At 39.9% G+C, this 43877-nt stretch carries 38 protein-coding genes (1 of these 38 cut by a window edge); 2 read left to right on the forward strand and 36 right to left on the reverse strand.

The features are described from left to right. The 19 genes from EO116_RS00995 to EO116_RS08745 all read right to left on the reverse strand — a co-directional run. On the reverse strand, positions 1-213 hold the 5' end (the start) of the coding sequence (locus EO116_RS00995; protein ID WP_164726017.1) for a sensor histidine kinase. It extends 1248 nt beyond the left edge of the window; the window shows 213 of its 1461 coding nt (coding positions 1-213); the start codon lies at positions 211-213; its stop codon lies beyond the left edge, outside the window. Then, the gene (gene tsaD, locus EO116_RS01000) at positions 206-1246 is read right to left on the reverse strand and encodes a tRNA (adenosine(37)-N6)-threonylcarbamoyltransferase complex transferase subunit TsaD (protein WP_127160256.1); all 1041 of its coding nucleotides are present in this window, start codon (positions 1244-1246) and stop codon (positions 206-208) included. The genes EO116_RS00995 and tsaD overlap by 8 nt, the downstream gene beginning before the upstream one ends. Next, on the reverse strand, positions 1243-1695 hold the full coding sequence (gene rimI, locus EO116_RS01005; RefSeq protein WP_127160257.1) for a ribosomal protein S18-alanine N-acetyltransferase: 453 nt from the start codon (positions 1693-1695) through the stop codon (positions 1243-1245). Before rimI ends, tsaD begins: the two co-directional genes overlap by 4 nt. Further along, positions 1695-2483, reverse strand: coding sequence for a tRNA (adenosine(37)-N6)-threonylcarbamoyltransferase complex dimerization subunit type 1 TsaB (gene tsaB, locus EO116_RS01010; RefSeq protein WP_127160258.1), 789 nt, complete (start codon positions 2481-2483; stop codon positions 1695-1697). The genes rimI and tsaB overlap by 1 nt, the downstream gene beginning before the upstream one ends. Further along, entirely contained in the window at positions 2480-2953 is a 474-nt protein-coding gene (gene tsaE / locus EO116_RS01015) for a tRNA (adenosine(37)-N6)-threonylcarbamoyltransferase complex ATPase subunit type 1 TsaE (protein WP_127160259.1), read from the reverse strand. Before tsaE ends, tsaB begins: the two co-directional genes overlap by 4 nt. 114 nt (positions 2954-3067) lie before the next feature. Continuing rightward, complete coding sequence (thiL, locus tag EO116_RS08500) at positions 3068-5053, reverse strand: thiamine-phosphate kinase (protein WP_206168301.1); 1986 nt, start codon at positions 5051-5053, stop codon at positions 3068-3070. Positions 5054-5292: 239 nt separating this feature from the next. Then, positions 5293-6021, reverse strand: a complete 729-nt coding sequence (locus tag EO116_RS01030) for an ABC transporter ATP-binding protein (protein ID WP_127160260.1) — start codon at positions 6019-6021, stop codon at positions 5293-5295. Continuing rightward, a complete protein-coding gene (locus tag EO116_RS01035) occupies positions 6022-7560 on the reverse strand; it encodes a glycine betaine ABC transporter substrate-binding protein (protein ID WP_127160261.1) in 1539 nt (512 codons plus the stop codon). 113 nt (positions 7561-7673) lie between these two features. Then, complete coding sequence (locus EO116_RS01040; RefSeq protein ID WP_127160262.1) at positions 7674-8228, reverse strand: GerMN domain-containing protein; 555 nt, start codon at positions 8226-8228, stop codon at positions 7674-7676. A 3-nt stretch (positions 8229-8231) separates the two neighbouring features. After that, positions 8232-9503, reverse strand: coding sequence for an N-acetylmuramoyl-L-alanine amidase (locus tag EO116_RS01045; protein ID WP_127160263.1), 1272 nt, complete (start codon positions 9501-9503; stop codon positions 8232-8234). Between the two features lie 495 nt (positions 9504-9998). Beyond that, the gene (locus tag EO116_RS01050) at positions 9999-11282 is read right to left on the reverse strand and encodes an APC family permease (RefSeq protein ID WP_127160264.1); all 1284 of its coding nucleotides are present in this window, start codon (positions 11280-11282) and stop codon (positions 9999-10001) included. A 185-nt stretch (positions 11283-11467) separates the two neighbouring features. Next, positions 11468-12814: an anaerobic C4-dicarboxylate transporter gene (locus EO116_RS01055; protein ID WP_127160265.1), complete on the reverse strand. Its 1347-nt coding sequence runs from the start codon at positions 12812-12814 to the stop codon at positions 11468-11470. Positions 12815-12927: 113 nt separating this feature from the next. Continuing rightward, positions 12928-13536 (reverse strand): ABC transporter ATP-binding protein, encoded by a 609-nt coding sequence (locus tag EO116_RS01060; protein ID WP_127160266.1) that lies wholly within the window; start codon positions 13534-13536, stop codon positions 12928-12930. Next, positions 13523-14353 (reverse strand): ABC transporter ATP-binding protein, encoded by an 831-nt coding sequence (locus EO116_RS01065; protein ID WP_127160267.1) that lies wholly within the window; start codon positions 14351-14353, stop codon positions 13523-13525. The genes EO116_RS01060 and EO116_RS01065 overlap by 14 nt, the downstream gene beginning before the upstream one ends. Positions 14354-14362: 9 nt before the next feature. Beyond that, positions 14363-15217, reverse strand: a complete 855-nt coding sequence (locus EO116_RS01070) for an ABC transporter permease (protein ID WP_127160268.1) — start codon at positions 15215-15217, stop codon at positions 14363-14365. Beyond that, on the reverse strand, positions 15214-16200 hold the full coding sequence (locus EO116_RS01075) for an ABC transporter permease (RefSeq protein ID WP_127160269.1): 987 nt from the start codon (positions 16198-16200) through the stop codon (positions 15214-15216). The genes EO116_RS01070 and EO116_RS01075 overlap by 4 nt, the downstream gene beginning before the upstream one ends. Positions 16201-16217: 17 nt before the next feature. Beyond that, on the reverse strand, positions 16218-17810 hold the full coding sequence (locus tag EO116_RS01080) for an ABC transporter substrate-binding protein (RefSeq protein ID WP_164723928.1): 1593 nt from the start codon (positions 17808-17810) through the stop codon (positions 16218-16220). A 366-nt stretch (positions 17811-18176) separates the two neighbouring features. Beyond that, positions 18177-19985 carry a DUF262 domain-containing protein gene (locus EO116_RS01085; RefSeq protein ID WP_127160270.1) on the reverse strand — a complete coding sequence of 603 codons (1809 nt, stop codon included), beginning with the start codon at positions 19983-19985 and terminating at the stop codon, positions 18177-18179. 88 nt (positions 19986-20073) lie between these two features. Next, positions 20074-20229, reverse strand: a complete 156-nt coding sequence (locus EO116_RS08745; protein ID WP_164726018.1) for a YadA-like family protein — start codon at positions 20227-20229, stop codon at positions 20074-20076. 248 nt (positions 20230-20477) lie between these two features. Between EO116_RS08745 and EO116_RS08410 the strand changes: the two genes are divergently transcribed. Continuing rightward, entirely contained in the window at positions 20478-20882 is a 405-nt protein-coding gene (locus EO116_RS08410) for a hypothetical protein (RefSeq protein WP_164726019.1), read from the forward strand. Between the two features lie 17 nt (positions 20883-20899). On the opposite strand, the gene EO116_RS08505 is transcribed toward EO116_RS08410, so the two are convergent. The 15 genes from EO116_RS08505 to EO116_RS01160 all read right to left on the reverse strand — a co-directional run bounded on the left by EO116_RS08505 (position 20900) and on the right by EO116_RS01160 (position 38081). Then, on the reverse strand, positions 20900-22252 hold the full coding sequence (locus tag EO116_RS08505; protein ID WP_255416954.1) for an HNH endonuclease: 1353 nt from the start codon (positions 22250-22252) through the stop codon (positions 20900-20902). A gap of 18 nt (positions 22253-22270) precedes the next feature. Further along, a complete protein-coding gene (locus tag EO116_RS08510) occupies positions 22271-23170 on the reverse strand; it encodes a DEAD/DEAH box helicase (RefSeq protein WP_206168303.1) in 900 nt (299 codons plus the stop codon). Positions 23171-23296: 126 nt separating this feature from the next. Continuing rightward, positions 23297-24409: a YadA-like family protein gene (locus tag EO116_RS08735; protein WP_127160272.1), complete on the reverse strand. Its 1113-nt coding sequence runs from the start codon at positions 24407-24409 to the stop codon at positions 23297-23299. An 86-nt stretch (positions 24410-24495) separates the two neighbouring features. Then, entirely contained in the window at positions 24496-25887 is a 1392-nt protein-coding gene (gene rlmD / locus EO116_RS01105; protein WP_127160273.1) for a 23S rRNA (uracil(1939)-C(5))-methyltransferase RlmD, read from the reverse strand. A 298-nt stretch (positions 25888-26185) separates the two neighbouring features. Next, positions 26186-26845 carry a TerC family protein gene (locus tag EO116_RS01110; RefSeq protein WP_127160274.1) on the reverse strand — a complete coding sequence of 220 codons (660 nt, stop codon included), beginning with the start codon at positions 26843-26845 and terminating at the stop codon, positions 26186-26188. Positions 26846-27048: 203 nt separating this feature from the next. Then, entirely contained in the window at positions 27049-27873 is an 825-nt protein-coding gene (locus EO116_RS01115; protein ID WP_240629087.1) for a peptidoglycan-binding protein, read from the reverse strand. A gap of 324 nt (positions 27874-28197) precedes the next feature. Then, entirely contained in the window at positions 28198-29253 is a 1056-nt protein-coding gene (locus EO116_RS01120) for an ABC transporter substrate-binding protein (protein WP_206168304.1), read from the reverse strand. Between the two features lie 61 nt (positions 29254-29314). Beyond that, complete coding sequence (locus EO116_RS01125) at positions 29315-30370, reverse strand: ABC transporter substrate-binding protein (protein WP_127160275.1); 1056 nt, start codon at positions 30368-30370, stop codon at positions 29315-29317. Further along, positions 30367-31173 (reverse strand): ABC transporter ATP-binding protein, encoded by an 807-nt coding sequence (locus EO116_RS01130; protein ID WP_127160276.1) that lies wholly within the window; start codon positions 31171-31173, stop codon positions 30367-30369. The genes EO116_RS01125 and EO116_RS01130 overlap by 4 nt, the downstream gene beginning before the upstream one ends. Beyond that, positions 31173-32177, reverse strand: a complete 1005-nt coding sequence (locus EO116_RS01135) for an iron ABC transporter permease (protein WP_127160277.1) — start codon at positions 32175-32177, stop codon at positions 31173-31175. The genes EO116_RS01130 and EO116_RS01135 overlap by 1 nt, the downstream gene beginning before the upstream one ends. Before the next feature lie 170 nt (positions 32178-32347). Further along, positions 32348-33532 (reverse strand): Na+/H+ antiporter NhaA, encoded by a 1185-nt coding sequence (nhaA, locus tag EO116_RS01140; protein WP_127160278.1) that lies wholly within the window; start codon positions 33530-33532, stop codon positions 32348-32350. A 67-nt stretch (positions 33533-33599) separates the two neighbouring features. Then, positions 33600-34901 carry a phosphoribosylamine--glycine ligase gene (gene purD, locus EO116_RS01145; protein ID WP_127160279.1) on the reverse strand — a complete coding sequence of 434 codons (1302 nt, stop codon included), beginning with the start codon at positions 34899-34901 and terminating at the stop codon, positions 33600-33602. A 19-nt stretch (positions 34902-34920) separates the two neighbouring features. Further along, a complete protein-coding gene (gene purN, locus EO116_RS01150) occupies positions 34921-35544 on the reverse strand; it encodes a phosphoribosylglycinamide formyltransferase (RefSeq protein WP_127160280.1) in 624 nt (207 codons plus the stop codon). Beyond that, positions 35537-36598 (reverse strand): phosphoribosylformylglycinamidine cyclo-ligase, encoded by a 1062-nt coding sequence (purM, locus tag EO116_RS01155; protein WP_127160281.1) that lies wholly within the window; start codon positions 36596-36598, stop codon positions 35537-35539. The genes purN and purM overlap by 8 nt, the downstream gene beginning before the upstream one ends. After that, positions 36585-38081 carry an amidophosphoribosyltransferase gene (locus tag EO116_RS01160; protein WP_127160282.1) on the reverse strand — a complete coding sequence of 499 codons (1497 nt, stop codon included), beginning with the start codon at positions 38079-38081 and terminating at the stop codon, positions 36585-36587. The genes purM and EO116_RS01160 overlap by 14 nt, the downstream gene beginning before the upstream one ends. A gap of 232 nt (positions 38082-38313) precedes the next feature. On the opposite strand from EO116_RS01160, the gene EO116_RS01165 reads away from it, so the two are divergent. Further along, positions 38314-42381: a phosphoribosylformylglycinamidine synthase gene (locus EO116_RS01165; protein ID WP_127160283.1), complete on the forward strand. Its 4068-nt coding sequence runs from the start codon at positions 38314-38316 to the stop codon at positions 42379-42381. A gap of 191 nt (positions 42382-42572) precedes the next feature. Here EO116_RS01165 and hpf read toward each other — a convergent pair whose 3' ends face one another. After that, complete coding sequence (gene hpf / locus EO116_RS01170; RefSeq protein ID WP_127160284.1) at positions 42573-43106, reverse strand: ribosome hibernation-promoting factor, HPF/YfiA family; 534 nt, start codon at positions 43104-43106, stop codon at positions 42573-42575. Between the two features lie 228 nt (positions 43107-43334). Continuing rightward, positions 43335-43532: a cold shock domain-containing protein gene (locus EO116_RS01175; RefSeq protein ID WP_009354004.1), complete on the reverse strand. Its 198-nt coding sequence runs from the start codon at positions 43530-43532 to the stop codon at positions 43335-43337. Positions 43533-43877 lie beyond the last annotated feature (345 nt).

A 43877-nucleotide genomic window follows, 5' to 3' on the forward strand; every position in this document is an offset into this window, starting at 1 on the left:
AGGCACTTCGTATTTCTGTACCATTCCTGTATGACCACTGTCCAGTGCGCCACTAAGTAAAAGGTGTCCGTCCTTAGCTTGCACTAAGAGGGACACCCCTTGTTCACTGATGGCTTTTCCAAAGCTTAATCGCTGAGAAAACTGTAATAGTAACGCCTGTTGTGTAGGATATAAATCTGTTTCTTTGTCTAGGATATCTTTCCAACTAGCCATGTTGGTTTCCTTTCCACAAATCGCTGCCCAATGGAATGGACGGTTTTGCATTCAATGTATAATTGCTGAATTTACCAGCTTGTGCCATATAGTAAGCTCGGCATCCAATCATAGCGGCATTGTCTGTGGCCAACATAGATCCTGCTGTGAGGTATATCAAACCTTCTGCCTCACACATAGCTTGTAAATCTCGTTGCAATCCACTGTTAGCCGACACGCCACCAGCTAGAGCAATCTTCGTTTCTCCTAATGTATGAGCCGCTTCTTTCATTTTTTCTACCAATACGTCCGTAATGGCCTTTTGAAAGGAGGCTGCTACATCTTCATGACAGATGGATTCACCTTTTTGTTGTTTTCCATTGATATAGTTAAGCACCGCAGATTTTAAACCACTAAAGCTAAAGTCGAAGTTTCCTTTTTCTAATAAAGGCCGTGGAAACTCTATGGCATCCGGATTGCCCTCTTTTGCCAACGCATCAATATGTGGCCCTCCTGGGTAAGGATAGCCTAGTACACGAGCGATTTTATCAAAGGCTTCACCTGCCGCATCATCACGTGTTTGTCCTAATACCTGAAAGCTTTCATAATCTGTCACATGAACGATCATAGTATGCCCACCAGAAACCACTAAGCACAAGAATGGCGGTTCTAACTCAGGATGCAACAAAAAGTTTGCAAAGATGTGACCTTCCATATGATGAACGCCAATCAAAGGAATATCTTTTGCAAAGGACAGAGCCTTCGCCGCTGACACCCCTACCAAAAGAGCCCCAACTAAACCAGGCCCATAAGTGACACCGATATGATCCATATCATCTAATGTCATATTCGCATCTACCAAAGCTTGGTCAATGACTGGCATAATCTGTTCTATATGATGTCGAGACGCCACTTCTGGCACGACACCGCCAAACTTTCTATGTATGGGTACTTGACTGGAAATTACATTAGAAACGACCGTTCTGCCATCTTGCAACACTGCTGCCGATGTTTCATCACAACTAGTTTCAATAGCTAGTGTGTAGATACTCATGCCAGTTCCTCCATTTCTTTCCTCATAATCAGCCCATCTTCTACTGGATCTGAATAAAATTGTTTGCGTACTCCTACCGCTGTAAAGCCAAGCCTACGATACATGGCTTGAGCTGCAATATTGGAGACACGCACTTCTAAAAAAATATGCTTCATACCTTGTTTACGGAGCATTTGCGTTAACTTACGAGTCATTTTAGCTCCATAACCTGCACGACGATATTCAGGATGAATAGCAATATTTGTAATCTGGCCTTCATCCAAAACTAGCCAAGATCCTGCATAACCAATAATCTTGCCATCTTCTGCTTCTGCCACAAGGTACAGCTTATCTGCTACTTCTAAATCATCTAATAGAGCTTCCTTTGACCAAGGTGTTGAAAAACAGGCCGTTTCTATTTGGTAGATACCTTCAATATCACTTCGTAAGGCTTCTCGTAATGTGACCATTATCGTTCACCTGCTGCTTCACGGACTACTACCGTTGGTTCCACGTAGGTACCAGTGGCTAGGATGTCTTTGTTTTTCTCATCCCACACCACTTCCGCTTCCGATTTACGAATATAGAATGGCTCAATAGACTGCGCATCAAGAATCGTACCACTCACAAATTGTGGTAATGCCACTTGAATGACATGAGATGCCCGCGGGCGTTGTTTCGATTCATGCCCTAGCACGAGTTTCATAGGATCTATACGTCCTTCCTCTACACCTAGGGCATATTCTTTTTCCAAACGCTTCAGACCATCCCCTACGATGACCACTGGATTATCTCCAGATAGTTGTACTAGTTTCTCTAACAACTCAGTTACTTGATGTACTTCTATTGCATCTAAAGCAATCATGTCCGCGCCATTCCACTCATACTGACGGCCATAGACCTGTTTCTTTTGTGCATCAATGACAGTGCATACCCGATAGTTAGAATACATAAAACTTTGGGCTAACACATCGGTGGTGAGCACGCCTACTACAGGTACATTCCAAGCATAAGCCAAGGCCTTAGCCGTCCCTAATCCAATGCGCAAGCCTGTAAATGAGCCAGGTCCGATGGTAACAGCAATACCAGATATCTCGGATTTTTGAACCTTTCCCGTCTTCAGCACCGTTTCAATATGTGGCACCAATTGCTCAGAATGAGTAAGGACTGCCTGTACAATGAGTTCACTCCGTATTTCTTTGTCATTTCCCACCGCCACGCTGGCAATGGCACTACTCGTTTCAATTCCTAAAATCATAGGTTCTCTCCTATGCGTTGTAATGTTTCCTCTGAAAGTATGTCCGTACGAACTGTAAACTGACGAGATCCATCTGCATTCACGTCGATAGTAATCCAAACCGTTGTATCTGGTAACTCCTCTTCAAATTTACTTGCCCATTCCACAACAGACTTTGTTTCTTCTGTATATTCGTAAAAGCCGATGGTTTCCAGTTCTTCTACTAAGTCCATTCGATACAAATCGAAATGGTACAGGTTAGAACCATCTACTTCATAGGTATTCATCAAGGCAAAGGTAGGGCTTGTCACTTCTTCTGTGACTCCAAAACCTTTTGCAATCCCTTGGGAAAAATGCGTTTTTCCTGCCCCTAGCGTGCCATCTAGAGCAATACAAATTGGGCTTTCATAGGTTTTCATAAATCTTCCTAGGTTGTGACCTAACGCCATCGTTTCCTCTACGGAATGGGTTGTATATACTATAGTATTCATATCATTCCTCTATCATTCTATCTCTTATAATTCGATTTTTAATACTTTCAACTATTTCAAAGCCTTCATGACAGCCTCGTTCTATTCTTAATCATACTGCTTAGCTCTAACTACTCAGTCATGAGATAAATGATTATATCCCTTAGGTTCCACTGTTACCCACTGTCCATCCCGTTCTACTAATACCTGTGCACTACCAGCTTTGACGCTTCCGATAATCGTGAATGCCTCTTTAGGCAATCGGTCTGCCTTATCAGCTGGAATGGTCCCCACTAGCTGAAAATCTTCGCCTCCTGTCCACATAGGAAGATAAGGACTCATCTGATGAGTTTCACAGTAGGCCTGCACCTCTGGATGGATAGGCAATGTCGATTCATCAATATAAATGGTCACCTGCGATGCTTTGGCTATCTCGTTGAGCTCGCTGGACAAGCCGTCGCTGATATCGTTCATAGACGTGGCACCTAAGTCTCTTGCTATTATACCACATTCTACATGAGGAATGGGCCGTTGATGGATAGACCTACTCACCGGATAGTCCTCGCTGCCCTCTAACAAACTATGGAGCCCCACATAGGATAAGCCTAGATAATTCGTGATGAATACTGCATCACCATCTTGAGCACCACTGCGCAAAACAGATTGATTTGTTGGAACATCTCCAAAGACTGTGGCAGAAATCACAAAAGCTCCCTCGGTTGACACCGTATCGCCGCCGATGATATTGACTCTATACTCCGCACATATGTCATGCAAACCTTGATACACTTCTTCTACATAGGACGTATGTCGCCCCTTAGGCACTGCAATAGACACCACCATATGCCGTGGGGTCCCACCCATCGCTGCAATGTCACTGATATTCGCTGCCCCTAGCCGATAGCCTACATCAAAAGGAGATGTAGTGCTTTCACTAAAGTGGATACCTTCCACCATCATGTCCGTGCTGACCAGTTGATCCACATCACGAGGCGTATCATAGACAGCGCAGTCATCACCAACGCCGACCTTTACGTACGTAGAATTGTAGATACTGTGTTGTGTTAACCTATCGATGAGGGCAAATTCGTCAGTCGATGTTATATTATCCTCGTATGTATTACTACTATTTTCTACATGACAGTGCATTTCCTTTACAGTTTCACTTCCTAAAGAAGTTTTATTACCCGAAGTAGTATCATAACCTACTATAGCATCCTCTGATATAGTGTCCATGTTTATAGTATACCCATCATCATTATATTGTATGCTTTCTTCCTGTATTTTTAGGCTAGCACTATGAATATGCATACTCCGATTCGATAACACATGGTCTTCGTCTAGCAGTAAATTCCGCAAAAAACATTCCAAATATTCCGTTGTTCTATACACCCCAAGTTTCAAATTTTGATAATTGGCTCGTACTAAGGAATTTCTAAAGTACCACGCATGGTTGGCGAACATATCATTCGTCACTGTAAAGCCTAGGGTGCGGAGATATTTAATAAAAAATACAGCGGTCGTTCTCGTATTTCCTTCACCAAATACATGAATCTGCCATAATCTGGCAACAAAAGTAGCCAAATGACGAATCGTCTCTGACATATCTAAACTGGCATAAGAAAACGTTTTTTCTTGCTCTATATCATAGAGTAAGGTCGCCCCTAGTTCAGACACACTACCATAGGTCACCGTATCACCAGCGAGAATCCATTCCTTTTTTGTAATATTGTAATCTCGTATACTGCCCGCATGGGCATAGATATCTGTAAACAATTGTCTATGAATTGATAGGTACTCATTCGGCGTAAAACTGAAAGCTTTCTCTAAGAGCAACTCCGACATACGAAGTGATACTATATCCGCCTCTGCCGTTCTATCTTCGTAATGTGGATAGGATTCATAATAATGTTCCAGTAATGTATGAAGCGCCTGTAGGGACATCTGCCCTTCAATATTTTTCTTCGCTAAGTCTATCAAATATGCAGATGGCGTCAACCCATCCACAGCTTGTAAACCAATAGCTGTCTTCCAGGCTTTAGCTTTTTCATATTGACTGGCTTCACCTTGGCGGATATATTCCTCAAAAGGATCCTTATGCATCGTACCACCTCGTTTCATTGTGCAATAACAAACTAACGTATCTATGCCGTTACGGATAATAACGATATACTATTGCAATTGAACTATAAGATCTGTATATCACTTTTCTATACACGTTGTTCTTATTGTACCATACTAGGAGGTAAAGATTAGATAAATTTATCTAAATAATAAAGGGGACTCCTATAAGAGTCCCCTTTTATTATGTTATTACAATGTATGTGCCCTACCTCATCATCTTCACCAACTAAGTATCACTAACGCGTCATCTCCACTAGCTGCTTCACATAGTCATTACTAGGATGATTCTTTACTTCATCGGTGGTTCCGTATTGTTGTATCTTCCCTTCATGCATGACAAGTATATGTGTGGCAAGCTTGAAAGCTTCGTGCATATCATGGGTGATGAACACAATGGTACAATCGGTTTGTTTGTGAATCTGTTTCAAATCTTCTTGCAGTTGATACCTCGTAATGGAATCCACTGCTCCGAATGGTTCGTCCATAAGTAATATCTTCGGCGAATTCGCATAAGCTCTGGCAATACCCACTCGTTGCTGTTGACCACCAGACAATTCCTTCGGATACTTCCCCCTACTATCCAATGGCAATCCCACTAGTGAAAGCATACGATCTACAATAGCATCTACTTCTTCTTTTGGCATTCCATCGAGTTTTGGCACATACCCAATATTCTCTGCTACTGTCATATGGGGAAACAGTCCATCCCCTTGAATAGCATAGCCAATCTTTCTCCGCAAAGAAATAATATCCTGGTCGATAACACGAGTTCCAAAAATAGTAATATCTCCTTCATCGGGCACAATCAATCCATTAATCATTTTTAAAAGTGTCGTTTTTCCTGACCCTGATGTGCCTACAATACAAAGAAAGTCACCTTCATTGATTCTTAGATTGCAATCTCTTACCACCCATTTGCCTTGATAGGATTTTCCAATATTTTTATATTCTATAATTTGATTCATCTATTTCACCAACCCTTTAGATTGCAAAAATTCCTTTGCCACTTGTTTCGGATCTTCCTTATCAATTTCTACCCTTTTATTCAACTGTGCCATAGTACTTTCATCTATGATACCATCCAAACGATGTAATACCTTTTCTAGCTCAGGATGTTTCTGCAACGTTTCCTCACGGACAACCATGCCTGCCATGTAACTTGGGTAAAAGTTTCGATCATCCTCTAACACTACAACCCGTGGGTCAGACAACTGACCATCTGTAGTAAATACTGTCATAGCATCAATCTTTTTATCAAACAAAGCTTGATATTTTAAGCCATTGTCCATATCTACTACCTTTTTGAAGTGATAGTTATAAGCATTAGCTAAGGCCTTATAGCCATCTTCTCGTTCAAAGAAATCATATTCTGCTCCAAATGTTAACTGTCCTGCATACTTCGCCAAATCAGTAAACGTTTTAATGCCATATTCCTTCGCTAGATCTGCACGAATGCCAATACTATAGGTATCGTTAAAACCAAACATGCCCTTCCACAAGAAATGATATTTGTCCTTGTACTCTGCACTCAACATAGGAAACTTGTCATTCTTGTAATCTTCCTTATGTTTCAACACGATTTGCCAAGATGTTCCCGTATATTCCGGATACATATCAAAATCACCACGTATCATGCCAGGATGGATATTAGACGTTCCGCCCCCTACGCCGTGGGTGTACTCAACCTTCAAATTCGTATCCGCTTCAATTAGGGTTCCCACAATTTCTGCCAAAATATATCCTTCTGATACCGGTTTGGATGCGATGTGAATGGTGTCACTTTTATTATACTGTTGCATTCCCACGACACCCAAGATAATCACTAGGAAAACACCCAATGCATAGCCTACTTTTTTATTCACAACCCTATGCATCTTGTGTTCTTCTACCAACTTCCCAATTATACTTAGTATGCTATCAATCACCAAGGCTAATACAGCAATGAGGATGCCTCCAATCCAGATGAGTACTTCATTATTCGTGGTAATCCCACGATAGATAGCAACACCTAGCCCACCAGCTCCCACAAAGGAGGCAATCCCTGTTAAGGCAATCGTCATGGTCACCATATTCATAATACCTGCAAAGATAACTGGGAATGCTAGTGGCAACTGTATCTTCCATAAAATTTGACGATCTGTACTACCCATGGCACGACTGGCCTCAATAATCTTTGGATCAATGGTAGTAATCCCTACATAGGTACTACGCACGATTGGTAATAACGCATAGATGGTGAGTGCAATAATGGCTGTCGTATTCCCTATTCCTGTGAAAGAAATCAGAAAGCCCAATAGAGCAATAGAAGGGATTGTATACGCAATATTCACCACGGATATAACAGAATTAGCCAATTTCTGTTTCTGTGCGATAAATATTCCAATAGCCAATCCCAAAATTGTAGCAATGATAACTGCTGTAAAAGTAATTCCTATATGCTCCAATAATAAATGTAAATAAAATGGCCCATTCTTGCCTAACTCTTCTAACAAATTTTGTATCATTAAACCCTCCTTTTCTACAATCTGCTTGTAGATTAATTATCATACTAAATTACCATGAATTTAAGGTATAAAAATGTTGGAGGCTCTTTGCTAAGAGTCCCCCAACATACTGCTTAATCTTTTACAATCTTATCTTTCATTTGTTTCAATGGATGTGTTAAATCTATATTACCATAGGTCGGCAAAGTCACACCTTTTACTTTCACATAGACCTTATGTACGCCATCAAATTCTACAGCCGTATTAACGATAGCTGCGATGCGCAGTGTGGCTGTTAAACCTGTTGCATCCTGCAAAAAGTCATCATTTAATACGACGGTAACTATATCATCATGTTTCGCCGTTTCTACTACTTTTGTGCCTTTTGCAAAGACTGGATACTCTGCCCGACCATCTTGTTCAATCATCAGATTTATGGCATCTTTTACCGTTTTACGTTCTTTGTCGATCGTAAGCGGTTGTGGCATAACACCTTTTCCATCTTGGCGCGGTACATAGACCACGATTTTTGTCATTTTATCTAGCGTCTTCTTATCTTGCGACACAGAAGATTGGCCTGTTGTTTGTTTCCCTAGATCCACTTTCAAATCTTGAGAATTACACCCCGCCAACGCAATGACACATACGCTCATCATAGCCACTAAGCCATAGCGTAATGATTGTTTCATGAATTAACCTCCAAAATATAGTTCCAAACCTTTTGCTAATTCATTAGCAAATTCTTGGCGTGTAGACGTTTCTTTCAAATGTCCTTCTTCCTTAGGATTTGAAATAAATCCTAGTTCTACCAAAATTGACGGCATCAAGGAATGACGTAATACATACAGATTTCCTGGTTGAATCCCTCGGTCACCATTGAATCCACTGTGTTCAGCAATCTGACCTTGTACAGCAGATGCTAATTTTTTAGACTGGTCCGATCCATCGAAATAATAGGTAGCAATCCCACCTACATTCGGATTCGAGAAGGAATTGATATGGATACTGATAAACGCATCAGCTCGATTACCATTCGCTACATTGACCCGTGCTTGCAATTCATCCACACCACTCGCATGTGGCCCATACACATCCACATCAGTAGTACGAGTTAAGATAACTTTCGCCCCCTTAGCCTCTAGGATAGATTTTAAATACTCAGCAATAGGCAAAGTCACTTGTTTTTCTTGTAAACCTGTTGGTCCAATGGCACCTGGGTCACTTCCGCCGTGACCTGGATCCAATACGATAGTTTTACCACCAATGCCCCCTTTGGTACGATAATTTACCACTTCTGGAACCGGCTTTTCTGGCATTGTGGGCAACACAATCGGATGATTGGGTGCCGCTTTAGATTCCGTTTTCGCTTGCGTATTCGCCTTCGGTTTAGCTAATGATTTTTCCACCACTTTTACAGCAGGTTTTACCTCTGCTTTTGGAGGTTCCTTAGCGGGAACTTTCGCCTCCGCTACCTTAGCTGTTGCTTTCTCAGCTACTGGAGCTACTGGCTTTTTACCGTAATAATTCTCCCGTGGGGCTACCCCTTTTTTCTGAATATCTACCACCATCCGGTACGGTTTATTGTTTACTGTATCCTTTTTTAGGGTAAATACTTTCAAATCTTCTACATCAATGGCCTTTGGTGTTTCAATTTTCACCACCGTATCTGATCCTGACTGTGAAAGTGTGGCACTCTTTGCAATACCATCATCCATCATAATTGATGTAGGTGCTCCTGCTAGAGTAGCATTTTTTAGCACTAATGTAGTCGATGTACCACTGGCACTAATAGATGCCGTCGCTTGAACAGGACTAGACAAGCTAAAGACCATTCTCACAAAAGGGATGGGCGCATCATTTCTCGTCACCCAATGAAGATCTGTCACATTTGCCGCTTTCGTGGCTCCAAACAGGACTGGTAACACCAATACTAACATACCCAATAGGGCAAATAACTTACGCAAATATCTCACTCCAATCTATGTTGCACTGGATAGTTTTCCTTTAGACAGTACCTTAATTATACCACATTTACCCAGTCCATACATGAAAAATCAGTGAAAATTATTCTTTTTTGCAATACTATCTAAAATCGCAGTTCTTACATGTATTTGTTAGCCTTCCAGAATCGTTTTCTTCTGTTCTGCATTGGCATTCCCATACTCAAATATACAATCTCCTTTTTCACTATCATACGCTGTATGGAGCACACTATACACTAGAACAAAAATTAGGCAAAAAATACAAAAGTATACCTTATGAGAAATAAAAATAAAAAAACATAAGCAAGCGTATTTGGAGCTATCTAAAGAGACTACACACCTATACTCACTTATGTTTCTTATATTAATTTGATTTATAATTGATAGACATTTTATCTTAACAAATAGCGGTACTATCCAGTACACTTCCCCTACTTGCTAATAGCTAAGCGTAATAGAATATCTGCCAATCTATTCTTAAGCCGTTTGTTTTCCGTTACGGTTCATAATGTAGTACAATACAGCACCCACTACTAAACCGCCAAGTCCCCAGAATACTTTTTCCAAGGAAGATTGAGTTAACAACCAGATACTAACTACAACCGCTAATACTGGAATCACTGGACCAAATGGTACACGGAATGTTCTCGCCATATCTGGGCGTTTGCTTCTGAATACAAGTACTGCTAAACAAGTAGGCAAGTATTGAGCAAAACGAGATACTACGGAAATCGCTGCCAATTTTTCGAAACTACCAGTCCAAGATAATGCCACTGCAAATACAACTGTTACAATGATTGCTACATATGGTGCATCTTTTTGATTACGTTTAGACACTACTTTAGGAATTAATCCATCATCCGCCATAGCTACGCCAGAACGTGGTGCCAAGAAGGAAGACGCTACGTTGATACCACCGATAGAAATCAATGTCCCCGCTGTAACAATAGCTTTTGCCAACGGTCCCATAAATACGAAGGCTGCATCTGCTACTGGAGTTTTAGAGGTCACAAGGGAATCCCCCATGATACCAATACAAATGGCTTGGATTAAAATATATACAATAGATACGAGTGTTAACACAAGAATAATTGCTTTTGGCACATTGCGCTCAGGGTTTTCCATATCTTCCGCTGCTACTGCAATGGATTCAAATCCTGTGAAAGCATAGAAAATAATCAAGGCCGCCGCACCAAAACTTGCTTGTGTCATATCTGGCACAGATTCCATCGGTTGGAAGTTAACGCCTTTCACATAGAAAATACCTACTAGGATAAAGAAAATAAGCGGTAATAATTTACCGATCGTTACCACATTGTTAATAATCTTGGAAATCTTAACACCCATGATATTCATGATACCAAGTACCACGATAATCAATGTAGCGATAATATTTTTCCCCATCTCTGTGCCAGCTGGTTCCCACACTGCTCCCAGTGCTGTGGCAAACCCTACTGCCATGGCAGACCATGCAATCGTTGCAATAGCCCATTTCATAAAACCAACTTCAAAACCTACAAAGTTACCAAATGCTTCTTTGGCATACACATAAGGACCACCGTTTTTATTGAACATGCCGCCCATCTCTGCAAAGCATAATGCAATCGACATAACCAATAGAGCATCAAAAACGATAACCCATAAACTGTTCACCCCTACCAAGGCAGCGGCTTTACCAGGCAGTAAGAAAATCCCGGTTCCAATGATTGCGTTGACCCCTAAAAGTATAATACTCAAAAGGCCTAATTTGTTAGTTGACATAGTACTTCTCCTTATACCCTTGTGCTTACTCAACTAATACTAAACAAATGCTATATACTAGCAAGGATAACTAAAATTATATAGGCTCATATATCTTAGTTATCCTCGTAAAAGTATAGCATTACTAGATTACTATTACCAATAGCTATTGACCGTTAGATATTCTATCTTCAATCTATATCTCATTAGAACATAGCATGGGCAATAAAGTAACCTACTACACAGCTCGTAAATACCCCGATGATACCAGGAATAATAAAGCTGTGATTAATAACAAATTTACCAATTCGTGTTGTACCAGAGCGGTCAAAACCAATACATGCTAAGTCAGATGGGTACGTTGGCAACACAAAATATGCATAACAGGCAGGAATGAAAGATAATACAATTAATGGATCTACACCTACGCTCAAGCCCATTGGTACTACGATAGCAAGTGCTGCTGCTTGAGAGTTAACCAATTTAGAGATGATAAATAATACAAGTGCATAGGTCCATGGATGCTCTACTACCACACTCGATAGAGTTGTTTTGAATTGTGGAATATAGGCACCGAAATAAGTTTCTGCCATCCAAGCTACACCGTATACAGATACAACGGCAATCATACCAGATTTAAATACAGAACCACTTGTTACATCGCTCACTTTTACCTTACATACAAGAAGAATCAAGGATGCCATCACAAGCATTGCAATCTGAATAGTAGGAGTCATGGATAATGGTTTCCATAGACCTTTTGCATTAGGAACTAATGGTAATAATTGGTTCGGGAAACTACCGAACAAGGCTATAACCAAAATACCTAGCAAGAAAATAATAGTTGCCCAGTATGCTGTGCGAGGAAGTTCTTTCACAACACTAGCCTCTTTATTCTCTTCATAGATATAAGCACGTTGTTCAGGATCTTGAATACGAGCTTGGAAGTCAGGGTCATTGGCCAATTCCTTACCACGACGCATACTCCAAAGACCTGCTACAATAACACCCACAAAGGTAGCTGGAATCGTAATGGATAAAATGGTTACCACACTCGCTTGGAAACTAACCGCCCCTAACATAGCCACCATAGATACTACCGCTACTGATGCAGGAGAGGCACAAATCCCCATTTGAGACGCCACAGATGCCACCGCCATTGGTCGTTCTGGACGAATCCCTTCTTTAATAGAAATATCATAGATAATTGGGAACATCGTATATACTACGTGACCTGTTCCGCATAACACAGTTAAGAACCATGTTGTGATTGGCGCTAAAATTGTAATTTGTTTTGGATTGCTACGAAGAAATTTCTCTGCGTATACAAGCATAACATCCAAACCTTTGGAGGCTTGTAAGAAACCAGAACATGTTACTACTGCCATAATCGTTAGCATTACATCAATTGGTGGTTTACCTGGTACAAGACCAATTACGAATACGTAAATAGCAAGACCGATACCAGATACAGCAGCTAATCCTAAGCCACCATGTCTTACACCCACAATTAAGCAAGCTAACAATAGAATAAATCCGAATAAAATAATCATGAAATTACTCAATCCTTTCTAATAAAAAAATCACTTGCCGTATACATTATACGGCAAGTGACGGAATAAAAACAGTGATAAACCGCTTCTATAGGATATATTTTACATGAAAGTTAGTTATTAATTACATTCATTTCCACTAATTCTTCACAAACTCGGTTTGCTAGATGACGATTATGCGTAATCAACACCAATGTCATATTGTGCTTATCTACCTCTTCTAAGATGACAGACCATAATTGCGCCTGTGTAATCGCATCTAAACTAGCGGTAATCTCGTCTGCTATCAATATTTTCGTCTGCGGTGAAAGAGCACGTAAAATAGAGATCCGTTGTAATTGACCACCAGATAATTCATTAGGCCAACGAGACAACCATTCTCTTTCGATACCCATACGATCCAATAAGGACTCTGGAATATCCCAAGCTTCATCTAAACTCTTTTTTAGTTTCCATCTAGGGTTTAAGGCTTTTTCAGGATGTTGATAAATCAATTGAATCGGATTGTATCCTTGTATCTCCCGAATATCTTGCCCATCTAAGGTGACACTACCACTTCGTTGTAACATATACCCTGCTAAAATTTTAGCTAATGTACTTTTACCATATCCACTAGGCCCCAGTAATGCAATACGCTTACCTTGTTCAATTTGTAAAGACACATCATTCAGCACCAGTTCATCCTCATGATACCCAAAGATGAGATTTTTAATGTCTAACATCATATCCCTCCTTTGTCATCAAAAATTGTTCAACTTCTGCTTTAGAATAGTCTCTAAACTCATTCTGTGGTAATGCATTAAATAAAGCTTGTGTATACGGATGTGTTAACAGCTCTGGACTTTGAAAGTTTCTTGCCTTTGTCACATCAATTAAGCGACCATCATAAAATACAGCTACGCGATCTGCCACATGAATGGCCAAATCTAAGTCATGGGTGATGAGCATACAGCTTTTTCCTTCATTCGCCATATCACGGAACATCTGTAAGGCTTGCACAGCATCTTTCATTTCCATACCAGGAGTTGGTTCGTCCGCTACAATAAACTGAGCATGACTAATCAATGCTGTCGATACTAGCACGCGCCGTGCCATACCACCAGATAGTTCAAAGGGATACATACGACTCACACCTTCACGCAATGCTAATTTCGCAAATACGGCTTCTTGTTCCGCCATATTCCCTGTTAGTCCAACAACTTGTTTTCCCACTTTCATAGTCGGATCCAAATAGGTGATCGACTGTGGTACTAGAGCCATCTCTGAACCACGATAGAGTTCTTGTTGCTTTGAAGTTAAAGTTTCTCCCTTATAAAAAATTTTTCCTTCCACAGTAGAGTTATAAGGCAATAATCCCATAATAGCATGCGCTAATAAGCTTTTTCCTGACCCGCTGGCACCGACCACGGCTAATATTTCTCCTGTATAGACGTTCAATGAAATGTCCTTAATCCCCTGTACATGGTGTTTTGAAAGTTTCCCTTGGTACATTTCAAAAGTGACTGCAAGGTTCTCTACCCGCAATAATTCTTCTTTCATGAGAACCTCCTATCGCTGTGAATGTGCAGGGTCGAATAACTCTTTTAAAGCTTCTCCCAATCGATCAAAGAAAAATACCACAACCATTAATGTCATACCAGGGAAAAAGGCCAACCACCATAATCCTAAAGAGATATGACGAATCGATTCAGACAATATGATACCAATAGCTGGTAAGTCTAATGGTAACCCATAGCCTAAAAAAGTAATGCCGGCTTCATGCAAAATAGCATGAGGAAACAATAACACAAGACCAATGATATATTGTGGTAAAATATGTGGCACAAAATGTTCTTTGGCAATACGGAAATAGGAATGACCATAATTACGCGCTGCCAACACATATGGTTCATTACGAAGTTGCATGACCTCTGCCCGTATCAATCGTGTTAAGCGAGTCCAATGTGTTGCCACCACGCCGATGACAACTCCTTTCATTCCGCCTCCTAAGGACACAGAAATCATGAGGATTAACAAAATATGAGGCACCCCCATACACAAATCAACGAGCCACAAGATAAAGGCATCAACTTTTCCCCCAAAGGTAGCAGATAAGGTTCCTAACACCAATGCTATACAAGAACTAACAAAAGCAGCCAATAAGCCTACTTGAATACTAATGGATAGACCTTTGATACAACGATATAGCATATCTCTTCCCATATGGTCAGTACCAAATATATATTGCAAGGAAGGCTCTGCATATTTATTACCATAATTGATTGCATAACTTTCTTCTGGCATAAGTGCCCCTGCAATGGTAATCAATACAAGGACAACAGATACAAAAGATGCTAAAAGTAACATTTTTTTACGTCTTGTCCAAGAATGAACAGTCGATACTTCTATTACATCGTCATTCATATCTCATGTCCCCCTTTCCTAATTTCTGGATTCACCACTGCATACAATATATTAGCAATTAAATTGCCAACAAATACAAAGATGGCACTAAAAAATGAAATACCTAATAATAATGGAACATCGCCTCGCAGACCTGCCAATGTCACCGCACTACCTAAGCCAGGATAGGAGAATACAACTTCTGTTAAAATGGCACCTCCGAATAGTTCAGCAAAGGATGCAAAATGTAATGTAATCGCTGGAATCATCACATTCCTCAACCCATGTCGTAACACACGTTGCCACAGTGTTTCCCCTCTAGCTTCCGCAAATAACATATAATTACTGCCTAAGCAATCGATCATCTTCTGTCTCGTATGTAGAGTGATAGCAGATACACCCGTAACCGCTAACGTTAATGCTGGTAAGACAACATGGTGTAACCGTTCTGCCCATGTGACATCTGACCCGATTTTACCGATTGGAGTAGATAAGGCAAAGGGAAACCATTGTAATTCCACTGCGAAAATAAATAGTACCACAATGCCTAACCAAAAGGTTGGTATAGATACGCACAACAAGGAAAACCCATTGATGATTTTATCAATCCATGTTCCCTCGTATACGCCACTGACGATACCAAAGAAAAATCCTACCAATCCAGCTAGTACCCATGAAAGTAGCATTAACAATAAGGTTTCTTGAAATTTCTCAGCAATGACATTACTAACAGGTTCATTGTAAAGAAACGATATCCCCCAATTACCTTGTAACAAATCTGCTGCCCAAATACAGTATCGTTCTACTGGTGGCTTATCAAATTGCCAGAAAGCAGCCATAGCCGCTTTTTGCTCCTCTGTCACAGATAACCCCGAAAAATACGCATCAATTGGGTCAATCGGAGAAATAACTAAGAGCAAAAAGCTAACTATGCTGACAGCAAATATTAAAAGTACCACACGAATAAGTTGTTGTCTAATAAAAGACCAAATTTGCTGATTCATATGTTATCCTTACTATACTATTTCCATTGCCATTGAGAAAGATTTGCTATAATACCCATGCCTTGTCCACGTTGATTAACGCCTACATTACCTAGGTCTAGACCATCACGAACTAAATATGGAACGGATACATTGGCAATCCATAAATATGGTACATCTTCTTTTATACCTGTTTTTCCATCCCATTGAGCCAACTTAAATTCTTTAATCGCTTCATCCCAGCTGTTAGCTGCCAATGCCGCATCAATATGAGCATCTACTGTTGGATTGCTATACATAGCTGGGTTATTAATTACGTTTTTACCAATTTGGGAACTATGGAAATACATGTAAAGAGACAATGGATTAAAGTCACTAGAAGCCCAAATTGTAGGTACATTACGAGCAATTTTACGAGCATCAGACCATGCCATAGATTCCGCAATCATATTGATGCCCAATTTTTTTGCATCCGCTGCTAGCGCTACTGCTGTATTATAACGTTGTAAATCGTTGGAACGACCGGAAATTTTAAATTCAGCTTTTACGCCATTTTTTTCACGAATTCCATCACCATCTGTGTCTTTCCATCCAGCATCTTCAAGAATTTTTTTCGCTTCTTCTACACGATTATCTGTGATATTTAATTCTGGATTAACCCATGCTAGCTCTTTGGAATACATGTATGTTGGTTCACCAAATCCATTCAATGCATTTTTGATAATTTCTGCACGATTAATACCAATATTTAAAGCTTTACGAATGGCTGGGTCAGACGTAATATTATTACCTACTTTCATACCATTTTCTTCACGTTCTGGTTGTGTTGGAAGATTCAATGTAAAAGAAGCTATAGTTTGCATCGTAAATACTTTCATATTATCTACTTTTGCATTCGCATAGTCAGAGTTCAAGAATAACACATCCACTTGACCAGATTTAGCCGCTGCTACTGCAGCATCTTCAGCAATATTTAAAACTGTCACTTTTTTTAATTTTGGTTTTTCACCATAATAATATTCATTTGGTTCCATAATTAACTGTTGCTCTTTTTGGAATGCCACTACTTTCCATGGACCAGAACCAATTGGTTGTGAACCGTAAGTTTCTTTATTATACGCATGGGCTGGTACAATCCCCAATGTAGAAGTTATTTCAAGAAATAGAGACCAAGGTTTTTTCAATGTAAATTCTACCGTATAGTCATCTTTTGCCACGACTGATTCCATGAAAGTAAGATCTACATAGCCACCTGCCTTTTGTGCTGTTTCATAAGTAAATACAATATCTTTAGCTGTTAGTGGTTGACCATCAGAGAACTTAACATCATCACGAATTTTAAATGTATAATGCAAGCCATCTGGAGATATGGTTACATCTTTCGCTAAATCCATTTCCAGTTCTTTTTTATCATTTCTTGTATATAACGCAGAGTGGAATGGATCCGCAGCCCACATACCCCATCCACTAGTAGGGTCATAACCACCATTAATCATATATTTCCCCATGGAAATAACAATTTCTCCCTTGGCTGCACGATCAGCTCTCGCCTGATCTGTATTGCCACCGCAACCAGCAATCATTAAAAATGCCATAATCGTGGTTACAAGCATAAATAATCTTTTTAACATAACGTACGCCCTTTCAAAAATAAAATATTTATACCCTAAACTTAAAACCTATATCCTCCTTTCGAATAAAACATAATGATTAAACGGATATATAATTAATCATCTTTATAAAAAATCCATAGTGCACCTATCGTATAAAAAAGATACCCTCTTCTTATATAAATTAGGTAACCACTATTGATTACAAACATCATAAAACAACTTTAGATATATTCTAAAAGACTTTATGAATTAAAACTTTCTAATATCTTATCAGTTCTTTATTTGATATGTGCCTTCATTTAATAATACATGATAAGATTATCATTCGTCAAATTACTTTCGGTTATATATAAAAACATTGATATATTGTCATTCTTTTTCAGTTTAAATATCATCTCCTATAATACGTTTTCTAATCGCTTCTCGTAGATTCTCTCTCCTATTTGTAATAAACTTTTCAAAGTCTTTAATATCTAGGCTTACTCCTTTCGACAGAAATAAAACTTTATGTCTCTCAGGATCTTTATGTACCCACTTTTCCAATGGCATATCCTTTTTCGAGATATTTAGGCTACCAGATAGTAACTGCAAATTAGCTACACTATTCCAATTTTTTGAGTCCTTTGCAAACTCCCTAACCCCTTCTGGTAATGCATCAATATTTTTTTCCCAGAAAAGACTTTTTGGATGCAAATGATCTTCATGAATCTCTTCACCATTAAAATCTAAATCTGAATACAACAAGCGCAACACATAGGTAGCTTTATCACTTCCCTTTTCAGAATCAATTAACTCTTCAATAAAGGCATCATCAAAACTATAATTAGGGTCTCTATCTTGAAACTCCTCTATCATTTCCTTGTACGGGAATGGTTCTTCATGTACACCTTGATATTCCGTTTTCAATGGCCATCCTAATGGCCCTCTCATCTTGCGTAATACAGAATCCGTACTGCCGCTGAAGATTTTTTTGACAAATGTTAGTAGCAACCATCTTCGTATCATCTCTTTATTACGACTATCTTTATAGTTAGGGTCATCAAGACTAATATCAAACTTATGTTTATAAATATAATAGATAATTGGCATGGCTGCATACTTGGCTCTGAATGTTGTATTAGTGAACCCTAGTGAGGCAAATAATTTGAATGCGGTCACAATACTCTCTTTTATGTTTGGCCAATTACATTCGAAGTATCTGACAGTATCCCTAGTAAAGTTTTTTAACTTAAATCGAATATTATCTTGGAATAAAAACAAACATGTTTTTAATACAAAATCTTTATCAATTCTAAATTGAGGTGCCGAAACCTCTGTCTCTTTATTTTCTCCTTCGATTTCACCAATCTCAAATACTTCTTTAATTACTTCTTCTATTTCATTTCGTGCATCCTTATCTTTCCAATTAGCAGATGCGATACTCATGAGCAAATCCGAAAAAGAAAGTTTCGTCCCTCCACTATTGGTTCGCACAAAAATCTCAAGTACTGTATCTATGTCCTGTCTATCTTCCAAGTAATAATTTAGACTCCTGCGTCCATGAATCAAATAATATAACTTGCGCAGTGTTTTTCTTGCATAGTCAGAATCCAATGCATATTTCTCTTCTAGGCGGGCCACTAAATCTTTTACTGATTTATAGTTTAAAATGAGGCCTACTGGAAACCAAACATTCTTTGTAGATTCCCCCTTAACTAATGCTTCTTCATCCGTAAGAAATTTAAAGTTATACTTTTTTTGCGTATCATATTCTTTAACAGACTCTTCTTTTAAGTTTATATATAATCTTCTTGGTGGCAAGCACTTATCATTAGGTTGCCACCTTTTATTAGGACGTTTATATGCATAAGTTCCTTTCAGACCTATATATAAACTTGATAACCTTTGTTGTCCATCTATCACCGCTTCAAAGTCATCATTTACTTCATACTCATCATTATCTTCGCCATATCGCTGCCTGTAGTTTTCAAGAAATTTGTAAAATTTATAATCCCTCTTGATATTTTCATCGGAAACTTTCCAAAACATCATAGCGTTAATCGGATATCCCTGCATAATACTATCAAACAGCATTTCTATTTGCTCATGAGACCAAACAAACTTTCTTTGAATCGCTGGTAATAACAGCTTTTTCTCATCAATTTTATCGATTGCCTTTTTAATCGTAATCGGCTTTTGAAATCCCCTACTCATTGCGCACTCCTTTTTCTTATGAGTATATAATAGATACTTTCTTTATTCATAGACTATTACCACCAAAATCTCTTCTATTTATTTTGAATCACATACAATTACAAGTGTTAATTTGACTATGTTGGTACCATATTTGTATCACTAGTTGCGCCATTCCAATATGAGCCAATTTAGACTCATTGTAATAGCGGGCATATCCTAGAGCCACCGCTCGCTTATTCTTATATGAACCTAGGCCCGCCATAAATTAATGTGGCTCTCTAGGATCATAGGTAAGTGGCTTTAATGCTGATAATGCTGCTTTTGATATACCTGACATATGTATCCTCCACCGATAAATACATGTAGTATAAAGCCGATTATTTGCCCCCGCTCAACTTTTCACACAACTCGAAATGTCAACATCTTATTCAGCCCACATGTTTCAATGTCACAAGGGGCACCACCACGCAGTGTTGCTTCCAAATGATAAAACAGCATACACCGGTTGATATGTTGAAGAAGAAAGGGAAAACGCCGCTGATAGCCATATTGCGTAAGCAAAGATCGCAGTTTGATTCTCACATACCCATTGCCCTTGCCATAGAGGATACGGATACGCACACTTTTAAAGAACAAATCCAAATCAGAATAGTCGCTTATATACTCTTCCATATTTACAGCGTGCTTACCGTATGTAAGGTCCTTTTGTATGGTGGGAAATTCCTGATCAAGGATGGTTTTTTCATGAAAATAATGCATCCAACAACGAATGTCCAAAATGAACTTTCGTTTGTTGCTGCGATACTTGTCAGCAAAAAAGGCCTTCTCACCTTCCCATATCAAATCAATGATATGACTTTCCTCTCTACAAGTAAGCTCCATACTACTTATGATGGCAGCAAGGTCAAGGGCTGAATATAAAAGCGCCCTCACTAGTTGTCACCCTTCATGCCGTTACACTGGCGGCACAGGATTTGAAGATTTTCCGCAACGCTTTTGCCACCACCGTTCATTGGAACGATGTGATCTACCTGAAAGTAAATCCGAGATTGATCCGTTTTACCACAGCGAGCGCACTCATAAAGTCCCTGCTTATTCCTTGACTTTTCAAAGGTCTGATCTCTTAGTTGTTTTTCCAGCATAGGGTCAATTTTCCCTATCTCATGAAGCGGCAGGTTCTCCAATGCTCGTGTGCCGTATTTCACATTACTTTCACGGTCTTCATACAGATCAGAAGAATGGGATAGTTTCATCAGCTCAATATCGAGTTGACGGAGAAAATATAGTTTCCTTCCAAAGAATAGTTTGAGCATAGTATCATCACCGGAGTCCCAGATAGAGTCAATATATTCCGACTTCTTGCGCTGTCCCATATCTTCATCCCAGATGTGTTGTGCAATAGCGGTCACATTCAACTTGCTCCTGTCTAACTCGGCAAAGGTATAAAACTGAGGGATTGCTTCATACTGTGCATAGTATTTCAGAATATTTAATACATCCTTTGGCTCATAAGGTGGTACAAGCTCTCCGCAGAAGAAGGAGTCTCTACATTGACGTTCCATTTCCTCAAGCTCTTCGTCACGCAGATATTCTTCCGTTGCCTCAAAGCTGGCGAACAGGGATGGAAGGGAGTCCATAAACTGCTTGTACGCCTCTTGTGTGCTATTGTAGACCATGACCTGATAGGCGTGATCCATACCGTTTTCCTCCAAATAAGAAAACGCATACATTCCAATCGGAATGCGTTGCTCAAAAGGTACTTTTTCTAATGCCGAAGTATCTACTGAATCATCTAGTATGGAAGCAAATTCTTCTATTTTGGAAATAGCAATCATGCGAAGATCATGCTTTGTCTGTTCAGTTTTAGTATCGCGGAAATCGTTACTTCCTTCAAAGAGACTCTCAGGATTTATCCAAGCGATATTTTCATTCCAATGGTCAATGAAAGAAACAATATAGGCACTGGATGTGCCGCCTGCTGCTGTTCCACGCAATGCACGACCAACCATTTGGGTCATCAAGATAGATGACACCGTAGGTCTAGCAAGAAAAACTGTCTTTGTTTGTGGTAAATCAACGCCTTCTGTAAGTATGTTCACATTGATTAAAACTTGTAGCTTTCCATCTCGATATTCATTTAGCTTTCTCTGGTTATCTTCACGGCTGATTGTTACGCCAGTAATAGCATCTTTCACAGAAGAAACGATAAAGTCAGCTGAAATGCCTGCTTTCTTGAACAAGGCGGTCAACTGAATCGCATGGACTACATTGACCGCAAAAAGGATGGTTTGCCCATACTCGGATTACTTCGCTGTATAAGTCTCTACAATCAGCTTATTTCGGACGGCGCTATCTGCCATCTGCTGTGCAATTTCATCCGGCAAAATATCCAAATGCTGGATACTCTCCCACGCATCCACGCCAAGGAGCTCCCCGTACTCTTCATCGGTATAAAAGCTTTCAAAAATTGGTTTTGCAAGTATCTGTCGGTTAATCAATTCCTTTAAGCCGATTTGATATGTAATACCCACATCGTCATGTACAGCTTGTCCACCTCTAATACCATCGCCGTATATACGGGCTAACAACCCCCGTTCGTTTTCTGCTGTCCGAAATGGTGTTGCAGTCAGCCCAATGAGCTTCAAATTAGGCACTTTCCCTTTTACATACTCAATGATTTTTCGATATGTTTTAGCCGTTGAATGATGGGCTTCATCTATGACAAGATACAGCTCGTTTTCATCTTTCAGCCATGTGTCCAGACGTTCAATATTTCTTCCAATACTGTCTTTGCTGACAATCAAAAGATTGTCCTCGGGACGAATGTCGCTAGTACGGTCATGACTAGACGCGCCGGAAATAATGCGGAAACAAAAGGATGAAATATGCGGTATCACTTCTGTATAAGCAAACTTTTGAAATGATTCCGCTGCCTGATCCAGCAACATTTGACGGTGACTAATCCAAAGTATCTTCTTTTTCTTGTCAATAGCATTCTTCAAAAGCCACATGGACACTGTATAGGTTTTCCCGCCGCCAGTAGGCAGTACTACCAACGTACTGTAGGACGGCTCTTGATTAATTTTGTCGAGACACCGCATAGCCTCTTTTTGGTGCTCGTATGGCAATCTTTCATTTGTCCCCTTTTTGAGAAAGACATCACCGTAGGACTTAACTTCTATACAATCAGAAAGATGTTTCATTTCCTTTACCTCACTTTATGATTCTTTGTCCACCCTTGTATGGTCCCTTATATGCTACTCCTTCCTTTCGCTTCTAGTAAGGAAAGATTCTGTTTTATAACCTCATGAATCACTGATTTGGGAAATTCAGGACAGCTTTTTATCCGAAATCAACGCTTCTAAGCGCGCAATTCTTTGTTCTTGTTCATCTACTTTTTTACGAAGCACTTGATTTTCCTCTTGAAGGACGTAGATGGAAGCAATCGGTCCCTTTGCATATTGTGGTAATACCTTAGATTGATTACCTAATCCAAACTTAAAGCTTAGCCCAGCATTAACTATCATACCATTCCCATTTGCATAAGCCATTCCAATATGAGCCAATTTAGACTCATTGTAATAGCGGGCATATCCTAGAGCCACGGCTCGCTTATTTTTATATGAACCTAGACCGGCCATAAATTGATGTGGTTCTCTAGGATCATAAGTTAGTGGCTTTAATGCTGATAAAGCTGCATTCATCGTATCTCGTGCTTTAGACTCCTCTTCCACTCTAATAATGGTTTGATTAGTGGCATATAGTTGGCTACCATTAATAGCATCTGTAGATGTTTCAGAAATTTCACCGGCCGCTACACCTTGTAATTGACGAGTAAATGTATTATATTTTTTAGGTTTTACAAAGCCATTATCATTGGAATAATAAAATCCGGTCCCATCATCTACAGAACCAATACTTACTATCCCTTTTGCATTAGTTACACCTGCATATTTACTGTCCACTGGATGTAGCACTGTAGCCTTACTAAAGGCTCCTAAGGCGACGGAACTTTCTCCATATGCTTTAGCACCATATCCAAGGGCTGTACCATGTTCATATTCTACCGCCGCGTAATCTCCTATCACTGTTGCCCCTTCTCCAGTAGCTTTACCTAAAGAAATTATCCTATGATTAAAATCTTCAGGATATTTCTGTGGGGCTGCGATACTATAATTTCCAACAACAACTAAATGGTCACCAGTGACTCGATTTTTATTTCCTAAGACATTTAAATAATCACCATAAACTAAATTGTTATTTCCAGATATATTATAAAAATTTGAATACGTTATATTATTGTTGTTACCAATTAAATTAGGTATAGAGTCAATCCCTCCGCTATTACTCTGTTCACCTTCAGCCAATACGATAGCACTAGTAGATAAGTTAATTAAGGAAAGGGTTGCAATTGTCATAATTAAATTCACTTTAAACTTCATACATATACTCCATATACTATATCAGAAAATTATATTCACGCTTCACTCGAACTCTTGGACATCCCTGACATGGCCCGCTCTAATGCTTACTGCGTCGCTTCACACCTTGTCAGCAACGCCACAGTCTCAACATGATACGTCTGCGGGAACATATCCACTGGTTGAACTTTCACCAATTGGTATCCCTGTTTTGTCAGTATTTCTATATCTCGTGCCATGGAGGATGGGTTACAAGACACGTACACAATCCGTTCTGGCGCCATGCCAACGGCAGCCTGCAAAACATCTTCTTTGCAGCCTGCGCGGATAGGGTCAAATACGATGACGTCTGGCTCGATGCCTTGTTTATACAATCTGGGCATTTCCACGGCTGCGTCGCCTACGATAAATTCTGTATTTTCGTATCCATTGCGGAGTGCATTTTTCTTCGCATCTTCGATAGCAGGTGCCACGATTTCAATACCGATGACATGCTTTGCTTTGTGCGCCAAAAACAAAGAGATTGTTCCCGTTCCACAATAAGCATCGATCACCGTCTCATGTCCTTTCAATTCTGTAAATTCCAAGGCTGTGTCGTACAACACAGTGGTTTGTTCCGGATTCACTTGAAAGAAGGAATGTGGTGACAACTGAAAGGATAAATCTTTAATATAGTCTGTAATTTGGTCTTTTCCATAAATGGTACGATTCGTAGGTCCTAAGATCACATTCGTTTGTTTCGGATTGTAATTTACAACAATAGAGGTGACCTTTGGCAAAGCCTCAACGATACGATTTACCAATTCTTGTTCACATGGAATCGTTGCTATTCTACTCACAAGGATAACCATCCATTCCTCTTTACCAATACGGCCTATGACATGACGAATCACGCCTCTTTCCGTATACTCATCATAAGGTTCGATACCAAGGTCTTTCATAGCCTCATAGCAAACTTTACGAATCTCATCATTGCCCACATCTTGGATTGGGCAATGTTCGTGGTTGATGATGCTATGAGATCCTTTTTGGTAAAAACCCATGCGGATATTGCCTACGGTGCCACCTACCGGCATTTGCATTTTATTGCGATACCGCCAAGGCTCCTCTGGGCCTATGCAAGGTAAGACCAAATTAGGGTCACATTTAGCAATCCGTTCAATGACAGCTTTCACAGATTCTGTTTTTAGTCGCAATTGTTCTGTATAAGACGCATGTTGTAATTGGCAGCCCCCACAATTACCATATACCTTACATTCTGGGGCCACTCGCTCTGCTGACGGTGTGAGCACCTCTACAATATCTCCTACGGCATAATTCTTTTTGACTATGGTAATCTTCACTTGTACCGTTTCATTCGGCAATGCATAGGGTACAAATACTGTAAACCCATCATATCTGCCTACCCCTTCACCACTACTACCAGTGCCGTGAATCTCTATCGTATATGTATGTCCAGCGCACACCGGTGCTTTCTGTTGTTTCTTCTTCTCACTCATCTATATATCCTTTAATCCAAGTAATTTGTTTCTATCAATATGTTATTATATCATTTTTTATCTGTTCCTAACACGTCTATATATCTCATACTACCTAGTATAATTCCCACATATTCACACCATTTATATCATTAATCTAAGTACCTTAGTAAATGTCTATTTAGCATTTGCTGAAATATTACTACAAAGCAAATAAAAAGCATATAGCCTTCATTGATGTACGACATCATGAAAACTATATGCCTATGTTATACATAAAAACCTATTTGTTGAGGGATAGCTATTGCCAATCTCCAGTTTATTTCACCAATCGATTACGAATCATTGCCGCACCTAATACCAATACGACACATCCAACATGGAATGGTAAGCTATATGGTTCAACATACGGTGTTGCCATTGGGTCGTGCTGAATCATGCTAGCAGATACCCAGCCTAAGATACCACCACCTACATACAAAATTACAGGGAATTTATCGATTAGTTTTACAAAGATGGTACTGCCCCAAACAATGATTGGCACTGTCACAAGCATACCTACCACAACAAGACCGAAATGACCTTCTGCTGCTGCTACAACACCTAATACATTATCAATTCCCATCACACCGTCCGCAATGATGATTGTTGCAATAGCACCCCAGATATTATCTTTTGCTTCAATGTTATGCTCATTGTCCCCATCTTTCAATAAGGAATAGCCAATCCAAAGCAACATAATACCGCCAACAATGCGTAATGCTGGAATATTATCTAAGGCTTCAATGAACAATATTGCCATAATTAAACGCAAGCCGATGGCCCCAGCAGTGCCCCAAAAAATAGCGCGCTTGCGCAACGTTTCTGGCAAATTTTTCGCAGCCATGCCGATGACAATAGCATTGTCTCCTGCTAATAATATATCAATAATAATAATTTGTAGAATTGCTAATAACCCTTGTGTTGATGTAATATCCACCATTTCCTCCTATATATACTACTTAGAATACATTTTATTATATCATAGAGAACCTGTAAAACAAAGGATAGCCGATTCAAATGAACCGACTATCCTTCTAGCATATTAGAATCTACACAACAGTAGTTTCCTATCTTTTATTTTGTGTAACTACACTTTGCAATTAGATGTTCTTTCTGTTTTACAACAAATCAATACTTTCTCTAATTTAAAATATATACTTTCACCGTACGACGACCAAATTGTATGGCCTCATCATAACTATCCATAGCCACATCGATGCGGTGACCTACAATATCGCCACCAGTATCATCTGCCACTGCATAGCCATACCCTTCTACATATACCTCTGTGCCCAATGGAATCACATTCGGATCTACCGATACATATCCTCGGCGCAATGCATGTCCTCGTGCTGTATAAGAACCTGATTCTTGACTGGTATAAGCAGTGGCCTCCATCTCTATGGTTTTTTTATAGGATGATGGCTTGCGATTTTTTTTGAAAGTACTATGTTTTGCGTTCGATAACTTAGACCATGTAGTAGCATCTAAGATACCAGTTTCACTTAATCCATGATACCGTTGAAAGCGAAGTAAGGCTTCTTTTGTGCCACTACCAAATACGCCATCAATGGAACCAGGAGAAAATCCACTATCTTCTAATTTACTTTGTAATTCTTCTATTTGTCGACCGCGATCACCAAACCGTGATACCTCGACAGTACGGGTATTTCGAGATGCTTGCTGCCCCTCGAATTGTTTTTGATTCTCTAGTAAAGCACGCATTGTTTCTTTGCCTACTCTACCATCTGGAGTTAACCCGTGTTCTTTCTGAAAGACGAGTACTGCGTATTCTGTATTATTCCCAAACACTCCATCTGCTGTATCAAGCAAATAGCCTTGGGCTACTAACAACGCTTGTAACTCTTCTACCTCTTTGCCGCGATCACCACGTCCAGATGTTGCCAAGGCTGTCACCATGGTACATACCATCAGGAGAATCGCTAGGAGAGTTATTTTTTTCACGATGTTCACCTCATATCTAAATGCTTATACATTTTACCATTTTTTGGGAGATACGTCAAAAAAACAGGGCTTTTTTAACACTTTAACACCACTTAGCACCCATTTTTATCGTATTTTTCCCACATATAGTATAAATTACTTCCCATGGGAAATACCACCTACTACATATATACACTAAAAATGTTAGTTTTCTTCAATTTCTATAGTAATTATGCATAAAAATAGGGTTGCTATACTAAATTGGCATAATAAAACCGCAGTAAAAGTGTCCTCTTACTACGGTTTTACTATAAAGACAATCGAATCCATTTCCTACTAGCAAAACTATTGTGGACCTTCTCCAGCAATAATCCGTTCTGCCTCTGTAGTAGACAACTCATAATGCATGAAGTGTTTATAGAAATCTTGTGTTTCTTTCACTAAATTAATATCTCCAAATAATTGTGGTTGGATGATTTGACCAGCCCACAAGATTTGCAATGCTGATTCAGCACTGTATCGATCCCACTTGAATGTTCCTACAGGGTTACTATATACACGACCCATTTGAACTGCTTTAATACCACTCCATTGTGGGTCATTCATAATTTTTTCAATGGCTGCTTTGGAGTTCACATCACCTACGATGATAATATCTGGGTTAGCTTTGATGATTTCTTCCATGGTCAATGTAAGCCCTCGACCTTTTTGTTCGATCGCATTAATCCCCCCGGCATAGTGAATCCATTCATCAATAATTGTTTTAGTACCATCTACTTTTAGTAAATTTTCACCTGTCGCAATATGCATCACTCTTGGACGTTCTGCATCAGTTAAACCTTTCGTTTTTTCTTCTGCTAAAGCAATATTTTTATCTAAATACGCATTGTAACTCTTAGCAATCTCTACCGCATTGCCACCAAGAATATCGGCAGTCATAGATACTACATTGCGAAGTCCTTTATAGTCCGTAAACTCCATGTGCACTGCTGTAAAGCCACCTTGACGGACTTGTTCTGCTTGTTTTTTACTATTTACAATAATCACTTGTGGTGATACTTTTTGTAATTCTTCTAATTGTAAATCAAAGCCAAAACGATCTGGTGCAGCAATATTTTTAATATTTGGATAAATATGTGAAAACCAAGGTAATGTTTGTACATATTGTGTGGTGGCAACTAATTTATCTGCCCCACCTAGCATCAACATAACTTGATTATTCGCTGGCCATAAGTCAGCAATCCGTTCCACATGTGTTGGTAATTGAACTTGGGTACCACCAATATCGGTGATAGTATGTACTTCTTGCGTTGCTCCTTTTGATGCATTTTCTGTACCACAACCAGCTAACAAGCCGATGGAAATCAACAATGCAAAGAGCATAGTAATAATTCGTTTCATAACGTCTCCTAACTAGCTTCCATACACAAACTAACTACTTCAAAATCATGTGTCTATACATTTAATTTGCAGGACTTTCACCATGGATAATACGTTCTGCATCATCACCAGATAAATCAAAATGTAAGAAATCTTTATAAAACTTTTGTGTTTCTTTCACTAGGTTAATATCCGCAAATAATTGTGGTTGAATGATTTGGCCTGCCCATAAGATTTGTAATGCCGCTTCAGCACTATACCGATCCCAGTTGAAAGTTCCTACAGGATTGCGGTATACACGATGATTTCTAACAGCTTTTAAGCTTGCCCATTGTGGATCATTCATCATTTGGTCAATACCTTTTTGCGCTTGTGTACCACCGATGATGATAATATCTGGATCTGCTTTGATGATTTCTTCTATGGTCACTACGATTTGTGGACCTGCTGCTGTAATGGCATTCTTGCCACCTGCATAACGAATCCATTCATTGATAATCGTTTTGTCTCCATCTACTTTTAATAAATTATCTCCACCTACGATATGCAACACGGTTGGACGTTCCGCATCGCTAAGATGTTTCGTTTTTTCTTCCGCTAATTTCACATTACCATCTAAATAGGCTAGATACTGTTTGCTAATGTCGATGGCTTTACCACCTAATACCTCGGCTGTAATAGCCACTGTTTTGCGCAATCCTTCATAGTCTGTAAAATTCACACGTACTGCTGGAAGACCTGCTTTGCAAGCCATTTCAATTTGGTTCTTATTGCTAGCCAATACCACCTGTGGATTTAATTTTTGAATTTCCTCCATTTGCACGTCTGTACCTTTTACCGGCGCTGGAATCTCTTTAATTCTAGGATATACTTTTACAAACCACGGCAATCCTTGTACATTTTTTGTAGTAGATACTAATGTATCTGCGCCCCCTAACATCAATACTACTTGGTTATTAGCATGCCATAAATCTGCTACTTGTTTGATATCTTTTGGAATCGTCACTTCCATTCCATCAATATCTGTGACAACCCTCGTAGAAGATGTATTCCCTTGGGATGCATTTTCTGTGCCACAACCAGCCAACATACAAATGGCGGTAAATAAGGCTAATAACAATACTACAATACGCTTCATAAAATCTCCCCTTTCTGACCTAACTGTGGGATTACGCAAACTGTGCGCTGTACCGTTTCGCTATAAAACAAACTAAGCTTCGTCCGGTAAATTCTCTCCAATACTTCCACAGTTACATCACTGACAGAATCGTAAAAATCTATTGTTCCACCACGACATAAACCGACACGGCTATTCAATAATAAAGCCTGTTCCGGTACATGCGTAGTAAAAATAATAGCGTACCCTTGTGTTCGCAATTGCTCTATCGTTTCTAGAACAATCACTTGATTGCGTATATCTAATGCAGATGTTGGTTCATCCATCAATAATAATCTCGTATCTTGCAATAAGGCACGTCCAATGGCTACTAATTGTCGCTGCCCGCCACTTAAATCGCGACACGGTTTATCTCGTAATTCTGTAATTCCCAGCATCTCTAGTATGTTATCCGTTTTTTGGAATTCTTCTTTTCCTGGCGAAGAAAACATCCCCGTTCGTAATGTCGCTCCAAAGGATATATAATCTCGTACCGTATAGGCTATATCTGCACCTATAATCTGTGGTACAAAAGCAATTAACTTCGCTCGTTCTTGAATAGACACACTCCCTAAATCTACACCATTGCAATATATATGTCCTGATTGCACCTGCTGAAAGCACATCAAGCAACTAAGCAACGTAGATTTACCTACGCCATTACGCCCTAATAAAGCTAAGGTATCTCCAGCTTTCACAGAGAATGATAAGTCCGTAAAAATATTAGGCTCACACTTGCCATAGGAAAAAGAGATAGAATCTACTGAAAGTTCAAAGGAATCCATTAGAAATACCTCCGTTGTTTATACAACACCCACGCAAAGAATGGCGTTCCAATGAACCCACAGAGTATTCCTAGTGGAATCTCTGCTGTTGTTAACGCCCTAGCAAATAAATCTGCTACCATCAAAAAGGAAGCACTAACTACAATCGTAGCGGGAATCAATTTTTTATGGTCATGTCCCACTAACATACGTGATAAATGTGGTATCACAAGACCTACCCAACCAATGGTACCGCTCAAACATACAGCTGCTGAAGTTAGCAACGTGGAGATTCCTATGATAACTATACGTTCTCTCTGTACATTGACACCTAAACTTTGTGCTTCTTGATCGGACAAGGATAAAATATTTAAGCGCCACCGCAAGGCTATGATTGCTATTGTTCCTATAACAATAATCGGTAATACATACAACAAATTATCCCATGTGACTTTTGCTAAGCTACCTAATTGCCAATACACAATATCTTGAAGTTCTGTATCTGGATCTGCAATGTATTTCAGCAGTCCAATAATAGCTGCCATAAATCCAGACACAATGATGCCACATAAAACAAGAACAATCCTAGATTGGTTTTGAATCAATCTAGGTAATAATAATGTGAGGCATACCGCTACAATCCCACCAATAAAAGCACACAGGGCTACCCCATATAATGACAAATGTAATAAGATACCTAAACAGGCTCCTACACTAGCACCGTGTGAAACACCTAATAAATCTGGTGACACTAAATCATTGCGAAAAACTCCTTGATAGGCTGTTCCCGATACAGCTAACGCAACGCCTACCAAAATAGCACCAAGTACACGAGGCAATCGAATCTCCATAACTACATTGTACATCGACGTATCCCAGGTGATGGGTAGTACTAAAAATTTAGACAGTAATATGTTCCACACTTCATGAACAGGAATAAAAAAGCGTCCCATCACTAAGGACAGCAAAAAAATTCCGGCACATACAAGGACGGATATCATCATAGCCCGTTTATAATGATACATAATAATCCTCCCATTCTCAGTTACACTTATACACTTACTATAGATAGTTATTTCAAAATTTGCAAGAAGTTTTTTTACAGATTGAAAACTTTCATAATAAAAAAAGCTGTAATGAAAGTTTCCTTTCACTACAGCTTATATAGAGCCTCTACTCTCTATGAAGTATGCAATTAAATATGTTGTCCTTTGATCATATCGTATTCAGACACACTCACTTGTTGTTTTCGTCCAGCAATTCGTAATACTGTATATCCCAAGATACCAGATACGATGGAGCCTACAAAGATACCAACTTTTGCCATTTCTTGGGCTTCTCCTGGAGGGAAGGCTAACAAGGATACGAACAAGCTCATGGTAAATCCAATACCACAGCAAAGAGCAATACCATACACATGCGTCCAATTAGTTTGAGCTGGCATTTCTACTAGTTTAGATTTTACTAGCAAAAATAAGGTACCAAATACACCTACTTGTTTACCTAATACTAAGCCTACTGCTACACCTAATACAACTGGATGAGCAAAGCTTTCTAAGGTAAATCCATGGAAGGATACCCCTGCATTGGCAAATCCAAAAATTGGAATAATCAAGTATGTAACCCAGTTACTTAATGTGTGCTCCCATTCCGATAAAGGAGATACATGACGTCCATCACGTATGCCATGGTATGGAATGAAAGCCGCTAGAATAACGCCTGCTAAGGTAGCATGTAGTCCTGACTTAAACACACAGAACCAAAGGCCAAATCCTAATGCTAAATACGGAATTGGTCTCGTATAGTTCATACGGTTTACGTATTGTAACATGAACACGATGATTGCTGCTACGAATAAGTAAAAGAAGTTTAACTCTGCTGTATAGAAAAAAGCAATGATAACAATAGCCATCAAGTCATCCATAACAGCCAAGGTAGTTAAAAATACTTTCATTGCAATGGGTACTCGATCACCTAAGAGTGAAACGATACCGATGGCAAAGGCAATGTCTGTAGCTGTTGGAATCCCCCAACCATGAATATATTCTGGATGATAACCGACAATGAAATAATAAATCAACGCTGGCATTAAAAGGCCAAAAAATGCTGCAATACCAGGCAAAAATCGTTTTGCATTGGTATTCAATTCCCCTGCAATCATTTCCCGTTTTACTTCAAGGCCTACAAATAAAAAGAAGACCGCCATGGCCACGTCATTAATCCATAATTCAATGGACAATGGTCCTAATTTAGCATGAAGCAAAGAGTGGTACAAACTTTCTACTGGAGAGTTTGCCAATAGCACTCCTACCACAGCAGCTACAAAGAGTAGTACGCCCCCTGCTGATGGTGATGTAAAAAAAGATACAATTCGATTCATACAATTACCCCTCTACTATGTAATATATATCATTAAATAACTAAAATATTCTTTTGTTATTATATCACTAATTATATTCTTTATCTATCGATTTTTTTCTATATTGCGCATGTATACAAAATCCAACACTCGATTCGCCGATGTCCTTACGATACTGTTGTCCCTCAAAGTCAATCATGGACACACGTTCATAAGCATGTTCTAAGGATTGTTCCAATGTATTCCCCAATCCTACAACACCTAATACACGACCACCTTGCGTTACATAGTGATCTGCTTCATATGTTGTACCAGAGTGAAATACCATTGATACAGTATCCATAGTATGAATATCTCCTGTGATTCTTTGACCTGTCAAGTTCTGCTGTGGATATCCTTTGGATGCTAAGATAACACAGGAAGCGTATTGTTTGGACCATTCCAAGGATATCCCCTCTAATTGTCCCGTAGCTGTGGCATACATGATGACTCCTAAATCACTCTGCAATAATGGCAATATCACTTGTGTTTCTGGATCTCCGAAGCGAGCATTGAACTCTACTACTTTCGGTCCTTCCTCGGTAAGCATTAGACCTGTATACAAACACCCTACATAAGGATTACCTTCTTCTGCCATGGCTTTCACGATAGGTTTTACTATGGTGTCCACAATATTTTGCTCCAATTTAATATCCAATTCTGGTACTGGTGCATAGGCTCCCATTCCACCCGTATTAGGGCCTTCATCATAGTCTAACAATCGTTTATGATCCCTTGCTCCTATCATAGGCAAGACGTGAGTGCCGTCCACAAAGGACAAAAAAGATAGCTCCTGTCCTTGCATATATTCCTCAATCACAACGCTTTCTTCCGAACTACTCAGCATCTCTTCCAACACTTGTTCTGCTTCTGTGAAAGTCTCGCAAATGGTCACACCTTTACCACCCCAGAGGCCATCCCTCTTTAATACAATGGGTACACCCCATTGACGAATAATGCTGTTTCCTGTTTCTACATCTTGGCAAACCTCATACTTTGCCGTAGGAATCTTATATCGACGCATTACATCCTTCGCAAACGACTTAGACCCTTCTAATCGAGACGCCTGCTGAGATGGTCCAAATACAGGAATCCCCTCTGCTCGGATCGCATCACTAAGTCCCTCGACAAGTGGCAATTCAGGCCCTATAACAACCAAATCAATCTTATAGTCCAATAACCAAGCTAATAAGATGTCTCGGTTCTTCCAATCTAGGTTGACTACAGTGGCTATGGAAGTCATTCCTGCATTGCCTGGCACTACATAGACGTCTGTTACAGATGGGCTATGATTCAATTTCCAAGCTAATGCGTGTTCACGACCACCATTGCCAATAATACATACTTTCATAGATACCTCTCAATATAAACTATTTTATAATAGCTTGTTTCTTAATGACAACACGAGATCCCAGTATATTCAAGGCATCCTCGCAAAATAAACGCACCGCCTCTGGGTAGATGCGATGCTCTTCATGCAAGATTCGTGTTGATAAAGTATCCACCGTGTCATCTTCATAGACAGGTACCACCGCCTGCGCAATGATAGGACCCGTATCCATGCCTTCATCCACAAAATGAACGGTACATCCTGTGTATTTTACGCCTTTTAGTAAGGCTTGCTTCTGTGCCTGTAAGCCTGTAAAGGCTGGCAATAAGGAGGGATGTATGTTCAAGATATTTCCTCTGTACGCTTGCACAAATGTAGGTGGTAATATACGCATATACCCAGCTAACAAGATGCCCTCCACTTCATATTCTTGTAACAAATCTAGCATAGCTTGTGTCCAGGCTGCTTCAGTACCATAGTTGGCAGGATCTACTATGTGTACAGGAATGTGCCAAGCACGTCCCTTCTCCACAATGCCCACATGGGGTCTATCACTAATGATAAAAACTATTTCACCATTTATATGCCCCGCTTCTATGGCCTTATAGATGGCTTCTCCATTAGACCCTCTGCCACTGCCAAATAGAGCCAATCGTTTACCCATGGAATGCCTCACCAAGAATCGTCACATCTCCCTGCCCTTCTGTAACAAGTCCAATGGAGTACACCACTTCCCCTTGCTCTTGCAACACTTCTACGACTCGTTCTACTAACTCTGGCTTCACTACTAGCACCATACCTATGCCCATATTGAAAGTATGATACATTTCTCTCGTTTCCACATGTCCCCATTCTTGTAATAGCTTAAAAATAGGTGGTACTGGCCAGGCATCACTATGAATAGTGACAGATAACCCTTTTGGTAATATGCGAGGAATATTGTCGTAGAAAGATCCTCCTGTTATATGAGCCATCCCCTTCACTAACTGTTCTTTCAGTAGTGATAGAATAGGTTTTACATACAGTTTCGTTGGTGTCAACACTTCTTCTCCAATGGTACGACCTAACTCGTCTACGTAGGTATCCAATGGCATTTGTTGTTTTTCTAAGATAATATGGCGTACTAAGGAAAACCCATTGGAGTGCAACCCTGATGAAGGTAAACCTAGCACCATATCCCCTACCTCGATAGAGGCTCCTGTAATGATTTGGTCCTTGTCTACAATCCCTACGGCAAAGCCAGCTAAATCATAATTACCATCACCGTAGAAACTAGACATTTCCGATGCTTCTCCACCGATTAAGGCACATCCGCATTCTTCACAAGCTTCGCCGATACCATCAATGATGCTTTCAATATGGTCATGCTCCAATTTGCCTACTGCAATATAGTCTAGGAAAAATAAAGGAGTCGCTCCCTGTGCTACCACATCATTCACACTCATAGCCACACAATCTTGACCAATCTGATGGTGCTCATTCATCAGGACGGCAAAGCGAATTTTCGTACCCACCCCATCCGTACTGGATACAAGAATAGGTTCTTTCATGCTATGTCCCGCTAAGGAATAGAGCCCACTAAAACCGCCTAAAGAGCCTAGTACACCCGGTGTATAGGTGCGTTCCACACGGTGTTTAATCTTTTGAATGAGCTGGTTCCCCGCTTCCACATCCACACCAGCATCTAAATAGGTAACAGGTGTATTATCGACAGACATAAGTACCTCCCTTGGTATACTCATCCCCTACAGGACTGGGATAGTCTCCAGTAAAACAAGCTACACACAAATGTTGTGCTTCTAATTGTTTCATAGACTGCATCAACCCTTCATGAGACAGATAATATAAACGATCCACGCCAATGTATTGGCGGATTTCTTCTATGGAATATCGATGAGCTAACAAATCCTTTGCATCGGATGTATCGATACCAAAATAGCAAGGATACCGAACTGGTTCAGAAGTTAAGCACAAATATACTTCTTTCGCTCCCGCTTGTCGCAAGATGGAAACGATATGTCGACTTGTGGTACCTCGTACAATGGAGTCATCGATGAGAACAATGCGCTTACCTTGCACCACATCAGAAACAACGCTAAACTTTCTACGCACCGCTTCCTCTCGGCTGATTTTGTTGGGTTCTATGAAAGTCCGCAACACCTTCGGATTGCGCACTAATCCTTCCCTATAGGGTATACCAGATTCCTCTGCATATCCCTGTGCAGACAAAGTTCCTGAATTAGGTATGGGCATAACAATATCTGCTTCATACTGTACTTCTTTTGCCAACTGACGCCCCATCGCCACCCTTACTTCTGATACACTTTGCCCATCGATAACACTGGTAGGATGTGCAAAATAAATATATTCAAAGACACAGGTATGTTGTTCTATCTGAGTATATACGTCCTGTTGTTTGTCACTAAGGACCGCCCTATCAGTCACATCCTCGCTGGCTGTCCTATCCTCTAATAGATCCGCTTTTATGATAGGTATACTACGTAGTCCTGTGGCATCTATGACAAGCATTTCACCAGGTTTCACATCACGCAGCAAAGTCCCTTCTATAGCCTCGATAGCACAACTTTCAGAAGCAAGTGCATATCCATGGTTCATATCCCCTACACATAGCGGTCGATATCCATGAGGATCTCGTACACCTATCAGCATCTCATTGGTGACAATTGTCAACGAAAAGGCGCCTTCCAATCGTTCACAGGCTTGTTGCACCGCTTCTATCATGGTTTGTGTCTGACAGCGCGCAATTAGATGTACAATGACCTCCGAATCCATTGTGGTCGTAAACACACAACCTTGTGATTCTAACTCACAACGCAATGCTATAGCATTCGTCAAATTGCCATTATGAGCCACTGCAAAAGCACCCCACTGCGCTTCCCCCACAATAGGTTGTATATCACAAGGATTCTCTATACCTGTGGTAGAATACCGCACATGTCCAATCCCTATATAACCTTCTAAGCTAGAAACATCCTGTAAGGCCTCTTTTACGAGCCCAGGCCCTTTCACTATATCTATCTGTGATTCATGAACTACAGCGATACCAGCCCCCTCTTGCCCACGGTGCTGTAACGCCATAAGACCTTCATATATAGTTGTCCCTGCCGGCAAAGAAGTATCATAGAGTCCAAAGACCCCACACTCCTCATACCAAGTATCTAACACACCATCATATTTCATTATGCCCCCTAGAGTCATACCCTACTCATATCGTGCACACTGACAAATTGTTAAATGTCATATTATCTTTATTATAACTTGCTACACAGCTATCTTCAATATAAACTCAGGGAATCAACAAAAAAACGTGGTATACTTAAGATACAAGAAGTCATATATGGAACACTAACAAACATACTATAGGATATATGAAGAATCCATCACCATCCTATTACCCTAAAGGAGGCTATGTATGCACATATTCCGTCTATTTGTCACTCCTCGCACTACCACATCACAAGAGTCACAGCAACTACTTACGACATTGCAACAAGACTTTCAGATTCCTCTCACCGACCTCACAATCTACGAACGATACGATATCTCTGGGATTACAGAATCAGAGTTTGAACGTGCCAAAACGCTCATTTTTTCTGAACCGCCCTTAGAAATTACCTGTACTACATTAAACCTGTCCGTCCTAGACCATCCCATTGCTATCGCCCCTATGCCGGGTCAATATGACCAACGTGCTGATTCTGCTGAGCAATGCCTAGCCATTCTTACTGGTCATAATAGTTGTACAGTCCGTACTGCACGAATCTATGTCTTACAGGGTCATCTAAGTAAAACACATATAGATACAGCTCGACAATATCTCTTGCAATCTATCGATGCCAGTGAAAGCTCCATGGACCTTCCTACTACACTAGACATAGTCACACCAGTGATACCAGAAACTTCTCACATAGAGGAATTCACCACGCTGTCGAAAATAAACCTAAACGAGCTCCTTCACTCTATGCAATTGGCCATGACCTTAGAAGACCTACTATGCATTCAAAGGTATTTTCAAAAAGAACATCGCAATCCAACGGTGACTGAAATTCGTGTATTAGACACCTATTGGTCAGATCATTGTCGTCACAGTACGTTCAATACCAAACTAACAGAGATTACCTTCGAAGATTCACCATTTACTAAACCAATACAAAAAACGTATCAAACTTATCTTGAAGCAAAACAACAACTGAACCCATCCACCAAGGTAGCATCCACATTAATGGACATCGCCACCATGGCGATGCAAGAACTCCGTCATCAAGGCAAACTAAATCAATTAGGTATATCGGACGAAATCAATGCTTGCACCATCATGGTTCCGGTACAGGTGGATGGTATAGAGGAAGAATGGCTTTTATTGTTCAAAAACGAAACCCATAATCACCCTACTGAAATCGAACCTTTCGGTGGTGCTGCCACTTGTTTAGGTGGTTGTATTCGAGATCCTCTCAGTGGTCGTGCCTATGTATACCAGGCTATGCGTATCACTGGATCTGGTAACCCTCTAGTCTCAAAAGAACATACCTTGCTAGGTAAATTACCACAATCCTATATCACTACAACCGCTGCCAAAGGATTTTCTTCCTACGGCAACCAAATCGGTGTTCCTACCGGGGAAGTACGAGAATATTACCATGATTCCTATAGAGCCAAACGATTAGAAGTAGGTGCTGTCATCGGAGCTGTACCACGATCTCATGTACGTCGTGAAAGCCCCGCTCAAGGAGATCTCATTGTCTTACTAGGCGGCAAAACAGGTCGTGACGGCTGTGGCGGTGCTACGGGATCTTCTAAAACACATACGAAAGACTCCCTCTCTACCTGTGGTACCGAAGTACAAAAAGGAAATCCTGTCACTGAAAGAAAAATACAACGTCTATTCCGCATCCCAGAGGTGACACAATGCATCAAGCGATGCAACGACTTTGGAGCAGGTGGTGTGGCCGTTGCTATTGGAGAACTCGCAGATAGCATTCACATTCACCTAAATGCGATACCTACAAAATACACTGGACTCACTGGAACAGAGCTAGCCATCTCAGAATCTCAAGAGAGAATGGCTTGTATCATAGATCCTATCTATTGGAAACGAATCCAATCCTATTGTGCAGAGGAAAATCTAGAGGTTACCATCGTAGGAGAAGTGACAAATACTGGACGCCTAGTAATGGACTTTCGAGGAGAAATTATCGTCAACCTACATCGTCAATTCTTAGCTACAAATGGAGCTACACAACGTGCTACTGCTCATATCGTATCTCCCAAAGCAAATCACACTCCTTCCTTTGTTACGAATCCATCTTCCCTCTCTACAACAACCAAATCTTCCATAGAAACACGATTTCATCAAGCCTTACAAGATTTGAACAGTACCTCGCAAGAAGGATTGCGAGCTATGTTTGACTCTACTGTAGGTGGGAATACAGTGCTCTTCCCTTTCAGCGGAACCTATCTGAAAACTCCGGTCCAAGGGATGGTAGCAAAACTTCCTGTGCTGCACGGAAACACCACAACCACAAGCATCATGACCCATGGATTTGATCCCTACCTATCAGAATGGAGTCCCTACCATGGCGCTCAATATGCTGTGCTCCTAAGCTTAGCTAAATTAGCCGCTTTAGGCGGAGATATCTCTAAAGCCTATCTAAGTTTTCAAGAATATTTTGAAAAACTCAGCAGCCCTACCTCTTGGGGTAAAGTGGTATCTGCTCTATTGGGAGCCTATGAGGCGCAACACCAATTAGGTGTGGCCGCTATTGGTGGTAAAGATTCTATGAGTGGTACATTCCAAGACCTGACTGTACCACCTACGCTCATTTCCTTCGCCGTCACTACCGAAGAAGTCCACAGGATTTTGGCACCTCACTTTCATGAGGCACAACACCACATCCTATTTCTCCATGTGCCAGAGCACGATGATGGGACACCTGATTGGGCAACCTTTACAGCGCATTGTAATACTTTGCGTTCTCACAATCTACAGCAACACGTATACAGTGCGTACGTAGTCGAACAGGACGGCATAGGTTCTGCTACGGTGAAGGCATGTTTAGGCAATAACATTGGATGTATCTACCATACAGAAGATCTACAACGATTAGCTACCACTATATCTGCTATGCATAAAAAACGAAGAACAGAGCAAACGGTCACAGCTCAATCCCGGGCTACTCCATCAAAAAATCATAGTGCCCATACATCCGAGATTCATATCCCCCATGCCTCATTAACTCCTAAAGATATATTGTTCTACCCCCTCCGTGGTTCCTTCCTCATAGAGGTAGATACTGTGACAGCTCAAACATTACAAGCACTACCTCACATCTATCACATTGGCACTACTCATAAGGACCCTACGATCGTCATAGACGATGCTACGATGCCCTTACATGACCTGTTTCAATCCTATGAAAGTACCTTAGCCCCTCTCTTTCCTATCTATCCAAAGGAAACCTTCTCTGTCACAAAAGATCTCTCAGCCTCAGAGATAGAAACACATACTTCAGAATCTTATGTATCAAATGAACTACAGATTACAGAATCTAGTGCTTTGTGCAATCACCTTGATGTATCAAATATATTAGACAGTAGCAGTAGAGCAATGCGTTCCTCCTCTAACAACAAACCACTACACACTACACAACCCAAACTAGGTAGTAAGTATTCCTCTCTATCTCACCCGAAAGTGCTCATTCCTGTATTCCCCGGCACTAATTGTGAATACGAATCTGCACGGGCTTTCACAGAACATGGTGCTAAGGTTGAAACCTTTGTCATTCGCAATCGAAATAGCCAAGAGTTACAAGAATCCATACAAGCATTAGCACACAATATAAATACAGCACAAATTGTATGTTTCCCTGGTGGATTCAGCGGCGGTGATGAACCTGCCGGATCGGGCAAGTTTATAGCTACCCTGTTTCACAATCCATACTTGCAAGAGTCTTTAGAAAATTTATTATACACGCGTGATGGTTTAGTGCTTGGTATATGCAATGGGTTTCAAGCACTGATTAAGCTTGGATTAGTCTCAACAGGCCATATCCAACCACTGGAGCAAACCAGTCCTACCTTAACCTACAATACAATGGGTCGTCACATTTCTACGATAGTCCATACAAAAGTTGTATCCACAAATTCACCATGGCTCAGTACTTGTCAAATAGGCGACATCTACACAGTCCCTATTTCTCATGGAGAAGGCCGTTTTCTTGCTACAACAGAACAAGTAGAAGAACTCTATGCACAGGGGCAAATTGCCACACAATATGTAGACCTAGTGGGTAATACTACCTATGATCCACGATGGAATCCTAACCAATCTATAGGTGCTGTAGAAGGATTATTAAGCCCTGATGGCAGAATATTAGGAAAAATGGCTCATATAGAACGCATGGGCCATGATACACATAAAAATATAGAAGGTAATCTTGTGATGCCAATCTTTGCATCAGGGGTGCACTACTTTACAGACTAATACATCAATAGAGTACTCTCTCGTTAAACTGAACCAAACTATAACAAAAGTTGGGAAACACAAATAGAGGAAGATGGAGTAAAGGCCTTCATCTTCCTCTATTGGTATATTGCTTGACAAAAAAGGCTATGACAACATGTAACACATGTTAGCATAGCCCTTTATATTAATATATGCTGTAGGAATTATCATTAACCCACTTCTGGTTCTAACAAACCATATTTACCATCATGTCGACGATATACAACGTTCATGATTTCGGTATCTTCATTGAAGAACATAAAGAAGTCATGTTCCAATAGATTCATTTGTAAAATTGCTTCTTCCACGCTCATAGGACGTACAGTAAAGTTTTTGCGACGTACTACTTCCAATTCCTTTTCTTCTGGAATCGCTTCCACAGTTGTCACATCTACATGGAATCCAGTTTCTTTACGGAATCGTTTCGCTAACCGTGTTTTATGTTTATGGATTTGACGAACAATTTTATCCACTACTAAATCAATAGCGGCATACATATCTAAGTGGTTTTCTACACCACGCAATACTACACTTTCTACAAAGCATGTCACTTCTACTTTACGTTCTTCTTTTTCCACGGATAATACAACTTGCACTGTCACTGGAGTTTCAAAATAACGAGATAACTTTTCTACCCGTTTTTCAATATATTCACGTAACGCTGCTGTCACTTCAAGATTTTTGCCTCGTACTGTTAATTTCATAGTGCTCATCCTTTCTGTATTACCTATAAATAAGTACCATATTTATATAGTTCTACAGAAATTCTTAAAACCCTTTTTAATTTTTCAAAAATTTTTCCTACTCTAATCTCCCTTTGTTGTTCTACAGTCCCTTTGTCAATACCCTTAGTACTGCTTTTGCCTTTACAAATACAAATTAAAAAGCTTAGGATCTCCTACTAGGAATATCCTAAGCCTTTTTGTTATGAACTAAGCTTTATATACGTTAGCCGCTTGAAGACCGCGGTTGCCATCTACGATTTCAAATTCTACTTGTTGTCCTTCGGATAAAGACTTAAAGCCATCTTCTTGGATTGCAGAAAAATGAACGAATACATCGCTGCCATCTTCTCTTTCAATAAATCCATAACCTTTTTCTGCGCTGAACCATTTTACTTTCCCAAGCATGATAATTCCTCCTACCTTTAATACTGCAAGCGATTTAGAGTATCTAAATCTTGCTTTCATGTTATCACTATATATGTATGTTGTCAATCAAAATATTATTTTATTTTCAAGATTATAGTAGATTGATATAATTCAACGAAATTATTAATCAATTATTTCATTTTATCCTTATAATATATACATTTAGGATATATTTTACACTTTATATATTTACTATATAAATCAATTTATATTCACATTATGTTTTATTTTTATGAATTTATGAAATCTATCAGTTATCAAGACTGTGTTAATCATTTTTATTCAAATCGTTTTGTTTTTTCCTCATGCATATCATTTTAATAA

It is taken from the genome of Veillonella sp. VA137 (assembly GCF_003992015.1).
GTDB lineage: Bacteria > Bacillota > Negativicutes > Veillonellales > Veillonellaceae > F0422.

Bases quoted from the DNA above. Each gene is read 5' to 3' on its own strand.
- tsaD (WP_127160256.1), bottom strand. From the start codon at position 1,246: ATGAGTATCTACACACTAGCTATTGAAACTAGTTGTGATGAAACATCG.
- rimI (WP_127160257.1), bottom strand. From the start codon at position 1,695: ATGGTCACATTACGAGAAGCCTTACGAAGTGATATTGAAGGTATCTAC.
- tsaB (WP_127160258.1), bottom strand. From the start codon at position 2,483: ATGATTTTAGGAATTGAAACGAGTAGTGCCATTGCCAGCGTGGCGGTG.
- tsaE (WP_127160259.1), bottom strand. From the start codon at position 2,953: ATGAATACTATAGTATATACAACCCATTCCGTAGAGGAAACGATGGCG.
- thiL (WP_206168301.1), bottom strand. From the start codon at position 5,053: ATGAAACGAGGTGGTACGATGCATAAGGATCCTTTTGAGGAATATATC.
- EO116_RS01030 (WP_127160260.1), bottom strand. From the start codon at position 6,021: ATGAATCAAATTATAGAATATAAAAATATTGGAAAATCCTATCAAGGC.
- EO116_RS01035 (WP_127160261.1), bottom strand. From the start codon at position 7,560: ATGATACAAAATTTGTTAGAAGAGTTAGGCAAGAATGGGCCATTTTAT.
- EO116_RS01040 (WP_127160262.1), bottom strand. From the start codon at position 8,228: ATGAAACAATCATTACGCTATGGCTTAGTGGCTATGATGAGCGTATGT.
- EO116_RS01050 (WP_127160264.1), bottom strand. From the start codon at position 11,282: ATGTCAACTAACAAATTAGGCCTTTTGAGTATTATACTTTTAGGGGTC.
- EO116_RS01055 (WP_127160265.1), bottom strand. From the start codon at position 12,814: ATGATTATTTTATTCGGATTTATTCTATTGTTAGCTTGCTTAATTGTG.
- EO116_RS01060 (WP_127160266.1), bottom strand. From the start codon at position 13,536: ATGTTAGACATTAAAAATCTCATCTTTGGGTATCATGAGGATGAACTG.
- EO116_RS01065 (WP_127160267.1), bottom strand. From the start codon at position 14,353: ATGAAAGAAGAATTATTGCGGGTAGAGAACCTTGCAGTCACTTTTGAA.
- EO116_RS01070 (WP_127160268.1), bottom strand. From the start codon at position 15,217: ATGAATGACGATGTAATAGAAGTATCGACTGTTCATTCTTGGACAAGA.
- EO116_RS01075 (WP_127160269.1), bottom strand. From the start codon at position 16,200: ATGAATCAGCAAATTTGGTCTTTTATTAGACAACAACTTATTCGTGTG.
- EO116_RS01080 (WP_164723928.1), bottom strand. From the start codon at position 17,810: ATGTTAAAAAGATTATTTATGCTTGTAACCACGATTATGGCATTTTTA.
- EO116_RS01085 (WP_127160270.1), bottom strand. From the start codon at position 19,985: ATGAGTAGGGGATTTCAAAAGCCGATTACGATTAAAAAGGCAATCGAT.
- EO116_RS08745 (WP_164726018.1), bottom strand. From the start codon at position 20,229: ATGGCGGGCCTAGGTTCATATAAGAATAAGCGAGCGGTGGCTCTAGGA.
- EO116_RS08410 (WP_164726019.1), top strand. From the start codon at position 20,478: ATGTTGAAGAAGAAAGGGAAAACGCCGCTGATAGCCATATTGCGTAAG.
- EO116_RS08510 (WP_206168303.1), bottom strand. From the start codon at position 23,170: ATGAAACATCTTTCTGATTGTATAGAAGTTAAGTCCTACGGTGATGTC.
- EO116_RS08735 (WP_127160272.1), bottom strand. From the start codon at position 24,409: ATGAAGTTTAAAGTGAATTTAATTATGACAATTGCAACCCTTTCCTTA.
- rlmD (WP_127160273.1), bottom strand. From the start codon at position 25,887: ATGAGTGAGAAGAAGAAACAACAGAAAGCACCGGTGTGCGCTGGACAT.
- EO116_RS01120 (WP_206168304.1), bottom strand. From the start codon at position 29,253: ATGAAACGAATTATTACTATGCTCTTTGCATTGTTGATTTCCATCGGC.
- EO116_RS01125 (WP_127160275.1), bottom strand. From the start codon at position 30,370: ATGAAGCGTATTGTAGTATTGTTATTAGCCTTATTTACCGCCATTTGT.
- EO116_RS01130 (WP_127160276.1), bottom strand. From the start codon at position 31,173: ATGGATTCCTTTGAACTTTCAGTAGATTCTATCTCTTTTTCCTATGGC.
- EO116_RS01135 (WP_127160277.1), bottom strand. From the start codon at position 32,177: ATGTATCATTATAAACGGGCTATGATGATATCCGTCCTTGTATGTGCC.
- nhaA (WP_127160278.1), bottom strand. From the start codon at position 33,532: ATGAATCGAATTGTATCTTTTTTTACATCACCATCAGCAGGGGGCGTA.
- purD (WP_127160279.1), bottom strand. From the start codon at position 34,901: ATGAAAGTATGTATTATTGGCAATGGTGGTCGTGAACACGCATTAGCT.
- purN (WP_127160280.1), bottom strand. From the start codon at position 35,544: ATGGGTAAACGATTGGCTCTATTTGGCAGTGGCAGAGGGTCTAATGGA.
- purM (WP_127160281.1), bottom strand. From the start codon at position 36,598: ATGTCTGTCGATAATACACCTGTTACCTATTTAGATGCTGGTGTGGAT.
- EO116_RS01160 (WP_127160282.1), bottom strand. From the start codon at position 38,081: ATGAAATATGATGGTGTGTTAGATACTTGGTATGAGGAGTGTGGGGTC.
- EO116_RS01165 (WP_127160283.1), top strand. From the start codon at position 38,314: ATGCACATATTCCGTCTATTTGTCACTCCTCGCACTACCACATCACAA.
- hpf (WP_127160284.1), bottom strand. From the start codon at position 43,106: ATGAAATTAACAGTACGAGGCAAAAATCTTGAAGTGACAGCAGCGTTA.
- EO116_RS01175 (WP_009354004.1), bottom strand. From the start codon at position 43,532: ATGCTTGGGAAAGTAAAATGGTTCAGCGCAGAAAAAGGTTATGGATTT.